Raw genomic sequence first — 55,326 nt, forward strand, 5'->3', positions numbered from 1 at the left:
GCGTTACTCACCCGTGCGCCACTCCCCTTGCGGGGCGTTCGACTTGCATGTGTTAAGCCTGCCGCCAGCGTTCGTTCTGAGCCAGGATCAAACTCTCAAGTTGACTTGAGAAATCCCGCTTACTCTAACTTGGTCCCATCTGAACCGGCCTTGCGGCCGGCGGGCTGATGAGACCCGCATAGCGTTCACCGATTTTCATCGGTGATGCATTGACGCTTGAGCAAGCGAGTGTTGATCCCTGATCCTAAGATCAGTGTGATCGGCACCGCCGCCCACGCATCTCTTCCATCCGATTCACGATGTCCAACAACAAACCAGGTTCCCCTGGCATCCCCGTCATCCACAGGGTCGCTACCCTTTAGAGACAGAAAAGACGCTGCCGTTCCTGTGTCCCGTACGCTACTCTTGGGACACCGCCCGACCGCGTCGTGGGGCGGTTTATATTCAGATCACCCATCCCCGTCAACGGCTTTTTTGAAAATTTTTTGGCGCCCTCCCTAATGGGGATAAGTGCCGATTTATCCACAAGATTTGGTAACTTACTTGCGCCGCCCCATGGTCGCCGCGCAGCAATTCTTCCGTATACCGCCCCCGCCCCGCCCCGCTGCCGGGCCCGCCTTGCCAAACCGCTTCTGCGGCCGCGCTGGAATCGCCCTCGGCCGGCCCGCGGAAATCATCGCGCGGGCCGCACTGGAGGGGCTTTTGCGCCTTGCGCCGGGCCGGGCGGAGGGGAATGCCGGCCGACGCCTTTGCCGCGCCTCGCCCCATACCACGCCGCGGCGGCGGCGAAAGCGTAAAGGTTTTCCGGAAATATCGAGCCGGAACGGCGGCTTACGGGGGCGCGGCGTAAACGAATTTCCACCCCGATGGCGGCGATAATTTCTTGACCCCCGAGTCCCGGCTGGCGATAGTCAGGGCGCTCAGTCGGGGGCACCTTCGGAAAAGCGGGGGATTCGTTTTGATTAAGCGTTGGGATTCCAACCGCTTCGGTCTGGCCAGGGCCGTGCGGACGCAAAAGATTCTACCGGTCGCGGTCGCCGCGGCCGGCCTCATCGCGGGCGGCATGCTGCTGCAGCACCTGCAGACTCAAACCGATACGATGAAGAATGTTCAGCCGGCCGTGGCGGAAGCCTTCCGCGTTGCGCCGACGCTGGAAGCCTTCGTCACCCAGCCGGATCTGTGGTGGCCGCAGGCGCTGGATCCGAGCGATCTGCTGCCGGCGCGCGTGCTGAAGAAAGTGGCGGTCGCGCCGGGCGACACCCTGATGCAGCTGCTGACCGATGCCGGCGCCGATCCCGCCGAAAGCCATGAGGCGATCGTCGCCCTGGCCGACAAGTTCAATCCGCGCAAGCTGAAGGCCGGGCAGGAGATCACGCTCACCTTCGAGCGCAACGACGCCGACAGCTATCGCCTGTTCGAACTCGCGCTCAGCCCCAGCATCGAGCGCGAAGTCAGCGTCGTGCGCGGCGATGGCGGCTTCAAGGCGAACGAGACGATCCGCGAATTCAATGTCGATCATGCCCGCGTGACCGGCGAGATCGAGGACAGCCTCTATAATGCCGGCATCGAAGCGGGCCTGAGCAACAGCCTGCTCGGCGACTTCATCAGGATCTTCTCCTACGACATCGACTTCCAGCGCGAAGTGCGGCCCGGCGATCGCTTCGAGGTCTTCTTCGAACGCTATTACGACGATGCCGGCAAGACGGTGAAGACCGGCCGCATCACCGCCGCGGCGATGACGGTGTCGGGCCGCGAGCTGCGCTATTACTACTACCGCCCGAGCGACAGCGGCGAGGGCGACTATTTCACCCCGGCGGGCCAGAGCGTGCGCAAGGCGCTGCTGCGCACGCCGATCGACGGCGCCAGGCTGACCTCGCGCTTCGGCATGCGCCACCATCCGATCCTCGGCTACAGCCTGATGCACAAGGGCGTCGATTTCGGCGCCGCGGCCGGCACCCCGATCCAGGCCGCCGGCGACGGCACCGTCGATATCGCCGGCTGGGTCCGCGGCTATGGCAACTACGTGCGGCTGAAACACGTCAACGGCTACAGCACCGCCTATGCGCATATGAGCCGCATCGCCGTGCATGCCGGCCAGCATGTGCGCCAGGGCCAGATCGTCGGCTATGTCGGCGCGACCGGCCGCGCGACGGGCCCGCATCTGCATTACGAGGTGATGGTCAACGGCAAGCAGGTCAATCCGAGCGGCGTGCGCTTTCCGTCCGGGCGCAAGCTGGAGGGCAAGGAATTCGCCCGCTTCCGCGCCGAGATCGCCAAGGTCGATGCCGAGATGCGCTCGACGCCGCAACTGGCCTTGCTCAATACCGGCGACTGACCGGCCGCCGGGCCGGCGGGCGACAGGATCAATCGGGACAATATTCGGTTTGCCGCCGCGCGCGGCTTTTAGGAAACTCCGGGGCGGAAAAACCTGCCCCGGAGTTTTTTCATGCTCACGCTCTACGACTATCTCGATTCCGGCAACGGCTATAAATGCCGCCTGCTGCTGGCGCAGCTCGGGATTCCCTACGAGCGCATCGAGCTCGACATCGACAAGGGGGAAACCCGCACGGCCGATTTCCTGGCCAAAAATCCGAATGGCCGCGTGCCGACGCTGCAGCTGGACGACGGCACCTGCCTGGCCGAGTCCAACGCGATTCTCTGCTATCTCGCCGATGGCACGCCCTATTGGCCGGCCGAACGGCTCGTGAGGGCGCAGGCGCTGCAATGGCTGTTCTTCGAGCAATACAGCCACGAGCCCTATGTCGCCACCCCGCGCTACATCCTGCGCCATCTGGGCCGCACGCATCCGCGCATGGCCGAGATGCCGGAGCGGCTCAGGCGCGGCCGCGAGGCTTTGGGCGTGATGGAGGCGCATCTGCGGATGCATGATTTCTTCGTCGGCGGGCGCTATTCGATCGCCGATATCGCGCTCTACGCCTATACGCACCGCGCCGACGAGGCCGATCTCGACCTGGCGCCCTACCCGGCCCTGCGCGCCTGGCTGGCGCGCGTCGCCGCTCAGCCGGGCCATGTGAAAATGCTGCCCGGCGACTGATTCGCCCTATATGCCCTTCCGGAGCCGAACGACAGGAGGGCGGCATGCGCAAACAGACCCACAAGACCACGCGCTCGGGCCATCGCGAACTGCATCCCGAGACGCAGATGATGTCCTACGGCTACGACCCCTTCCTGTCGGAAGGCGCGGTCAAGCCGCCGGTCTTCCTCACCTCCACCTTCGCCTTCCGCTCGGCCGAGGACGGCGCCGCCTTCTTCGACACCCTGGCGGGCCGCAAGCCCCTGCCGCCGGGCGAGCGCGCCGGGCTGATCTACAGCCGCTTCAACCATCCCAACCTCGAGATCGTCGAGGACCGCCTCGCGCTGCTCGAAGGCGCCGAGGCGGCGGCGGTCTTCTCGTCCGGCATGGCGGCGATCGGCGCCGTCTTCCTCGCCCTGCTGCGGCCGGGCGATGCGGTGGTGCATTCCTCGCCGCTCTATGGCGGCACCGAGACCATGCTGCGCAAGATCCTGCCCGAATTCGGCATCCCCTCGGCGGAATTCCACGACGGCCTCGATGCCCGGGCGATCCAGGCGGCGGCGGCGAGGGCCGCCGGCCGGGTCAGGCTGATCTTCATCGAGACGCCGGCCAACCCGACCGACGCGATGGTCGATTTCGCCGCCGTAATGGCCGCCGCCGACGCCATCGAGCAACAAAGCGGCGCGCGGCCGCTGATCGTCTGCGACAACACGCTGCTGGGGCCCATTTTCCAGAAGCCTTTGCGGCACGGCGTCGATCTTACCGTCTATTCGCTGACCAAATATGTCGGCGGCCATAGCGACCTGGTGGCGGGCAGCGTCGCCGGCGCGAGTTCCGTGCTGAGCCGCATCCGCACCATCCGCTCGGCCTTCGGCTCGCAGCTCGATCCGCATTCGAGCTGGATGATCGCCCGCTCGCTGGAAACCCTGGTGCTGCGCATGAGCCGCGCCGCCGAGTCAGGCCGCAAGGTCGCCCGCTGGCTGGCGGAGAATCCGCATGCGCCGGTCATCGTGCATCACCCGGACTTCATCGCCGATGCGCGCTATGCCGAAGTCTACAGGCGCCAATGCACCGGGCCGGGCTCGACCTTCGCCTTCACCCTGAAAGGCGCCGGCCGCGAGCAGGCCTTCAAGCTGATCAACGCGCTGCGCCTGTTCAAGTCGGCGGTCAGCCTCGGCGGCACGGAATCGCTGATCTGCCATCCGGCCTCGACCACGCATTCTTCCGTGGGCAAGGAGGTGCTGGATGCGCTCGGCGTCACCGAAGGCCTGATCCGCGTCTCGATCGGACTGGAGCATCCCGACGACCTGATCGACGACCTCGATGCGGCCTTCCGGGAGGCGCTCGCCGCTTCATAAACGCGCCGGTCTGTTAAATTCGTCACCCTCGGATTTATTCCGAGGATCCATCTGCGCGTTCCGATGCGCAAAGGGTTGAGATTGGATTCTCGGGACAAGCCCGAAGATGACGGCCTGTGCTTACGCGTACGCTGGAAAGACGGGGATGGCCGGGACAAGCCCGGCCATGACACTGTTTGTTTCCACTTACTGCAAAAACCCGCAACGGGGCAGCTTCGCTGCCCCGCTTCCTGTTACTCCGCCGCCATGTCGACTTCGTGGCCCTGGATGATCAGGCCCTTCGGCCCGGCGGAGACGGCGACCGTGCTGCCGTCCTGGATCTCGCCCTCCAGGATCAGGCTGGCGAGCGGGTTCTGCAGCGAGCGCTGGATCACGCGCTTCAGCGGCCTGGCGCCGTAGACCGGATCGAAGCCAGCATCGGCGAGCCAGCGCTTGGCCGCGTCGTCGAGCGCCAGTTCGATCTTGCGGTCGGCCAGCAGCTTGCGCAGCCGGCCGAGCTGGATATCGACGATGCCGGTCATGTTCTCGCGGCTCAGGCGGCGGAACATGATCACTTCGTCGAGGCGGTTCAGGAATTCCGGCCGGAAATTGGCGCGCACGACCTCCATCACCTGATGCCGCGTCGCCTCGTCGATCTCCTCGCCCTTCTGCGCGGCGAGATATTCGCTGCCCAGATTGGAGGTGAGGATGATCACCGTGTTGCGGAAATCCACCGTGCGGCCCTGGCCGTCGGTCAGCCGGCCGTCGTCGAGCACCTGCAGGAGCACGTTGAAGACGTCCGGATGCGCCTTTTCGACCTCGTCGAACAGGATCACCTGATAGGGCCGGCGGCGGACCGCTTCGGTGAGCGCGCCGCCCTCCTCGTAGCCGACATAGCCCGGCGGCGCGCCGATCAGCCGGCTGACGGCATGCTTCTCCATGTATTCCGACATGTCGATGCGCACCATGGCGGCATCGTCGTCGAACAGGAATTCGGCCAGCGCCTTGGTCAGCTCGGTCTTGCCGACGCCGGTGGGGCCGAGGAAGAGGAAGCTGCCGATCGGCCGGTTCGGATCCTGCAGGCCGGCGCGGGCGCGGCGCACCGCGTTGGCGACCGCCACCAGGGCATCGTCCTGGCCGACCACGCGGGTGCGCAGGCGGTCTTCCATCTTCAGCAACTTGTCGCGCTCGCCGGCCAGCATCTTCTCGATGGGGATGCCGGTCCAGCGCGACACCACGCCGGCGATGTCGTTGTCGGTCACCGCTTCGCGCAGCATGCTCGGCTTGGCGCCGTCCTTGCCGCCGCCTTTCTCGGCCTCCTGCAGCTGGCGCTCCAGCTGCGGGATCACGCCATAGGAGAGTTCCGAGGCGCGGTTCCAGTCGGCCTTGCGCTGCGCCTGTTCGAGATCGAGCCGCGCCTGATCGAGCTGCTCCTTCAGCTTCTGCGCATCGCCCAGCTTGGCCTTCTCGGCCTGCCAGGCGGCGGTCAGCGCATGGGCCTGCTCTTCCAGATCGGCCAGCTCCTTCTCCAGCTTGGCGAGCCGGTCCTTGGACGCCTCGTCGGTTTCCTTCTTCAGCGCCTCGCGCTCTATTTTAAGCTGGATGATGCGGCGGTCGAGTTCGTCCACCGCCTCGGGCTTGCTGTCGACCTCCATGCGCAGGCGCGAGGCCGCCTCGTCGACCAGGTCGATCGCCTTGTCGGGCAGGAAGCGGTCGGTGATGTAGCGGTTCGAGAGCGTGGCGGCGGCGACGATGGCGCTGTCGGTGATGCGCACGCCGTGATGCATCTCGTACTTTTCCTTCAGGCCGCGCAGGATGGAGATGGTGTCCTCCACCGTCGGCTCGCCGACGAAGACGGCCTGGAAGCGCCGCGCCAGCGCCGCGTCCTTCTCGATATGCTTGCGGTATTCGTCGAGCGTGGTGGCGCCGACGCAATGCAGCTCGCCGCGCGCCAGCGCCGGCTTGAGCAGGTTCGAGGCGTCCATCGCGCCTTCCGCCTTGCCGGCGCCGACCAGCGTATGCAGCTCGTCGATGAACAAAACGATCTGCCCCTCGGCGGCGGTGATCTCCGCCAGCACGGCCTTCAGGCGCTCCTCGAATTCGCCGCGGTATTTCGCGCCGGCGATCATGGCGCCGAGATCGAGCGCCATCAGGCGCTTGTCCTTGAGGCTTTCCGGCACGTCGCCCTTGGCGATGCGCAGGGCGAGGCCTTCGACGATGGCGGTCTTGCCGACGCCGGGTTCGCCGATCAGCACGGGATTGTTCTTGGTGCGCCGCGACAGCACCTGGATGGTGCGGCGGATTTCCTCGTCGCGGCCGATCACCGGATCGAGCTTGCCGCTTTCGGCCGCTTCGGTCAGATCGCGGGCGTATTTTTTCAGCGCGTCGTAGCCCTGTTCGGCCGAGGCGCTGTCCGCCTTCCTGCCCTTGCGCATGTCCTGGATGGCTTTTTCCAGGTTCTGCGGCGTGACATTGGCGGCCTTGAGCGCATCGGCGGCCGGCGTGCCCGCGCTCAGCGCCAGGGCCTGCAGCAGCCGCTCGGCGGCGACGAAACTGTCGCCGGATTTCTCCCGCAGCTTGTCGGCGGTCTCGAACAGACGCGCCATTTCGGGCGCCAGGTAAAGCTGCCCGGCGCCGGCGCCTTCCACCTTGGGGATCTTGTTCAGCGCCTCTTCGGTCTTCTGCTTGGCGATCTCCGGCTGGCCGCCCGCGGCCTTGATCAGGCCGGCCGCCATGCCTTCGGGATCGTCGATCAGCACCTTCAGCAGATGTTCGGGGGCGAAGCGCTGATGGCCGCGCGCCAGCGCCATGGTCTGCGCCGCCTGCAGAAAGCCGCGGGCGCGTTCGGTGTATTTCTCGAAATCCATCGTTTCGAACTCCTTCTCCGGCAGCCCTGTTCGGCGACCCCCGGCAGGCGGCGGGTCGAATGCGGGCCCCATGGCAAAAATGTGGGAAGCCTGCGTGCTTCTACAAGGGCGGCCCCGGAAAACTCTGGCCAATGGAAAACTCTGGCCGATTCCGGGCCGGGCCGCCCTGCGCCAGATCAAGCCGGGGCAAGCGCCCCCTTCAGCCAGCCGGATTAGTCAGCCAGCCGGATCATCCGTCGGATTATCCGGGCCGGGCAGGTCGATGATGGTGCGGTAGATGCTGGCGCGGCTGGGCGGCGGCTTGCCTTCCTCGAATAAGGGCGGCGTCCAGCCCTGCAAAGCCGCAGCGATGGCTGGCGGCTTGATGCCTTCGGCCAGCATGCGCGCGGCGCCTTTCCAGTCGATCTTGGCGGGTTTCGGGCGCGGCGCGGCCGGAAGGACGGGCCGGGCGGCGGCCTGGGGAGCGACGGACATGGTTCTCATCCTTCTCTGGGCTTGATGGATGAGAACATAATAGGAATATAGGAACAAAAGTTAATATGAGAACATTCAGGGGTTGGGGATGGAGGTGCCCCTGCAATGAAGAGCGGCCGGCGTCAGGCCCGGTGTCTTTGCCCTGCACCGGATCGCCCCCCCTTCAGCGCGCGGCCGGTCAGACCAGAAACCGGCTTTCGATCCGCGCGGCAGCGCCTTCGCCATGCAGGAAGGAGCCGCAACAGCCGGCTGAGCATTCAGCGAAATGCTGGACTTGGCCTCGCCGCTCACTTAAATCGGGCCGATATCCGGCCGGGACTTCAGCATCGCATGACCATCCGTATTCTGCATTTGATCACCGACCTGGAGGTCGGCGGTGCCGAGCGCATGCTGGAAAGGCTGATCCTTGGCATGGATCGCGCGCAATTCGAAAACATCGTCGTCAGCCTGACCGATCAGGGCCCGATCGGCAGACATCTCCTGCAGGCCGGCATTCCGGTCCACGCGCTGCGCATGCGCGGCGTGACGAGCCTGCCGCGGGCGATGCGGGATTTGCACCGGCTGCTGCAAAGAAAACAGCCCGATATCCTGCAGACCTGGCTCTATCATGCCGATCTGGTCGGCACGCTGGTGCAGATTTTTGCCGACACGAAAGCCAGGCTGATCTGGAATCTCCGCTGCTCGGACATGCAGCTTGGCAATTATGCGCTGTCGACGCGGCTGACGCTGATGGCGGTGGCGGCATTGTCGCGGCGACCGGCCGCGATCATCACCAATTCCGAGGCGGGGCGCCGCCACCATGCCGGCCTGGGCTATCGCCCGCCGCGCTGGGAGCTGATCCCGAACGGCTTCGATCTCGATGCCTTCCGTCCGCAACCGCAGGCCGGCGGCGCGTTTCGCGCGGCATTGGGCCTGCCGCCGGAGGCGAAACTGATCGGCATGATCGCGCGTTTCGACCCGGTGAAGGATCACGCCACCTTTCTGGCCATGGCGGAGCGACTGGCGCCGCAGGTGCCCGCGGCGCATTTTCTGCTGATCGGCCGTGGCTGCGATCCCGCGACGCCCCTCTTTGCCGCCGCGGCGCAGCGCCTGGCCGGGCGGCTGCATCTGCTCGGCGAGCGTGGCGACGTGCAGCAGCTTCTGCCGGGCCTCGACCTTTGCGTGCTCAGTTCGGCCAGCGAGGGTTTCCCCAACGTGCTTGGCGAGGCGCTGGCCTGCGGCGTGCCCTGCCTGGCGACCGATGTCGGCGACGCGGCGCTGGTTCTGGGGGATTGCGGCACGATCGTGCCCCCGCGCGATCCGGCCGCCCTGGCGAAGGCGGCGGGCGAAATCCTCGGCTGGAGCGCCGAACATCGCGCGCAAATGCAGCGGCGCGCGCGCCATCGCGCCGAGCGGCATTTCAGCTTGCCGGTCGCGGTCGAGCGCTATGAGATGCTGTATCGCGAGATGAGCTCGGCCGCCCCGGCGGAAAAGGGATAACGGTATATGTGCGGTATTGCCGGCATCCTGACCTGGCGCGACATGCCGGCTGATCTGCTCGGCCGGCGCGTCACCGCGATGACCGATGCCATCGCCTATCGCGGCCCCGATGCCGGCACGCATTGGCTGGATGCCGGCGCCGGCCTGGCCCTGGGCCATCGCCGGCTTGCCATCGTCGACCTGAGCGAGACCGGCGCGCAGCCGATGCACAGCGCCAATGAGCGCTTCGTCATCTGCTACAACGGCGAGATCTACAATGCGCCGCAGATCGCGCGCGAGCTGCCGGGCATCAATTTCCGCGGCCATTCCGATACCGAAGTGCTGCTGGAAGCCTGCGCCGCCTGGGGCGTGGAGCAGGCGGTTGCGCGCTTCATCGGCATGTTCGCCTTCGCGCTGTGGGACCGCCGGGAGCGGGTGCTCTGGCTGGTGCGCGACCGGCTCGGCATCAAGCCGCTCTACTGGACGATCCAGGATACCGAAGCGGGCAAGACGCTGCTTTACGGCTCCGAGCTGAAGGCGCTGATTGCCTATCCCGGCTGGACGCCGCGGCTCGACCGCAATGCCCTGGCGCAATATCTGCGCTTCGGCTATGTGCCGGCGCCGCAATCGATCTACGAAAATGTGCGCAAGCTGTTGCCCGGCCATATCCTGCGCGTCGATGCCAACGGCGATACGGACCTCACCTGCTACTGGGACCTGCGCCGGATCGCCCGCGAGGGCCTGCGCCACCTCGACCGGCGCAGCGCGGCCGAGCAGACCGATCACCTGCATGACCTGATCGCCGACGCGGTCAGGCGCCGCATGGTCGCCGATGTGCCGCTTGGCGCCTTCCTGTCCGGCGGCATCGATTCGTCAACCGTCGTCGCGCTGATGCAGGCGCAATCGCCGCGCCCGGTGCAGACCTTCTCGATCGGCTTCAACGAGGAGGCCTTCAACGAGGCCGAGCATGCCCGCGCCGTCGCCCGGCATCTCGGCACCGACCATACCGAACTGATCGTCGCCTCCGAGCATGCCCGCAGCGTGATCCCGAAACTGCCGGACATGTATGACGAACCCTTCGCCGATTCGTCGCAGATTCCGACGCATCTGGTTTCCGAACTGGCGCGGCAGAAGGTCACCGTCTCGCTGTCGGGCGATGGCGGCGACGAGGTCTTCGCCGGCTATGTGCGCTATCAGGGCATCGACCGGCTATGGCGTGCCGCCGGCTTCCTGCCGCCCGGCCTGCGCGGCGGCCTGGGCGGGGCGCTGACCCTGCTTTCGCCCGATGCGTGGGAGGCGCTGCTCTCGCCTCTGCCGGCGCGCTACAAGCCGCGCTTCGTCGGCGACAAGCTGCACAAGGCCGCCGCGATCATGGCGCAGCCGGATCCCGACGCGATGTATGACCGGCTCACGGCGCTGTGGCCCGAAGCCGCTGCGATGGTGGCTGGCGCCGGACCGCTTCCGGATCATGATCCGACGCTCGCCGCCGACTTGCCCGAAATCGTCGCACGGCTGCGCTATCGCGACATGACGGGCTATCTGCCGGACGACATCCTGGCCAAGGTCGACCGCGCCAGCATGGCCGTCTCGCTGGAAGCGCGCGTGCCGCTGCTCGATCATCGCGTGGTGGAATTCGCCTGGACCTTGCCGCCCGACCGGCTGCTCGGCGACGGCCAGGGCAAGCGCATCCTGCGCAGCGTGCTCTATCGCTACGTGCCGCGCGCGCTGGTCGAACGGCCCAAGACCGGCTTCGGCATCCCGCTCGGCGACTGGCTGCGCGGCCCTTTGCGCGACTGGGCGGAAGCGCTGCTGTCGGAACAGCGCCTGCGCGAGGATGGTCTGATCGATCCCAAACTGGTGCGCCGCCGCTGGCAGGAGCATCTGGGCGGCAGCCGCAACTGGCAATACGCCCTCTGGACCGTGCTGATGTTCCAGGCCTGGCGCCAGCGCTGGCCGGGCAGCGTATCAAGCGTCGATCCGCACTGAGCAAAGCAGGGATTCTCTGCGTCGGAGCAGCCATTTACAGCGGCCTGACGGAGCGGAAACGCATGATTGCGGTTCGTTGACAGCCCTGGTCCCGGGTTATAGTGTGCAGCGCGAAAAGAACCAGGGGAGCCTGCCCTTTCCGGGCCTTGGCCCGGGTTTGTGCAGCCGTTTCGCTAAGCAAATAAGGTTGAATGTCCATGAAGGTTCTGGTCGCGGTCAAGCGCGTGGTGGACTACAACGTCAAGATCCGGGTCAAGCCGGACAAGACGGGCGTCGATCTCGCCAACGTCAAGATGTCGATGAATCCCTTCGACGAAATCGCCGTCGAAGAAGCCGTGCGCCTGAAAGAGGCCGGCACCGCCACGGAAGTCGTCGCCGTCTCGATCGGACCGGCCCAGGCGCAGGAAACCATCCGCACCGCCCTGGCCATGGGCGCCGACCGCGGCATCCTGGTCAAGACCGATGCCGAAGTGCAGCCGCTGGCGGTGGCCAAGCTTCTCGCCAAGGTGGCCGAGGCCGAGCAGCCGCAGCTCATCATCGTCGGCAAGCAGGCGATCGACGATGACAGCAACCAGACCGGGCAGATGCTGGCCGCGCTGCTGAACTGGGCGCAGGGCACCTTCGCCAACAAGGTCGCACTCGCCGACGGCAAGGCCAAGGTGGTGCGCGAGGTCGATGGCGGCCTCGAGACCGTCGAACTGAAGCTGCCCGCCGTGGTGACCACGGACCTGCGCCTCAACGAGCCGCGCTATGCCAGCCTGCCCAACATCATGAAGGCGAAGAAGAAGCCGATCGACGAAAAGACGCCGGAGGATCTCGGCGTCGATATCGCGCCGCGCCTGAAGACGCTCAGCGTCGAGGAGCCGCCGAAACGCTCGGCCGGCATCAAGGTGCCCGATGTGGCCACCCTGGTGCAGAAGCTGAAGACCGAAGCGGGAGTGATCTGACATGAGCGTCCTCGTCATCGCCGAACACGACAACGCCTCGCTCAAGAGCCCGACGCTGAACACGGTCGCCGCCGCCGCGAAGATCGGCGGCGACGTGCATGTGCTGGTCGCCGGCGAGAATTGCACCCCCGCCGCCGAGGCCGCCGCGAAGGTCGCCGGCGTCGCCAAGGTCATCCAGGTGGAAGCCGCGCATTACGCGCATGGCCTGGCCGAAGCCCTGGCGCCGCTCATCGCCAGGCTCGGCAAGGGCTATGCCGCGATCCTGGCGCCGGAGACCACCGCGGGCAAGAACGTGATGCCGCGCGTCGCCGCGCTGCTCGACGTGATGCAGATTTCCGGCATCGTCGAGGTGAAGTCGGCCGATACCTTCGTGCGGCCGATCTACGCCGGCAACGCCATGGCCACCGTGCAGTCGTCCGATCCGATCAAGGTGATCACCGTGCGCGCGACCGGCTTCCAGGCCGCGGCGGCCGAAGGCGGCTCGGCGGCGATCGAAAAGGCCGAGGCCGAGGCCGACCCGGGCCTGTCCACCTTCATCGGCCAGGAGCTGCAGAAGTCCGACCGGCCGGAGCTGACTTCGGCCAAGATCGTGATCTCGGGCGGCCGCGGCATGGGCTCGGGCGAGAATTTCAAGCTGATCGAAGCCGTCGCCGACAAGCTCGGCGCCGCCGTCGGCGCCAGCCGCGCCGCGGTCGATGCCGGCTTCGTGCCGAACGATTACCAGGTCGGCCAGACCGGCAAGATCGTCGCGCCGCAGCTCTACATCGCGGTCGGCATTTCCGGCGCGATCCAGCATCTCGCCGGCATGAAGGATTCGAAGGTGATCGTCGCCATCAACAAGGACGAAGAGGCGCCGATCTTCCAGGTCGCCGATTACGGCCTGGTCGGCGATCTGTTCAAGATCCTGCCGGAACTCGAAGCCGAATTGTCGAAGCAGTGAAGCAGAACCGGAGCCGGGGATCCGTATGATCAAGACGATTGGGGTGATCGGGGCCGGCCAGATGGGCAATGGTATCGCCCATGTCTGTGCGCTGGCGGGCTACGAAGTCCTCTTGCAGGACATCAACGCCGAGCAGCTCGGCAAGGCGATCGAGACGATCACCACGAACCTGCATCGCCAGGTCGCCCGCGGCAAGATCAGCGAGGCCGACAGCGCGGCGGCGCTGGCCCGGATTCGCACCACCACCGACGTGAAGGATTTCGCCCAGACCGACTTCGTGGTCGAGGCGGCGACCGAGAACGAGGGGGTGAAGAAAAAGATCTTCGCCGATCTCTGCCCGGTGCTGAAGCCCGACGCGCTGCTGGCGACCAACACCTCGTCGATCTCGGTCACCCGCCTGGCCTCGGCGACCGACCGGCCGGAAAAGTTCATGGGCATGCATTTCATGAACCCGGTGCCGGTGATGCAGCTGGTCGAGCTGATCCGCGGCATCGCCACCGACGAGGAAACCTTCCGCACGGTGCGCGAGCTGACCATCAAGCTGGGCAAGCAGCCGGCCAATTCGGAGGATTTCCCCGCCTTCATCGTCAACCGCATCCTGCTGCCGATGATCAACGAGGCGATCTACACGCTCTATGAGGGCGTCGGCTCGGTGGAGGCGATCGACACGGCGATGCGGCTCGGCGCCAATCATCCGATGGGCCCGCTGCAGCTTGCCGATTTCATCGGCCTCGATACCTGCCTCTCGATCATGCAGGTGCTCTACGAGGGCCTGGCCGACAGCAAATACCGCCCCTGCCCGCTGCTGGTGAAATACGTCGAGGCCGGCTGGCTGGGGCGCAAGACCAACCGCGGCTTCTACGATTACCGCGGCGAACACCCGACGCCGACGCGCTAGGCGCGGCTTTCTTTTTTCAGTCGCCTGCATCGCTCCTGCGCAGGAGATTCCCCTTGGCGTGAAGCCGGGACGGGAAAATGTGCTGCGCTGCCTCCAGGTGAGGCCCTGCGTCTACATTCTCGCCAGCCAGCGGAACGCCACGCTCTACATTGGCGTGACCAGCGATGCCGTCCAGCGGGTCTGGCAACATCGTTCCGCCTCCAACGAAGGCTTCACGAAACAATACGGCGCTCATCAGCTTGTTTACGTGGGATTCCACGATGCCATGCCGGCGGCGATCCGGCGTGAAAAAGCAGTTCAAGAAATGGCGCAGGGCGTGCAAACTGCGGCTCATCGAGGATGAGCAATCCGTAGTGGCGCGATCTCTACGAAGACTTGCTCCGCTAAACTATTTCCCTGGCCCAGAAACGTCGCTCTTGGATGCCCGCGAAGGCGGGCATGACGATACTCAGGTCGCCCTAGGCCGCTCCCGCGCAGAGGGTTTTCCTTGGCGGGAGCCCAGCGGACAAAGCCTCGGGCGGCGGTCCTGGATGCCCGCCTTCGCGGCATGGCGGGCACGTAACGGCGTCTTCTACTTCGCCGCGGTCTGCGGTTCGTTGATCAGCGCATCGATCAGTTCCAGCGCGGCCGGCGAGGCCCAGTCGGCGCCGCCGAGGAGGCGGCCGACCTCGCGGCCCTGGCGGTCGATCAAAATGGTGGTCGGCAGGCCGACGGCGCCCCAGCTGCGCCCCGATTTCATGCTGGTATCCAGATAGGGCACGATCTTGTCGGCGCCGACTTCGGCGAGGAACTTCTCCACCTTCGCGCGGCCGGAGCGGTCCTGCGCCACGGCGATCACCGCGAAATCCTTGCCGCCGCGCTCGGCCTGCAGCTTGTTGAGGGCCGGCATCTCCTCGCGGCAGGGCACGCACCAGGAGGCCCAGAGATTGAGCGCGATCACCTTGCCGCGGAAGGCCTCCAGCGTCACCGGCCGGTCGTTTTCGTCGCGGAATTCGACATCGGCGACTGGCTTCCGGTCATACGAGAGGGTAAGTTTGCGCATATCGCCGCTGAGCGGAAGCCGGGCCGCGAACGCGCCGCCTTCCGAAAGCGCGAGCACCGTGGCCAAGCCGAAGCAGATCAGCGCGACAACCTTCAGAACCCGTATCATTCCTCTACCTTCCATGTCCGCACGCAAGACATCACATAAGCCGGCCCGCCGGGGCAAACAACCCGCCAAGTCCGCCAACACCATGTGGGGCGGCCGCTTCGCTGCCGGCCCGGCGGCGATCATGACCGAGATCAATGCCTCGATCCGCTTCGACAAGCGCCTGTTCAGGCAGGACATCGCCGGCTCGCTGGCGCATTGCCGCATGCTGGTGCAACAAGGCCTGATTTCCGCCGCCGATGGCAAGGCGATCGCGGGCGGATTGCAGACAATTCTGCGTGAGATCGAGGCCGGCAAGCTGAAGGAAAACCCGGCGCTGGAAGACATCCACATGCATGTCGAGGCGCGGCTGAAGGAGCTGATCGGCGAACCGGCCGGGCGGCTGCATACCGCGCGCTCGCGCAACGACCAGGTGGCGACCGACTTCCGCCTCTGGGTGCGCGACGCCATCGACCGCATCGATGCCGGCCTGAAGGAGCTGCAGGACAAGCTGCTCACCCGCGCCGAGGAATACGCCGCCACCGTGATGCCGGGCTTCACCCATCTGCAGGCGGCCCAGCCGGTCACCTTCGGCCATCACCTCCTGGCCTATGTCGAAATGTTCGGGCGCGACCGCTCGCGCCTGAAGGATTGCCGCGCGCGCATGAACGAAAGCCCGCTCGGCGCCGCGGCTTTGGCCGGCACCTCGCTGCCGATCGACCGCGCGGTCACGGCCAAGGCGCTCGGCTTCGCCGCCCCGATGGCCAATTCGCTCGATGCGGTCTCCGACCGCGACTACGCGCTGGAATTCCTCTCGGCCGCCGCGATCTGCGCCGTGCATCTGTCCCGGCTGGCGGAGGAGATCGTGATCTGGACATCCGCCCAGTTCCGCTTCGTCTCCCTGTCGGATGCCTTCACCACCGGCTCGTCGATCATGCCGCAGAAGCGCAATCCGGATGCCGCCGAACTGGTGCGCGGCAAGGTCGGACGCATCATCGGCGACCTCAACGCGCTTCTGATCACCATGAAGGGCCTGCCGATGACCTACGGCAAGGACATGCAGGAGGACAAGGAGCCGACCTTCGATGCGGTCGACAGCCTCGAACTCTGCATTGCCGCCATGGCCGGCATGATCGCCGATCTGAAGGCCAATGCCGAGCGGATGCACGAGGCCGCCGGCGAAGGCTATACCACGGCGACCGACCTGGCCGACTGGTGCGTGCGCAAGCTGAACATGCCGTTCCGCAACGCCCATCACGTCGCCGGCCGCATCGTGCGGCTGGCCGAGCAGCAGAACAAGCCGCTGGAGGCGCTCAGCCTGGCCGAGATGCGCAGCGTCGAGCCGCGCATATCCAGGGACATCTTCGCCGTGCTGGGCGTCGACAATTCGGTGAAAAGCCGCGTCTCCTACGGCGGCACCGCGCCGGCCAACGTGCGGAAGCAGATCGCCCGCTGGCGCAAGCGGATCGCCAGGGAGGCGAGATGATGCGCAAGACGCGCCACACCGTCATGCCCCGGCAGGCCGAATCCCGGCCCCGGACAGAGAGATTCCGGACGGAGAGGTCCCGGACGGAGAGGCCCCGGCTGTCCGCCGGCGCGGGCATGGCGAAACTCAGCCTGGCCGTGACGTTCATTCTGCTCACGCTCGCCGCCTGCGGCCGCAAGGACTATCCCGCCTATCCGTCCGACGCGATCCCCAATCCGGCCCATGTGCCGTCGCGCTCCGACTCCATACACTACTATTGACATGAGTCTCCGATGACCGGTCTGCCCTGGTTCGCCTATCGCGACGGCGCACTCTGCGCCGAAGCGGTGCCCCTGTCGCGCATTGCCGAAGCGGTCGGCACGCCGGCTTACGTCTACAGCACGGCGGCGCTGACCGACCGCTACGAAAGCCTGGCCAAGGCCTGCGCCGACATGCCGGTGCTGATCGCCTATGCGACGAAGGCGAATGCCAATCTCGCCCTGCTGCGCCACCTCGGCAGCCTGGGCGCCGGCGCCGACGTGGTCTCGGGCGGCGAATTGCAACTGGCGATGAAGGCCGGGATCGCGCCGTCGAAGATCATCTTCGCCGGGGTCGGCAAGACGCGCGAGGAAATGATGCTGGCGCTGAAGGCCGGCAATACCGGGATCGCGCAGTTCAATGTCGAATCCGAGCCCGAGCTGCATCTGCTGTCGGAAGTCGCCAGCAGCCTCGGCGTGCGGGCGCCGGTGGCGCTGCGCATCAATCCCGATGTCGACGCCAAGACGCACAAGAAGATCACCACCGGCAAGGCGGAGAACAAGTTCGGCATTTCCTATCGCCGCGCGCTCGAAGTCTATGCCGAAGCGGCCAGGCTGCCCGGCCTGAAGGTCACCGGCGTGCATGTGCATATCGGCAGCCAGCTGCTCGAGCTTGCGCCCTTCGAGCAGACCTTCCAGCTGATCGCCGAGCTGGTCGGCGAGTTGCGCGCCGCCGGCCACGACATCCGCCGCGTCGATCTCGGCGGCGGCCTCGGCATCCGCTATGACGACGAAACCGCGCCGGATGCCGCCGATTACGCCGCGCTGCTGCGCCGCTATATCGCGCCGCTGAATTGCGAGATCGCGCTGGAGCCGGGGCGCTATCTCGTCGGCAATGCCGGGCTGTTACTGACGCGCGTCAATTTTGTGAAACGCGCGGAAGAGAAAACTTTCCTGATCCTCGATGCCGGCATGAACGACCTGGTCCGGCCGGCGATGTACGAAGCCTTCCATCGCATCCTGCCTGTAAAAGCGCCGAATTCCGACGCAGCGCTGGCGCCGGTCGACATCGTCGGCCCGGTTTGCGAAACCGGCGACACCTTCGCCGAAGCGCGGCCGATGCCGCCGGTGAAACACGGAGAATTTCTCGCCATTCTATCGGCTGGGGCCTATAGTTCTTCCATGGCGTCGATGTACAACGCGCGGCCATTGGCGCCCGAGGTGCTGGTGCGGGGCGCGGAATTTGCCATTGTCCGCCGGCGTCCTAGCATCGAAGACATGACCGCTTTGGAGATGCCGCCGACATGGCGCAGCGAGGCGAAGGGATAAGCGCAACCGAGTCCGCTGTGCCGGCCCTGCTGCCGGCGCTGGAGAGACGCCTGAGCCTTGCCCGCGCCGCCCTGTTCTGGGAGCGCTTCTGGCCCGCGCTGATGCCGGCCGGCATGGTGCTGGCCGGCTTCCTGATTTTCGCCGGCTTCGATATCGGCCGTTTCCTGCCGGTCTGGCTGCATTGGCTGGCGCTCGGCCTGTTTGCCGTCGCCTTCCTGCTGGCGCTGTGGCTGGGGCTGCGCACGCTGCGCTGGCCCGACCGGGCCGCCGCCATGCGCCGGCTGGAACTGGTCAATCTGCTCAGCCACCGTCCGCTGGAGGCCGTCGCCGATCGGCTCGCCGCCGAGCAGCAGGATCCGATCGCCCGCGCGCTCTGGACCCTGCATCGCCGCCGCGCGCTCGAACGGCTGGCGGCGATCCGCGTCGGCATGCCCCAGGCCGGCTGGTGGCGCCGCGACGTCTGGGGCATCCGCGCCGCCCTGGGCCTTCTGCTGGTGGTCGCCTGGGCCAGCCCGGGCGAGGACCGCATCGAGCGGCTGGCCGATACCATAAGCCCCGGCACCGCCCTGCCGCTGGGAATGACGCTGACGATGGATGCCTGGATCACGCCGCCCGCCTATACCGGCCGGGCGCCGATCTTCCTGAGCCGCGACGGCAAGCCGGTGATGCAGGCCTCCTCGCTCGATGTGCCGACCGGCAGCGTGCTGAAGCTGCGGCTGTCGGGACCGGCGAGCGGCTTCAGCCTGCAGCTTGGCGACACGGAGCATGCCTTGAAGCGGATCGACGACCGCAATGCGGAGATCGATCTGACCCTCGACGAGAGCGTGGGCGAAAAGCCGCAGCTGACGCTGATGCGGCGCAGCAAGAGCTTCGCCGAATGGCCGCTGCGCATCCTGCCCGACACGCCGCCGCAGATCGCCTTCGCCGCGACGCCGAAAACCGACCGCCGCGGCAATCTCGAAGTGGAGATGAAGGCCGAGGACGATTACGGCGTGCAGCAGGTGCAGGTCGAGATGAACCGGCAGGACGCCGAGGAGCCGGTAAGCTTCGACTGGCCGGCGCCGCCGGCGGCGGCCGGCGCGATCACCGACAAGCAGAGTTTCGATCTCACCGCGCATCCCTGGGCCGGCCTCGAAGTGCAGATGACGCTGAGCGCCACCGACGCGATCGGCCAGACCGGCCGGAGCGAGGCCGTGACGGTGACCCTGCCGGCGCGCCGTTTCACCAATCCGGCGGCCAAGGCGATCGTCGAACAGCGCCGCGAGCTGGCGCTCAGGCCGAGCCAGTGGCAGCGCGTGAGCCAGGCGCTCAAGGCGCTGACGCTGGCGCCGGAACTCTACCATGAGGATTTCACCGCCCATCTCGGCATCCGCATGGCGGCGGTGCGGCTGGCCCTCGACCGCCGGCCGGATTCGATCGCCTCGGTGCAGCAGCTGCTGTGGGAAACCGCCTTGCGCATCGAAGACGGCAAGCGTTCGCAGGCCGAGAAGAATTTCCAGTCGGCGATGGACCGCCTGCAGGACGCCATCGACCGCAACGCCGACGACGAGGAAATCCAGAAACTGATGAACGATCTGCGTCAGGCGATGAACGATTTGCTCGATCAGAGGATGCGCGAGGCCCTGGAACGCCTGGCGCAGGGCGAGCAGCCGGAAGAGCTCGACGACAACGAACAGGCCCTGAGCAGCGAGGATTTCCAGGACATGATGGACCGCGCCGAGGATATGGCGCGCATGGGCGATCGCGACGCCGCCCGCCAGATGCTGGAAGAGATGCGCCAGATGCTGGATGCGCTCAAGAACGGCAAGCTGGCGCGCATGCCGGAAGGCCGCGGCCGCCAGGGCCAGCGCGGCCAGATGCCGGGCAGCCAGATGATGCAGGAATTCGGCGAGATGATGCGCAAGCAGCAGCAGTTGCTCGATCGCAGCTTCCGCCGCAGCCAGCAATATGGCCGCGGCGGCCAGCAGCCGCGCAGCGAGAACGAGGGCGATGCGCGCGCCCAGGAGGAGTTGCGCCGCCAGCTCGGCGAGATGATGGGCCGCATGGCCGAGAACGGCATGCCGCTGCCCGATCAGCTCGGCCGCGCCGACCGCTCGATGCGCGACGCCCGCGACGCCTTGCGCCAGGGCGATCCGGGCGAGGCGATGCGGGGGCAGAACGATGCGCTCGACCAGATGCGTCAGGGCATGGAGGAACTGCGCCAGGCCCAGCGCGGCAATCCCAACGGCCAGGCGCCGTCGGCCGATGCGCGGCAGAACCGGCGCAATCCCGACCGCGATCCGTTCGGGCGCAATCTCGGCGGCTACGAGGACAATGCGCGCGGCGATGCCGTGCCGGAGATCGGCCCGGTCGAGCGCGCCCGCCGCATCCTGGAAGAACTGCAGCGCCGCGCCGGCCAGCGCGAGCGCAATCCGGACGAACTGGATTACCTGAACCGGCTGCTGCGCCGGTTCTAGCCGCCCGTCGCCCGCTTGAATTTCTTTCGCCGCCGGGCGGAGGATTTTGCTTTGCCGGGACGGCCAAGGCCAATGTTATGGTTCCGCCATGCTTGAATCTCTCGATCATCTGGTGCTGACCGTGCGCGATATCGCGGCATCGGTCGCCTTCTACGAACGCGTGCTGGGCATGCGGGAAATACGCTTCGTCACCGCCGACGGCACCGAGCGGGTGGCGCTTGCCTTCGGGCGGCAGAAGATCAACCTGCACCAGGCCGGCCGGGAGTTCGAGCCCAAGGCGCGGCAGCCGCTGCCGGGCAGCGCCGATCTGTGCTTCCTTACGCGCCAGCCGCTGGAGGCGGTGATCGCGCGGCTGCGCGCCAGCGGAACCGAAATCCTCGAAGGTCCGGTGCGGCGCACCGGCGCCACCGGGCCGATCCTGTCGGTCTATATCCGCGATCCGGACGGCAATCTGCTGGAAATCGCCAACCAGCTTCCGGCCAACGACTGACGCGCGCCGTCAGCTCCGGCAAGGCTTCTAGCGCCGGTCAGCCGACCTGCTGTTGCGCCGCCAGCACCTCGTCGACCGCCGCGCTGAGATCGGTCATGGAAAACGGCTTGGCCAGCACGGCGCGGGCGAGCTGATCGAGGCCGCTGGCGCGGTTGCGCTGCTCGGCATAGCCCGACATCAGCATGACCGGCAGCAGCGGCCAGTCGCGCGCCGCCTTCAGCGCAAGTTCGACGCCGTCCATGTTGGGCATGCTGATATCGGCGAGCAGCAGATCGAAGCTGTCGCGGCCGAGCCTGACCAGCGCTTCGGCGCCGTCGCCGACGGCGACGACCTCATGGCCGCGGGCCTGCAGCACCCGGCGGATGAATTCCCGCATTGGCACATCGTCTTCCGCGACCAGAATCCGCGCCATCACGCCCCTCGCCGATGGCCGCCTGGATTGCCGGCTTTTCTGCCGCGGGCGGCCGATCCTTCTGTCTCAGCTCTGGAACGGCCGTGCAGGCACAACCGTTCCCCGACCCTAGCATCGAAGCGGCAGCGGCGGAATCGCGAAATCGCGCAGGCGGGCGGCCGCCAGGTTCATGGACGGGCCCCCAAACGGACGGGAGCTAGGGGCCGGGCTTGGCGCCGGCGGCGAAGGCGACCTCGAGGTCGGTAACGTCCTCTTTCGGCGCCGGCAGCTTGAAATCGAAGGCCAGCTTGTCCTTGGCGGCGAGCTGCGGCTGATCGAGCGGCACCGTATAGACCGCCAGTTCCTTGCCGTCGGCGCCGCGCATGCTGACGCGGATCGCCGGCAGATGACGCTCCTCCTCGCCGACATTGGCGACCTCGCCGGAGACGGCGATCTTGGTCTGACCGCCATCCAGCACGGTGGAGGATTTCAGGTTGTGCAGCTCCAGCCCGAGCCATTCGGCGGTCTCGACCGGAATGCCGAGCTGTTCGTAGAGCATGGCGATCGGCGGGTAGAAGGCGACGATCTCGGCGCGCTTCTGATAGCCGCCGCCGAGCAGCGCGCCCAGCAGCGCCAGCAGCAGCAGCCAGCCGACCCAGGCCCATGAGCGCTTCTTCTGCGCCCGGCCCGGCGGCCGCTGCACCCCGGCCTGCGCCAGCCTTTCGCGGCGGCGCAGCAGCACCGCATCGGGATCTTCCTCCTCGGCGGTCAGCGGCGGCTCGTCGAGCGGCGGATGCAGCGGCGGCCGGTCCTTGTCCAGCAGCAGGTCGTCATCGTCGTCGTCGAAACCCCGGATATGCGGCGGCCCCATGTCGGGCAGCGGCGGCTCGGGCAGCGAATCGAGCCTCGGCGGCGGTGGCGGCGGCGGCGCGGCCATCGGAGGGGCCATCGGAGGCGCCATGGGAGCATCCGGGCCCGACTCGGGGTCAGGCGAACCGGGGCCGGGCGCGTTGGGCCCGGATCGGCTGGAACGGAACGAGGTCGCTGCCGGCTTGGCCTGTGGAGCGGCTGACGGGGGGGCCGGCGGCTCCCAATCCTCGGGCAGCGGCTCCTGCAACCAGATATGACGGCAGCGCGAGCAGCGGACTTTCCGCTCCGTCGCGCCGAAGACGTCGGTCTCCACAAAAAACCGGGTCGCGCAGTTGGGACAGGTAAGGATCATGCCTGAAGAACTGGCCCTTTTGCGTTTCCGGAGTCTTTCCCTTATAGGACGGACGGGGCCGCCGAAGCAAGGCTGCATGCCTGCAAGGTATTGGCGCGGTTGGCATTGGGAGTGATCGGCGTGGTGCGTTTTCAGAACGTCGGCATGCGGTATGGTCCGGGGCCGGAGGTTTTGCGCGACGTCAGCTTCGAGCTGGCGCCGAACTCCTTCCATTTCCTCGCCGGGCCGAGCGGCGCCGGCAAGACCTCGCTGCTCAAGCTGCTCTACCTGGCGCGCCGGCCGAGCCGCGGCCTGATCACCATGTTCGGCCAGGACGTCTCGACCGCCAGCCGCGCCGCCCTGCCGATGCTGCGCCGGCGCATCGGCGTCGTCTTCCAGGATTTCCGCCTGCTCGACCACCTGACCGCGCTGGACAATGTCGCGCTGCCCCTGCGCATCGCCGGCGCCGACGAAAAGCGCACGCGCGATCATGTCGTCGAGCTGCTGACCTGGGTGGGGCTGGGCGACAAGCTGGACGCCCGGCCGGCGACCCTGTCCGGCGGCGAGAAGCAGCGCGTGGCGATCGCGCGCGCCATCATCGCGCGGCCCAGCCTGCTGCTCGCCGACGAGCCGACCGGCAACGTCGATCCCGAGATGGCGCAGCGGCTGATGTATCTCTTCGTCGAGCTGAACAAGCTCGGTACCGCCGTCGTGCTGGCGACCCACGATACGCATCTGCTGCAGCGCTTCAAATTCCCGGTGATGCGGCTGCGCCAGGGCCGGGTCGCCATCGAGAGGAATGCGGCATGAGCCCCAGGCAGACGAGCGCGGCGCGGAAAAAGCCTTCGCGGCAGGCCTCGGCATTGCAGCTCGATGCCGACCGTTCGGGCCGCTTCCTGCCCTGGGCGCTGGCGGTGATGGTCTTTCTCGCCGCCCTGGCCCTGGCCGGCGCCCTGGCCCTGGACGGCACCATCGAGGGCTGGCGGCGCGGCGTTTCGTCCAAGCTGACGGTGCAGATCGCCGACCGGCCGGGCCAGCCGATGGCGCCGCGCATGGCGAAGGCGCTGCAGGTGCTGCGCGAGATTCCCGGCGTGCAGGCGGCCGAGCCGATGCCGCGCGCGGCGGTCGAAGCCCTGCTCAAGCCCTGGCTCGGCGCCGATGCCCTGCAGGGCGACCTGCCCCTGCCCGGCCTGATCGATGTCACCCTGGCCGAGAATGCGCCGGTTTCGGCGGCGGCCCTGGACGCCAGGCTTCAGGCCGCCGTGCCGGGCGCGCACCTGGACGATCCGAAGCCCTGGCTCGACCGCCTGATCCAGCTCGGCCGCCTGCTGCAGAGCCTGGGCGGCGGCATCGTCGTGCTGGTCGGCCTGGCGGCGGCGGCGATGGTGATCTTCGCCACCCGCGCCGGCCTGGCGGCCCGGCGCGACACGATCGAGCTGCTGCACCTGATCGGCGCCGAGGACGGCTATATCGCCCGCGAATTCCAGCGCCATGTCGCGCGCCAGGCCCTGCGCGGCGGCATCGTCGGCGCCGCCCTGGCGATCCTCACGCTGCTGGCGATCCAGTTGCTGGCCAGCCGCGTCGGCACCGGGCTGCTGCCCGGCCTTGCCCTGGCCTGGTGGCATTGGCTGGCCCTGCTGGTGCTGCCGGCGGCCGCCACGGCGCTTGCCATCGTCACCGCCCGCAGCGCCGTACTGGGCGATCTGCGCGCGATGCTGTAAGGGTGGCGCCATGCTGATCCTGCTCGACCGCGACGGCGTGCTGAACGAGGACCGCGAAGACTATGTCAAGACGCCCGACGAGCTGGTGCTGATTCCCGGCGCGGCAGAGGCGGTCGCGCGCATGAACGCGCTCGGCTGGCCGGTGGCGGTCTGCACCAACCAGGCCTGCATCGGCAAGGGCATCATCGACGAGGCGCGGCTGGCGCTGATCCACCGTCATCTGCGCGAACGCCTGGCGGCGCGCGGCGCGCGGCTCGACGCCATCCTGCACGCGCCCGATCCGCCCTGGGCGGCGAGCGAGCGGCGCAAGCCCGGCCCCGGCATGCTGCGCGAGGCGATGGCGCAATTCCGCATCGGGCCGGAGGAGACCGTCTTCATCGGCGACAACATCACCGACCTGCAGGCCGCCGTCGCCGCCGGCTGCCGCCGCATCCTGGTCCGCACCGGCAAGGGCCGCGAAAGCCAGGCCAGGGGCATTCCGCCGGAGGTGCTGCCGGTCGCGGTGGCCGAAGACCTGAACGACGCGATCGAGCACCTGCTGGCGAGGCAAACCTCGAAGACGCAAGCGAAGGAGCCGTGATGGCGCGCCGCACCCGCACCACCACCCCCCTGACGAAACGCATCAGGCGCTGGCTTGCCGCCGTCCTGGTGCTGGTGCTGCTCTGGCTCGGCGGCGCGCTGGTCTATTTCGAGCAGGTCGAGAGCATTCCCGATCCGGGCGATCAGCGCACCGATGCGATCGTCGTACTGACCGGCGGCGCCGCCCGCCTGCCGACCGCCCTGCGGCTGCTGAACGAGAACAAGGCCGAGCGGCTGTTGATCACCGGCGTCAGCCCGACGGCCAACCGGGCATCGCTGATGCAGGCCGTGCTGCCCAGCATGCCGGATGCGGCGCAGGCTTCGACCAACTGGGAGGGCATCGACCTGCAGCTTCTGTTCGAATGCTGCGTCGATCTCGGCTTCGAAGCCGCCGATACCGCCGGCAACGCCGTCGAAGCCTCGAACTGGGTATCGCAGCATCATTTCCGCTCGATCCGGCTGGTGACGGCGAATTACCACATGCTGCGCAGCCTGGCGGAATTCCACCGCCGCCTGCCCGCCGTGACGATCATCGCCCATCCCGTGCGCTCGGACAGCATGCGGGTGGAGGATTGGTGGCGCCACTCCGCCAACGCCATGTTCCTGCTCGGCGAATACAGCAAATATGTCGCGGCGCTGGCGCGCGCCCGGCTCGACCATCTGATCGCGGTCGCGCTCGGCAACGACGACCAGCCGCCGGTGCGCGAGGAAATGCCGATGCGCGAGGACATACCGGGGCGGAAGGAACTGCAGGGGGCCAGCAAGTGAAGACGGCGGCGATCTGGCTGCGCTCGCTGCTGTTCATGGCGGCCTTTTACGGCTGGAGCACGCTGGTGGCGCTCTACAGCCTGATCCCGCTTGCGCTGAACAAGCCGCAGCAGATCGTCAGCGTGGGGCAATTCTGGTCGCGCAGCATCAACTGGCTGCTTAAAAGCATCGCCGGCATCGATTGCGTCATCGAGGGCCTGGAGCACGTGCCGCCCGGCGCGGCGATGATCGCGGCCAAGCATCAGTCGCTGTGGGATACCGCCATCGTGCTCGGCATCTTCCGCTGGCCGGCGGTGGTGATGAAGCAGGAATTGCTGCGCGTGCCGATCTACGGCTGGCTCTGCCGCGCGCAGGGGATGATCGCGGTCGACCGCGAAGGCGGCGCCAAAGCCCTGAAGACGATGCTGCGCGATGCCCAGACGGCGGCGCGGCACGGCCGCAAGCTGATCATCTTCCCGCAGGGCACCCGCACCCTGCCCGGCCAGAGCCTGCCTTATCAACCCGGCGTCGCGGCGCTGTATCGCGAGCTGAAAATCCCGGTCGTGCCGGCGGCGGTGAATTCCGGCTTCTTCTGGCCCAAGCACGGCCTGAAGCGTCCGCCGGGGCGGATCGTGCTGCGCTTCCTGCCCGCCATCCCGCCGGGCCTGAAGCGCGACGCGTTCATGCAGGAGCTGGAGAGCCGCATCGAGACGGCGCAGGCGCAGCTTGAGGCGGAGACGCGGGCGGCGCTTTAAGCGGCGGTGCTTTAGGCCGCGAGCCGCTCCGGCTTGGCGGCAAGCTGCGCAGCACCCGCTGCCCAGAGATGCTGCGCCGCGTAAGCCCGCCAGGGACGCCAGGCTTCCGCGCGCCTGAGTAGCGCTTCGGCGCTGGGGCGGCGGCCTTCGGCATCTTCCAACGCGCGCAACAGGCCGATATCGGCGGCGGGAAACGCGTCGGGTTCGCGCAGCTGGCGTAAAGCGATGTACTGTGCCGTCCATTCGCCGATACCCCAGATGCCGCGCAGCTTGGCGACGGCCTCGTCCAATTCGCGGCCGGTGCTGAGCAGGTCCGGATCGGTGAGCACCGCAGCGGCCACGGCGGACAACGTCGCCGCGCGACTGCGCGGCATGCCAAGCATAGTGAGGTCTGCACCGGCCATCGCCCGCGGCAACGGAAAGGCATGCGTCAACGGGCCATCCGGCTCGGGCAAGGCCTGGCCATAGCTGGCGACCAGCCGTCCGGCCAGGCGGATCGCCGCGGGCACGGTGATCTGCTGACCCAGCACCGCGCGGATCGCCAGCTCGAAACCGTCCCAAGCGCCGGGCACGCGCAGGCCCGGCCGCGCCTTGATCAGCGGCGCCAGCAACGGATCCTGCGCCAGATGCGCATTGATCGCGGCGAGATCGGCGCCAAGATCGAAGACGCGTCGCAGCCGGGCAATGATCGCCGGCAGGGCCGAAAGCTTGGGGAAGCGGACCGTCGCCTGCAGCGCATTGGCAGAACCCGGATGCATGGAGGCCGGACGGACATGGACGGTGCCGAATTCGCCGTCCAGATGGATGCTGCGCGCGTAGGTCTCGCCGCTGACGGTCTCGATGCCGGGAACGGCGCGGGCGCGCAGGAAATCCAGCATCGCAGGCCAATCATAAGGCGGCTGATAGCGCAGCAGCAGCACGATCTCGCCGCGCGGGCCGGCGGCGGCGATTTCGAGGTTGCGCCTCCTGCGCAATTCGCTGGGCGCGCGCTTGAACATGCGCTGGAAGCATTCGTTGAAGCGGCGGATGCTGCCGAAGCCGGCGGCATAGGCAATCTCGGTCATCGGCAAGGCGGTTTCGGCGATCAATTGCTTGGCAAGGTGAATGCGCCGCGCCTGCGCCACGGCGATCGGCGCAACACCGAGATGCTGCTGGAACAGCCGGCGCAATTGCCGCTCGCCGATACCCAGCCGGTTCGCCAGCGCCTCGACATCCGCCTCATCGAGCGCGCCGAGCTCGATCAGCGCCAATGCGCGAGAGACACTGTTCCAGGTACCACGCCAGGCGCCGAGCTCGGGCGCGGCTTCCGGCCGGCAGCGCAGACAGGGCCGGAAACCCGCTTCCTGCGCCGCCGCTGCGCTCGTGAAGAAAACGACGTTCCTGGCGAGCGGCGTGCGCGCCGGACAGATCGGGCGGCAATAGATGCCGGTCGTCTTCACGGCGATGAAGAAGCGGCCATCGAAGCGGGCGTCGCGGCGGCTGACCGCGCGGTAGCAGGCGGCATGATCAAGATCCATGCCGCGATACTGATCCGGTGCAGACAGCCGGTCTAGCGGTTTTCGGACATCATCATTCCGGATTTGGCCGCAGCGACAGTAACGTCCGAAAACCGCCAGCGGCAGACGGCGCACCGCGGCATGGTGGCCGCATGCAACACTTCACGATGGAACGCCTCGACACTCCGACCGGCCGGATGCTGATCGTCAGCGATAATGCCGGCCGCCTATCCGCCGTGGACTGGGAAGACCACGCTGAACGCATGCGGCGTCTGCTGCGCCGATATCACGGCCTGGATATGGCATCCCTGACCGCAGCAGCGGTTCGATCAGCGGCGGCCAGAGCCCTGCTGCGCTATTTCGCCGGCGACCTTGCCGCCCTTGCCGATCTGGCTTGCGCCGCCGGCGGCACCGAATTCCAGAACCGGGTCTGGTCGGCGCTGCGGCGGATCGCGCCGGGGCGGACGACGCATTACGGCGCGCTGGCCGCAAAGCTGCAGCAGCCGACGGCGGCGCGGGCCGTCGGGCTGGCCAACGGCGCCAATCCCATCGCCATCGTCATCCCGTGCCATCGCGTGATCGGCGCCGACGGGTCGCTGACCGGCTATGGCGGCGGCATCGAACGCAAGCGCTGGCTGCTGGCGCATGAGCAAGCGCATATGGAGGCATGACATGACCAACACCGAACGCGTCATCGCCGCCTGGAAGGCCTTCGCCAGCCGCGATCCGGCGCAGATCGCCGCCTGCTTTGCCGAGGATGCCGAGTGGATCGCGCCAAAGGGCAATGCCACTGCGCTGGCACTCGAACTCACCGATCACATGAAAGGACCGCAGCAAATTGGCCAATTCATCGGCACAGAACTGCGCCGGCTGTTCGGCGAGATCAAAATCGACTTCAAGGGCATCCATGCCGCGGGCGACATTGTCATTGTCGAGGAGCGCATGACCGCCGTGCTGGCCGATGGCCGTCCTTACGAGAACGACTATTGCTTCATCTTCGAATTGCAGGACGGCCTGATCCGGCGGGTGCGGGAATATATGGATACTGCCAAGGGACACCGGATGATCTTCGGCGGTTGAGCCCTAGTTGCCCGGTCATCAGCATCGCGCCGAGGATGGCGGCGCGAAGGCGTTGAAGGCGTTGCTGCGCGCCGCCCATGCTGCCGCTGATCCCGGCGGGCCTGAAGCGCGACGCGTTCATGCTGCAGCTGGAGAGCCGCATTCGAGACGGCGCAAACGCAGCTTGAGGCGGAAACCCGCGCCAAGCTGCGGGCCGGCTGATCAGCGCACCGCCTTGAGCGCCAGCTCGCGCGGCGTATCGACGCCGCGCTGGCGGCCGCGCAGATATTGCGGCGGGACATGGACATCGGCGCCCAGCTCATCCGCTGCGCGCCAGGCCCAGAAAGGATCGTTCAGCAGCGCCCGCGCCATCGCCACCAGATCGGCGCGGCCCTCGCGGACGATTTCTTCGGCCTGCTGCGGCTCGGTGATCAGGCCGACCGCCATCGTCACCATGCCGGTGGCCTGCTTCACCGCCTCGGCGAAATGCACCTGATAGCCGGGGCCGGTGACGATCTTCTGCTGCAGCGAGATGCCGCCGGAGCTGACATCGACGAAATCGCAGCCGCGCTCCTTCAGCGCCGCGGCGAAGATTTTCGCATCCTCGATCTGCAGGCCGGCGCTGCCCATCCAGTCGCTGCCGGTGATGCGGATGCCGAGCGGCTTGTGCTGCGGCCAGGCCGCGCGCACCGCATCGAAAACTTCCAGCGGAAAGCGCATGCGGTTCTCCAGCGAGCCGCCGTAGGAATCGTTGCGCCGGTTGGAGATCGGCGAAAGGAACTGATGCATCAGGTAGCCATGCGCGCCATGCAGTTCGATCACATCGACGCCGGCGCGGTCGGCGCGCTGCGCGGCTTCGGCGAAGTCGCGGACGATGCGGGCGATGCCCTCCTCGTCCAGCGCCGCCGGCGTATGCCAGCCCTCGCCATGCGGCAGGGCGCTCGGCGCCTCGGTCGGCCAGGCGGACGGCCCTTCCAGCGACTTGCCGCCGCGCCAGGGCAGATCGGACGAGGCCTTGCGGCCGGCATGGGCCAGCTGAATGCCGAAGGGCGAGCGGCCGAACGCCTTCAGATCGGCCGCGATGGCGCCCAGGCCGGCCTCGTGCACCGCGTTATAGAGACCGAGGCAGCCCGGCGTGATGCGGCCGCGCGCGCTGACATGGGTCGCCTCGGCGATGATCAGGCCGAGACCGGCGGCGGCATAGCGGCCGAGATGGATGCGGTGCCAGTCGGTCGGCGCGCCGTCGACGGCGCTGTATTGGCACATCGGCGACAGCACGATGCGGTTGGGCAAGGTGACGGAGCGAAGCGTAAGCGGCTCGAACAGGGCTGACATGGTTTTCCGGGAAGCTGCGTGGATGAATGACGAAAGCCAGGGCAATGTTGGGCACCGGCCCCGCAGGGTCAAGCGGCGCCGCGGCCTGTAGAAGCCGGGACCCGCAGAAGATGCGTCAATTCGGGCGCGGCTCGAGCAGCGCCATGGCCGGGCGCAGCAGGCCTTCGAGCAGCGCCCGTTCCGGCCGCACCCTGGCCAGCACGCGCAGGCCCATGAGAATGCCGAGAAGGTGCCGCGCCAGATCGTCGGCCGGCTGGCTATGGGCGATGCTGCCATCGGCCTGGCCGGCGAGGATGCATTGCCGGAAGAAGGTTTCGATCTCGGTCAGCACGCCGGCGACGGCGCGCCGGATTGCGGGATCATGCGGCGCGACTTCGAGCGCCGCGTTGACCAGCATGCAGCCCTTGCGGTCCGGATCGCCCAGCGAGCGGGCGACGATGTCGGCGAAGAAAGCCTCAATCGCCTCGCGCGGCGGCAGCGCGCTGCAGCGCTCGATGCGCGCCGCCACGCTGCCTTCCACGTAGCGGTCGAGCGCTTTTTCATACAGCGCGCGCTTGTCGCCGAAGGCGTTGTAGAGACTGGCGCCGGTTATGCCGGTCCGCGCGATCAAATCGCGCATGGAGGTCGCCTCGAAGCCGCGCGCCCAAAAGCATTTGAGCGCGGCGGACAGCACCTCGGCTTCATCGAATTCCCTGGGCCTTACCATCCGATCATCCGTAAACCGGCAACTTGTCCTTGCCAAGCCTCTTGGAATGTGATTTTTAGAACAAACGTTATAAAACACAGGCCCGGCCTGCCGGCCGCGATCGGCGGGGGCGTTCAAGCCGAGACAGGAGATCCCATGAACGATGCCCGGCAGAGCGCGGCCGTCGCCGCGAAGCAGCCGCCGGCCGCCCGGCATCTGGCCGAACGGCCTGCCGGCTGGCGCGGGATGCTGTCGTCGCGGCTGAGCGGTTTTCTCTGGGCCGCCCTGTCGGTGGCGATCTTTTCCGGCTGGTTCGTGGTGACGCGGTTCAGCGTCACCCGCAGCCTCGGCGTCTGGGACATCACCCTGCTGCGCTTCGGCATCGGCGCGATCGTGCTGGCGCCGACGCTGCTGCGGCGGGATCGCCGCTTGCCGGCCGGCGCCTGGCGCGACGGCCTCATATTCGCGCTGCTCTGGGGCGCGCCCTTCGTGCTTCTGGTGGCGCTCGGATTGCAGCTCACCTCCGCGGCCGAGGCCGCGTCGATCACCCCCTCCGTGATGCCGGTTTTCGCCGGGCTGCTGGGCTGGATCCTGCTGCGCGAGCGGCAGGGCCGGATACGCTGGCTGGGTTATGCCGGCATCCTCGCCGGATTGACCGGCCTGGTGACGGCGAACGGCGCCGCCCATGGCGCGCCGGATCTGCGCGGCGTCGCCGCCCTGATCCTCGCCGGCGCGATGTGGGCCGTCTACACCCTGCTGTTCCGCCGCAGAGGGCTGACGCCGCTCCAGGCGGCGGCGCTGATCTGCATCTGGTCCGCGCTGCTGCTGCTGCCCCTCTACCTGCTGCTGGACCTGAGCCGTTTCGGCAACGCCCCGTTCGGCGAGATCGCCCTGCAGGGCTTCTATCAAGGCGTGCTGATGAGCGGCGTCGCCATCGTCACCTTCAACCGCGCCGTCGCGCTGCTCGGCCCATCGGCCGCCACGGCGATCATCGCGCTGGTTCCGGTCGCCGCCTCCCTGCTCGCCATCTTCGCACTCGGCGAATTCCCCGCCCCGGCCGAAGCGCTGTCCATCGCCGCCATCGTCGCCGGCGTGCTGATGGCGGCGAAGCCGAACCGATAATCCCCCCGGCAAGAAAGGATATCCATGATCCGGTTCTATTTTCATCCGACGCCCAATCCCGCGAAGATCGCGCTGTTCCTCGAGGAGACGGGACTGCCCTACAGACTGGTGCCGGTGGACACCGGCAAGGGCGAGCAGCACATGGCGGCGTTCCGCGCCGTCAATCCGAACGGCAAGGTTCCCGCCATCGTCGATACCGAGGGGCCGGGCGGCAAGCCGGCGCGCGTATTCGATTCCACCGCCATCCTGATCTATCTCGCCGAGAAGACCGGCAAGCTGCTGGGCGCGCCGGCCGAACGGCCCGAACTGCTGTCCTGGCTGATGTTCATCGGCACGGGGCTGGGCCCGTTTTCCGGCCAGGCGGTGCATTTCCAGCATGCCGCGCCCGACGGGCTGGACTATGCCGTCAACCGCTACCGGCGCGAGGCCGAACGGCATTATCAGGTGCTGAACGATCACCTTGCCGGCCGCGACTACATCGTCGGCAACAGCTACACCATCGCCGACATTTCCGCCTGGGGCTGGCTCGACCGCGCGGCGCGCGTGATGAAGGGCGCCGAGGACGCGCTGGCCGCCTATCCCGAGATCATGCGCTGGTTCCGCGCGATCGATGCGCGGCCCGCCGTCGCGCGGGCGCGAGCGGTCGGCAAGGACCACGCCTTCAAGACCGTCATCGACGAAGAGAGCCGGCGCGCCTTGTTCCCTTCGAACTATCCCGCAGCGCTGTGAGGACGACATCATGCAACTGAACGGCAAACGTGTTCTCGTCACCGGCGGCACCAGCGGCATCGGCCTGGCGCTGGCGCACGAACTGATCGGCAAAGGCGCCAGGGTCTTCGTCAGCGGCCGGCGGCAGGCAATGCTGGATGCGGCTCTGCGCGAGCTGAAATCCGCATCCGGCATCGCCGCCGACGTGGCGACGCCGGATGGCCGCGCCCGCATGCTGCAGGGCGCGATGCAGGCGCTCGGCGGCCTCGACATCCTGGTCAACAATGCCGGCGGCGTCCGCGCCGGGCGGCTGGAGAAGACCGCCGAGGCCGAAATCGAGGCGATGATCGCCGTCGATCTGCTCGCGCCGATCCTGCTGACCCGCGCCGCCCTGCCGATGCTGCGTGCCGGCGGCGATGCCGCCGTGGTCAACGTCGCGTCGGGCATCGCGCTGATCGGCGCGCCCTTCTACGCCACCTATACCGCCGCCAAGGCCGGGCTGGCGCGGTTCGGCGAAGCGCTGCGCCGCGAGCTGAAGGGCGAAGGCATCCATGTGCTGACGGCCTATCCCGGCGCCACCGAGACGCCGATGATGGCCTCGAATCGGGCCGGCCCGGATCTGGGCTTTTCGCGCGAGCCGGCCGCCGCCGTCGCCGGCGCGATCGTCGCCGGGATCGAGGCCGATGCCTTCGAGGTGATCCGCGGCGGCGAAACCCGTGCCCGGATGATCGCCTTGAATCGCGACGATCCCGCCGCGGTCGATGCCCGCTTCCTCGGCCTCAAGGCCGCGCTGGAAGAGGCGGTGGAAAACCACTCCGCGCTTTAGGCGCCGTTTTCGGGTGCCGCCGGCGGTGAAGCCCGCCTTCGCCGTCGGCCGCCCGCCCCCTGTGGATAACCCGGTGGGCAACGCCCTGTGGAGCATTTGCGAAGCGGGGATGAATCCAGATCGAGGCGTCTTTACAAGATGTTGTTTTGACTGCGCCTCTGGATCAATCGGTAGAAACAATGAGAGAACATTCCGCTGGACTCACGCCCCCGGCGCGATACAGTTAGCAGGCGGCGTTAGGCCAGGCAGCGATGCCCCGGACGCCGCTTTTCGTCTCTCCGTCTTTCGTCCGCCACCTCTTTACGCCATCAGGATCCGATGTCGCCGATCGCACCGATTTCGCAGCAAATCTGGGACATGAAGTACCGCTTCAAGGGCCCCGACGGCGCGCCGATCGACCGGTCGATCCCGGATACCTGGCGCCGGCTCGCCCGCGCGCTCGCCGCGCCGGAGAAGAACCCGGCCGAATGGGAAGGCAGCTTCTTCGAAGCGCTGGAGGATTTTTGCTTCCTGCCGGCCGGGCGCATCGTCGCCGGCGCCGGCACCAGGCGCAATGTGACACTGTTCAACTGCTTCGTCATGGGCACCATCCCCGACGACATGGGCGGCATTTTCGAGCATCTGCGCGAAGCGGCGCTGACCATGCAGCAGGGCGGCGGCATCGGCTACGATTTCTCGACCCTGCGCCCGCGCGGCGCGCCGGTGAAGGGCGTCGGCGCCGACGCCTCGGGGCCGCTCAGCTTCATGGATGTCTGGGACGCGATGTGCCGCACCATCATGTCGGCCGGCAGCCGGCGCGGCGCCATGATGGCGACCCTGCGCTGCGATCATCCCGATATCGAGGCCTTCATCGAGGCCAAGCGCGAGCCGAACCGCTTACGCATGTTCAATCTCTCGGTGCTGGTCACCGATGCCTTCATGGCCGCCGTGAAGCAGAACCAGGCCTGGGAGCTGAAATTCGGCGGCACGACCTACCGCACCGTGCAGGCGCGCGAGCTGTGGGACAAGATCATGCGCGCGACCTACGCCTATGCCGAGCCGGGCGTGATCTTCATCGACCGCATCAACCAGCGCAACAATCTGCATTACTGCGAGACGATCGCGGCGACGAATCCCTGCGGCGAGCAGCCGCTGCCGCCCTATGGCGCCTGCCTGCTCGGCTCGATCAATCTGGCGCGGCTGGTGGAGAATCCCTTCGAAGCCGGTGCCGCGCTCGATCTCGATGCCCTGGAAAAGCTCGTGCGCACCGCCGTGCGCATGATGGACAACACCATCGACGTTTCGAATTTCCCGCTCGAGGCGCAGCGGCACGAGGCGCAGGCCAAGCGCCGCATCGGGCTTGGCGTCACCGGACTGGGCGATGCGCTGATCATGGTCGGCGCGCGCTATGGCTCGCCGCAATCGATCGCGCTGATCGAGACCTGGATGAAGCGGCTGCAGCGCGCGGCCTATCTTGCCTCGGTCGAGCTGGCCAGGGAGAAAGGCGCCTTCCCGTTATTCGACCGCGAGCGGTATCTCGCCGGCGCGAGCATCCGGGCGCTGGACGCGGATGTGCAGGCGGCGATCGCCGAACATGGCATCCGCAACGCGCTGCTGACCTCGATCGCGCCGACCGGCACGATCTCGCTGTTCGCCGACAATGTCTCCTCGGGCCTGGAGCCGGTCTTCAGCTTCCACTACACCCGCAACGTGCTGATGCCGGACGGCACGCGGCGCACCGAGGAAGTCAGCGACTATGCCTATCGCCTGTTCCGCCAGATGAAAGGCGACAACGCGCCGCTGCCGGAAGCCTTCGTCGATGCGCAGAGCCTGAGCCCCGCCGATCACGTGCGCGTGCAGGCCGCCGTGCAGAAATACATCGACAGCTCGATCTCCAAGACCATCAACGTGCCGGAGGAGATCGACTTCGACAGCTTCAAGGACGTCTACCTGATGGCCTATGAGGGCGGCTGCAAGGGCTGTACGACCTACCGGCCGAACGAGATCACCGGCGCGGTGCTGCAGGTCAAGAAGGACGACAAGAAGGCCCAGGAACAGGCGGCGCAGCCCGAGCTACCGCTTGCCCCCGCCGCCAGGCCGGTGGAGACGATCAGGCCGCGCGATCCCTTTGCCGCCGGCGGCGTCGTCTACATGACCAAGCCGCTCGACCGGCCCGAGGCGCTGCCCGGCCGCACCTACAAGATCATGTGGCCCGAATCCGAGCATGCGATGTACATCACGCTGAACGACATCGTGCAGGACGGCCGCATCCGCCCCTTCGAAGTCTTCATCAATTCGAAGAACACCGAGCATTACGCCTGGACGGTGGCGCTCACCCGCATGATCTCCGCCGTGTTCCGCCGCGGCGGCGATGTCTCCTTCGTGGTGGAAGAGCTCAAGGCCGTGTTCGATCCGCGCGGCGGCCACTGGATGGGCGGCCGCTATGTGCCGTCGCTGCTGGCCGCCATCGGCGAAGTGATCGAGCGCCACCTGATCGAGATCGGTTTCATGCCGGGCCCGCAGGAGCAGCGCGAGGAAAAGGCGATGCTGGCGCTCGCCGCCAATGCCGAAACGCCGAAGCCCGCTTCCGGCCTGCGGCAATGTCCGAAATGCGGCCAGCCGTCGCTGATGAAGCTGGAGGGTTGCGATACCTGTGCCTCCTGCGGCTATAGTAAGTGCGGATAAGGAAGCGCTTGACGTTCGCGTAAAGCGTTTCCGTTAGGGAAACGCCGCACAGAGCATGACTGCCGTTCAGGGACAGACGCCGTCGATCAAGGCCGTGTTGTGGGATTTCGGCGGAGTGATCCTCTCCAGCCCCTTCGATGCCTTCCGCCAGTTCGAAGAACGCCGCGGCCTGCCGCGCGATTTCCTGCGCAAGGTCAACTCCACCAACCCGCATACCAATGCCTGGGCCTGCTTCGAACGCGGCGAGGTCGATGCCGACCGCTTCGGCGAGCTGTTCCTGGCCGAAAGCACGGCCCTGGGCCATGCCGTGCATGGCCGCGAAATCCTGCCGCTGATCTCCGGCGAGGTGCGCCCGCGCATGGTCAAGGCGCTGCGGCAGGTGAAGACGCGCTACAAGATCGCCTGCCTGACCAACAACATGACGCTGGGCCATGGCCCGGCGATGGCGGCAAGCCCAAAGAAGGCCAAGGCGGTGGCCGAGGTCATGCGCCTGTTCGACTGCGTGGTGGAATCGAGCAAGGTCGGCGTGCGCAAGCCGGAGCCGGCCTTCTACGAACGCGCCTGCGCTCTGCTGGAGATCCGCCCGCATGAGGCGGTGTTCCTCGACGATCTCGGCATCAACCTGAAGCCGGCGGCGCAGATGGGCATGAAAACGATCAAGGTGGAAGACCCGGACAAGGCGCTGCGGGACTTAAGTGCAATCATAGGGATGGAGTTCGAGCCATGACGACGGCGCAGGAATTGCTGGCACGCGAGGATTTCGGCACGCTGTCGGAGATGGTGGCGGCCCATGCGGCGGAGCGGCCGCTGCATCCGGCGGTGATCCAGGATGGCGTGACGCTGAGCTATCAGGCATTCGATGCGCACGTCGACCGGGTCGCCGCGGCCCTTAAGCGCGACGGGATGAAGCCGCGCCAGAGCATCGCCATCGTCAGCGCCACCTGCCCCGATTACGTCGTCGTCTATGCCGGGGCGCTGCGGGCCGGACTGGCCGTCGCGCCGCTGCCGCCCTCGGCCACGCCCGAACAGATCGCCGGCATGGCGAAGGATTCCGATGCGCTGCATCTCTTCCTCGACGGCGCCAACGAGGCGGCCCTGGCCGGCGTCGCGGCGGAACTGCCGCAAAGGCGCATCCGCCTCGATACGGACGCCTTCGAGCGCTGGCTGGCGCCGGAGGGCAGCAAGCCGCAGCCGGTGGCCATCACGCCGGACATGCCGTTCAACATCATCTATTCCTCCGGCACGACCGGCATTCCCAAGGGGATCGTGCAGCCCTGCGGCATGCGCTGGCTGCATATGCAGCGGGCGGTCGCCTATGGCTACGATACCAAGGCCGTCACGCTGCTCTCGACGCCGCTCTATTCCAACACGACGCTGGTCAGCCTGTTTCCCACCCTGGCCGGCGGCGGCACCGTGCTGCTGATGGCCAAGTTCGACGTGGTGAAATATCTCGAACTGGCCGAAAAATACCGCGTCACCCATACCATGCTGGTGCCGGTGCAGTATCAGCGCATCATGGCGCATCCCGATTTCGACAAATACGACCTGTCGGCTTACCGCGCCAAATTCTGCACCAGCGCGCCGTTCAACGCCGCGCTCAAGGCCGACATCCTCAAGCGCTGGCCCGGCAAGCTGCTGGAATTCTACGGCATGACCGAAGGCGGCGGCACCTGCATCCTGATCGCCGACGAACATCCGGACAAGCTGCACACCGTCGGCCGGCCGGCGCCCGGCCACGATATCCGCCTGATCGACGAGCAGGGCAACGAATTGCCGCCCGGCGAGGTCGGCGAGATCGTCGGCCATTCCGGCGCCATCATGACGCATTACCACAAGCAGCCGGGCAAGACGGCGGAAGCGGAATGGTTCGACAAGACCGGCAAGCGCTTCATCCGCACCGGCGACATGGGCCGCTTCGATGCGGACGGCTTCCTGCAATTGATGGACCGCCGCAAGGACATGATCATCTCCGGCGGCTTCAACATCTATCCGAGCGATCTGGAGGCGGTGCTGCGCGAGCATCCCGCCGTCTTCGACGTGGCGGTCGTCGGCGTCGCTTCCGAGCAATGGGGCGAGACGCCGGTCGCCTTCGTCGTGCGCAAAGAGAATGCCGCGACAACAGCGCCCGAACTGCTGGCCTGGGCGAATGGCAAGCTGGGCAAGATGCAGCGCCTGTCGGCCATCGAGTTCCGCGACGTGCTGCCGCGCTCGGCCATCGGCAAGGTGCTCAAGCGCGAATTGCGCGATGCCTATGCCGCCACTGCGGCGAAACAGTCGGCGTAGCGATACGCCATGGCGGGGCAAACCCGCCATGGCATATGAGAGATGCCGCCCTCGCGGCGGAAGCGAGAGTCGCCTTTCAGATTCCCGGGCAGCGGCGTTTCACCTGCTGGAGCAGGTGATGCAGCGGCGTATCGGCGATGCCGAGCTCGTCGAGATGCGCAACGGTATTGGCGAGATAGACCGCATTCGGCCCGCGCTGGCCGCGGCAATTGGCGATCACCTCGACGACCTGATCCTCGCTCAGATGCCCGGCATATTGCTTATGCTGCGGATCGGCGACGAAGGCCATTACCTTGACCGGCCGGCCGTCGATGCGCGCCGTATGGAAGCCCGGCTTGTAGACGCCGGTGACCATCTCGCGGCGATAGAGGTAGTCGATCACGGCCTCCTCGTCGCGCTTGCGCACCCGGAAGGCGCGGCCCTTGCACGAGCCGCCCGGCATCAGTCCCAGCACCAGACCGGGCTTTTCCGGCGTGCCGCGATAGCGGTGCGACCAGACGCAAAAGCCGCGATGATGCCCCCAGAGCCTGGCGACCTTGACCTCGAGATAGGGAAAGCCGGGATCCCACATCAGCGAGCCATAGCCGAAGACCCAGAGCGGCTCGCCCTTCGCGGGCCGGATCTTCGGAAACGGCGGCGGCGCCTCGCCCGGCAGCGGCTCCTCGTGGTCGAAGGGAATCCGCGGCCCCATCTCAGCGCTTCGCCAGGTTCAGATTGACCAGGGCGACGCCGGCCATGGTCGCCGCCATGCCGAGCAGCGCCAGCAGGTTGAGCGCCTCACCGAACAGGAAGAAGGCGACCAGCGCCGTACAGGGCGGCACCAGGAAGAACAGGCTGGAGACCTTGGCGGCGGCGCCGCGGCGGATCAGCACGAAAAGCAGCGAGATGGCGCCGAGCGAAAGCACGATGCAAAGCCAGCCCAACGCGAAGACGAACTCGCCCGACCAGACGATCCGCCGCGCCTCGAACAGCAGCGCGAAGGGCGCCAGGAAAACGGCGCTGGCGGCGAACTGGATCGCCGTGCCGCTGCGCAGGTCGATCGCGGGACAGAATTTCTTCTGATAGAGCGTGCCCAGCGTAATTCCGATCAGCGCGATCACCGAGAGCGCATAGCCCCAGGGCGTGCCAACGCCGCTGCCCAGCTTGGTCCAGACCACCAGCACGACGCCGACGAGGCCGAGAACCAGCCCGAGCCATTGCCGCGCAGTGACGCGCTCGCCCAGCAGCGGGCCGGCGCCGGCCGCGACCAGCAGCGGCTGGATGCCGACGATCAGCGCCGAGACGCCGGCCGGCACGCCGTGGAAGATCGAGGCGAAGACGCCGCCCAGATAAACCGCCTGCAACAGCAGCCCGGCCAGCGCTATATGCCCGGCCTCGGCCAGGCTGCGCGGCCAGGGGGCGCGGCTCAGCGCGGCGAAGGCGGCGAGCAATATGGTGACCACGGCAAAACGCAGCACCAGGAAGGTCATCGGCTCGGCATAGGGCAGGCCGAGCTTGGCGCCGATGAAGCCGGTCGACCAGAGCAGCACGAACAGGCCGGGCATGGCGGCCAGGAAAACATCCTGGCCGCGGGGGCCGGCGGCGGCTTTGGCGGGGGCGTACACGGGCGAGGCTGGGCGCTTTCTGATCTGCTGCGCTGATAATTGTCGCGCCTGGCCGCAAAGGGCAAGGGCCCGATGCCTGGCCGCCTGACATTCGTATGCCGGCATTCGTATGCCGGCATCCGCATCTCTGGTGACGCCGCGCCCGGCCTGCTATACCGGCCCCATGCGGTATCGCTTCCTGATCCTCGCCGGCCTCATCTGCGGCGGCCTGCTGGGCTATTACATGCTGTGGTCGCATCTGTCGGATCAGATCGCGGCCCAGGCGCAGGCCTGGATGGAAAGCCAGCGCAAGCTGGGCCGCGAGGTCTCCTATGGTGCCATGCGGCAATGGGGCTTTCCCTACCGCCTGTCGTTGACCTTCGAGAATGTCCGCTGGCGCGATCCGAACAGCGCCGCCGCCTGGGACATCCAGGCCGACGACATCACCGCCCATCTGCAGCTATGGAATCCGGACCACGTCATCTTCGTGCTGACCGGGCGGCAGCAGATCGGCTGGAAGGATGGCGCGGCGCAATTGCATGTTGCCCTGACGGCGGAGAATTTCCGCGCCAGCGCCGTCTTCGATGCCGCCGGCAAATGGCAGCGGCTCGCCGCCGATCTGCATCAGGCCAGGCTCGAAGACGCAGGGCAGGCCTTGTCGGCGGCGCGGCTGAACCTGCATGCGCGCCGCGCCGAGACCGTCCCGCCGAGCAGCGATCTTGCCATTCAGGCCGAAGGGCTGATCCTGCCGCCGCAGGCCAGCCTTCCGGATGGCGGACCACTCGGCCGCGAGATCGCCCGCCTCGACCTGATCGGTACCCTGCGCGGCACCGTCTTCGGCAAGACGCCGCAGGAGAGGCTGGCCAACTGGCGCGATGGCGGCGGCGTGATCGATTTCGAAACCATCGGCCTGCAATGGGGCGCGCTGAAGCTGAAGGGCAACGGCACGCTGACGCTGGACAAGCTGTTCAGGCCGCTCGGCGCGATGTCGAGCCAGGTCTATGGCGCCGATGCCGGCATCGACGCCCTGGCCGCCGCCGGCCGCATGAAAGCCGACGAGGCCGCCGCGGCCAAGGCGGTGCTGATGGCGATCGCCAAGCGCGACGAGACGGGCGAACGCTATCTGCAGGTGCCGCTGACGGCGCAGGACGGCCGGCTGTTCCTCGGCCCCGTCGCCCTGTTCGGCCTGCCGCCGATCTGGCCGGCGCAGTAGAAGGCGCTCTTCTCCCCGCCTGCTGCTCTGCGGCGGCGCCCTAGCCTTCGCTCTTGCCGGCGGCCGGGCTGCGGCCGAAATCGGGCGCCGCGGTTTCCTGGCCGGCATCGATGATGGCGCGGCGGATGGCGCGGGTGCGGGTGAACAGGTTGAACAGCGTATCGCCCTCGCCCCAGCGGATCGCGCGCTGCAGGGCGATCAGATCCTCGGTGAAGCGGCCCAGCATCTCCAGCACCGCCTCCTTGTTGTTGAGGAAGACGTCGCGCCACATGGTCGGATCGGAGGCGGCGATGCGGGTGAAGTCGCGGAAGCCGCCGGCGGAATATTTGATCACCTCGCCCTCGGTGACCGTCTCCAGATCGTCCGCCGTGCCGACGATGTTGTAGGCGATCAGATGCGGCACATGGCTGGTGATCGCCAGCACCAGATCGTGATGGCGCGGCTCCATCACCTCGACCTTGCTGCCGCAGGCGGCCCAGAAGGCCTTGACGGCCTCGACGGCCCTGGCATCGGCGCCGGGCGGCGGCGTGAGGATGCACCAGCGATTCTCGAACAGGCTGGCGAAACCCGCCTTGGGGCCGGAATGCTCGGTGCCGGCGACCGGATGGCCCGGCACCAGATGCACGCCGGCCGGCAGATGCGGCGCGATATCGCGGATCACCGCCTGCTTGCACGAGCCGACATCGGAGACGATGGCGCCCGGCTTCAGCGCCGGCGCGACATGCGCCGCCACGGCGGCATTGGCGCCGAGCGGCACGCAGAACATGATCAGATCGGCGTCGCGCGCCGCTTCCGCGGCATCGGCATGCACTTCGTCGCCGAGTTGCAGCCTGGCCGCGTCCTGGCGATGCTGCTCGGACGCATCCGCGATCGCGATCTGCCGCACCAGGCCGCGCTCGCGCGCCGCCCGCGCCACCGACGAGCCGATCAGGCCGATGCCGATGATGGCGAGGCGATCGAAAAGCGGCTGCCTGCTCACCGGCGTTGCGCCTGCTTCGCCATGAACGCGCCGAGGGCGGCGATCACGAGATCGTTTTCTTCCGCGGTGCCGATGGTCAGGCGCAAGGCCTCGGCCAGGCCATAGGCGCCCATGGCGCGCAGGATCAACCCCTGGCTGCGCAGGAACTCGTCCGCCGCCTTCGACTGCGCGGCGCCGCCGGGGAAACGGATCAGCAGGAAATTGCCGACGCTGGGCAGCACGTCGAGACCGAGCTTGCCGAGCGCCGCCGTCACCCGCGGCAGTTCGGCATCGTTATGGCTGCGCGCCTTGTCGAGCCAGGCGACATCCTCCAGCGCGGCGACGCCGGCGGCCTGGGCGGCGGCATTCACGTTGAAGGGTCCGCGCACGCGGTTCAGCACGTCGACGACGCCGGCCGGCGCATAGGTCCAGCCGAGCCGCAGGGCCGCCAGGCCGTAGATTTTCGAAAAGGTGCGCGTCATCACGGTGTCGTCGCGCTCGGCCACCAGTTCGGCGCCGTTCGAATAATCGTTGCGGCTGACATATTCGGCATAGGCCGCATCGATCACCAGCAGAACCCCGGCCGGCAGGCCATTGCGCAGGCGGCGCAGCTCGGCGGCCGAGATATAGCTGCCGGTCGGATTGTTCGGATTGGCCAGGAAGACGATCCTGGTCCGCGGCGTGACCGCCTTGAGCAGCGCATCGACATCGGCGGTGTAGTTCGCCTCCGGCGCCGCCACCGGGGTGGCGCCGCGCGCCATAGCGGCGATGGCATACATCAGGAAGCCGTGGCGCGAATACAGAACCTCGTCGCCCGGCCCGCAATAAGCGGCGCAGATCAGCGAGATCATCTCGTCCGAACCGTTCGAGCAGACGATATTCTCGGCCGGCAGGCCATGATGCCGGGCCACGGCATTGCGCAGGGCATCGGCGGCGCCGTCGGGATAACGATGCAGTTCGCCGGCCATCTTCTGATAGGCGGCGATCGCCTTCGGGCTGGGCCCGAGCGGCGTTTCGTTGGACGACAGCTTATGCACCTTGGTCACGCCCGGCACGCTGCCCTCGCCGCCCTTGTAGGGGGCGATTCCGAGAATTCCAGGTTGCGGCTTCGGCGCAGTCACGGCTGACATCCTTCTTCGACGGTTACGGATAACGACACTATAACCTCAGCGACCGGCACCGGGTAGGCGCCGATCACCACGGCATCGGCGATCAGGCCCGGCTCGGCGGCGATCAATGCCGCCAGCCGCGCATCGCCCTCGGCCATGAAACCGGGGATTTCGACCAGCATGCGGCTGCCGCCATCGCCGGCGCCGTGCTGCTGCGCCAGCACGCGGCCATCCAGGCCGGCCTGCGCCAGCAACGTGGAGAGGCGCGCCATGCTGGGCGCCTCTTCGTTGGCGACGACGACGACCAAGGTGCAATCCTCGCCCGATTCCTCCGGCGGCGTGCGGGCAATCACGAAAGCGCCCAACTCGGCGAGGCGACCGCGCGGGTTGGGCACGAAGGGAAGCTTGGCAATGACACGGGGGGTATCGTTGGCGCGGCCGGCCAGCATGGGCCACCACGATTCCCGCTCGCCCTCTTCCGGCGGCGCCATCACGCCCAGCGTCATCGGATGCGCCGAGATCGCCCGCATCACGGCGGTCGCCGTGTTGCAGAGCTGCATCGGCGTGGTCGAGCCGTAGAAGTCGCGCGCCAGATCCCAGCGGGCGGCCGACTTGTTCGGCGCATGCACGGCGACCTTGAGCGGCGCCTGCAGGTCGTAAAGCGCCGAGATCATCTCGCGCCAGATGCGCACCAGGGCGGCCGGCGGCAGGCCCTGGCGATGGCGCTCCATCAGCCGGCGCAGAATCTGCGCTTCGCGGCCCGGCCGCAAAAAAGCGCCATTATCGAGGCTGCCCTGGCTCTGCTTGGTGGCAGCGACGCGGCGCACCGCCTCGGCGCGGCGGCGCAAAAGGTCCTGGATCTGGTCGTCCAGCACGTCGATTTCGCGCCGAAGATCGGCCAGGCTCGGTATATGTTCGCTCATTTCTTGACGGGGCTGTAACAGGGGAAAAAGCCGCATAGTCTTAGGGCTTTCGCCCCCCGATTGCAAAGCCTGTATGGCAAAGAAAACATTGACAGTACGGGCGGGGGTTCGTAAGCACAGGGACCCTACCGGAACGGGTTTCCGGTCGCATTTTCCGCCCCTGAGACAACCGCAGACTTAGAGCTGCCTTTTCGACCTTTTGGACCATGACCGCGGCACCTTCCCGCCTGCATCATCTCGACCCTGTCGGGCCCGGCCACCGGGTGGCCCTGGGCGAGACTTTGCCGCTGAAGCTCGATTGCGGGTTGGATCTCGGCCCCTTCCAGATCGCCTATTGCACCTATGGGCAGCTCAACGAGGACAAGTCGAACGCGATCCTGATCTGCCATGCGCTGACCGGCGATCAGCACGCCGCCAACGTGCATCCGATCACCGGCAAGCCGGGCTGGTGGGTCAGCATGGTCGGTCCCGGCAAGGTGGTCGATACGGATCGCTATTTCGTGATCTGCGCCAATGTGCTGGGCGGCTGCATGGGCTCGTCCGGCCCGGCGGAGATCGACCCCGGTACCGGCAAGCCCTATGGCCTGAGCTTTCCCGTCATCACCATCCGCGACATGGTCAATGCCCAGGCGATGCTGCTGGACCATCTCGGCATCCATCAGCTGTTCTGCGTCATCGGCGGCTCGATGGGCGGCATGCAGGTGCTGCAATGGGCGGCCAGCTACCCCGACCGCGTCTTCTCGGCGATCCCGATCGCCTGCGCCGCCAAGCATTCGGCGCAGAACATCGCCTTCCATGAGGTCGGCCGTCAGGCGATCTATGCCGATCCGCAATGGCACAAGGGCGATTATTTCGAGCATGGCACGATCCCGCGCGCCGGCCTGGCTGTGGCGCGCATGGCGGCGCATATCACCTATCTGTCGGAAGCGGCCCTGCATCGCAAATTCGGCCGCAACCTGCAGAACCGCGAGCGTATCACCTACGGATTCGAGACCGAGTTCCAGGTCGAAAGCTACCTGCTGCATCAAGGCTCGACCTTCGTCGACCGCTTCGATGCCAACTCCTATCTCTACATCACCCGGGCGATGGATTATTTCGACCTGGCCGCGCAGGCCGGCGGCAATCTCGCCGGCGTCTTCCAGGGCAGCAGGACGCGTTTCTGCCTGGTGTCGTTCACCTCGGACTGGCTGTTCCCGACCTCGGAAAGCAAGGAGATCGTGCGCGCGCTGAATGCGGCGGCGGCCAATGTCAGTTTCGTCGAGATCGAGACCGACAAGGGCCATGACGCCTTCCTGCTCGACGAGCCGGAGATGTTCCGCACCCTGAAAGGCTTTCTCGACGGCTGCGCGGAAGTGCGCGGCCTGAACGGACATCAGACATGAACGACCGCGCTTTGACCCCGCCCCCGCAGAAGGGCGGCGGCCACAAGGATATCCGCCGCGATCTTCTGCTGATCGCCGAGATGGTGGCGCCGCAAAGCCGTCTGCTCGACGTCGGCTGCGGCGACGGCGCGCTGCTGGAATATCTCGCCCGCGAAAAGCAGGTCGATGGGCGCGGCATCGAAATCCGCCAGAGCGGCGTCAATGCCTGCGTGGCGCGCGGCCTGAGCGTGATCCAGGGCGACGCCGACGCCGACCTGCCGGATTATCCCGATGCCGCTTTCGATTACGTCGTGCTCAGCCTGACGCTGCAGGCGACGCGCAACCCGCGCAAGGTATTGCACGAGATGCTGCGCATCGGCCGGCGCGCCATCGTCTCCTTCCCCAATTTCGCCTACTGGCGGGTACGGCTGCAGCTTGCGCTCAGCGGCCGCATGCCCATGACGGCGGCGCTCGACGATCCGTGGTACGAGACGCAGAACATCCACCTCTGCACGATCCTGGATTTCGACGAGCTTTGCGCGAAGGACGGCATCGTGGTCGAGCAGCGCATCGCCGTCGACGGCCACGGCAACCGGGAAGGCTGGAAGCTGCAGGGCGCGATGGCGAATATCTTCGGCGCCCAGGCGGTCTATCTGTTACGCCGGCGCGGGGCCTGAACCGCCCCAGACGGGACGCGGCGGCTTCAGCACGAAGGCCTTCCGCTTCGCCTTGACCGGCTTCAGCGGCGCGGCGGCATAGACCTGCTTCTCGGCCTCCAGCAGCAGCACGCCGGAGAACCGGTTCCACAGAATCTCGCCTGCCTTCTCCCAGGCGCTGGCGGCGCCGACCACGAAGGCGCGGTTGGTCGGCGGCAGCCACAAAGCCGATTGCGTCTGCAGCGGCGAGAACAGCGCATCGCGCATCAGCCGCGTAAGCTGCGGCGGCGTGTAGGGACGGCCCTGGCCGAAGGGCGTCGCCTCGATATGCGCCCACAGCCCGCGCCGGTTCGGCACCACGGCGAGCAGCCGGCCCTGCGGGGTGAGCACGCGCCAGACCTCGCGCAGCAGCGCCCGCACGTTTTCCGAATTCTCCAGCGCATGCACCAGCAGAAGCCGGTCGACCGAGGCATCCGGCAGCGGCAATCCGTCCTCGTCCACCAGCATGACCCGGCCCGGCAGGCCGCGCGGCCAGCGGATCACGCCCTGCGGGCCGGGCATCGCCGCCAGCACGCGCTCGGCCTCCGCCTCGAAGATGCGCAGATAGGGCGTGGCATAGCCGAGCCCCAGCACGCGCAGCCCGGCGACATTCGGCCAGACCTGGCGCAGCCGCAGGCGCAGCAGGCGCCGCACGGCGCGGCCGATATGGCTGCCGTAGAATTCGCGCAGATCGATGATGTCTGGACGCAGCATCGCGCTATGTTAGCATCTGTTCGACTGAAACTCTGCCGTCAGAATTGCGCCATGCCCCTTGAAATCGTCCAGATTCCCGTCCTCAACGACAATTACGTCTATCTCGCCCGCGAGCCTTCGGCAAACGCCGTCGCCGTGGTCGATCCGGCCGTGCACGAGCCGGTGCTGGCCGAATTGAAGAAGCGCAACTGGACGCTGACGCATATCCTGAACACGCATCATCATCCCGATCATGTCGGCGGCAATATGGCGCTGAAGCAGGCGACCGGCTGCCGCATCGTCGGCCCCAAGGCCGATGCCGAGCGCATTCCCGGCATCGATGTCGCGCTGGCCGACGGCGAGCAGTGGACGCTGGGCGACGAAGCGGCCGTCGTCTTCGACGTGCCCGGCCATACGCGCGGCCATATCGCCTACTGGTTCCAGCGCAGCGCGGCGCTGTTCTGCGGCGATACGCTGTTCGCGCTCGGCTGCGGGCGGCTGTTCGAGGGCACGCCGGCGCAGATGTGGCACAGCCTTGGCAAGCTGCTCGCCCTGCCCGACGACACCAGAATCTACTGCGCCCACGAATATACCGAATCGAACGCCCGCTTCGCCGTCACGGTCGAGCCGGGCAACGAGACGCTGCATCTGCGCTATCAGAGGATCAGGGAATTGCGCAGCAAGGGCCTGCCGACCGTGCCCTCCACCCTCGGCGAGGAGCGCGCCACCAATCCCTTCCTGCGGCCGATGAGCGAGAACCTGCGCATGACGCTCGGCCTGCTGAATGCCGACGACGTTTCCGTCTTCGCCGAGACGCGCCGGCGCAAGGACACTTTCAGGGGCTGAACGGCCTCTGGCCGGGAACAAACCCGGCGGTGACGGACTTGCAGACTCCGTCATGTCCGAAGCGGTCACCCAGAGGCTGTTCCATCTGCAGGACTGGCGCCAGGCCGGTCCGGGCGGCTTCCGCGCGCTCGGCAACGGCGTGGTCGAAAGCTTCGGCGGCAGCGGCATCTACTGGTATGCCGCCGAGACCTATGCCGACTTCAAGCTGCTGATCGAATGGCGGGTGCAGCAGCCGACCGACAATTCTGGCGTCTTCCTGCGCATTCCGCCGCTCGAGCGCGATCCGCGCCCCGCCATCGAACAGGGCTATGAAATCCAGATCGACGAGCGCGGCATCGATCCGGCAGAGCGCCGCGCGGATGATCCGCTGCACCTGACCGGCGCCGTCTACAACCTGGCGCCGGCGATTGCCCGCGCCTCGCGCCCGGTCGGCGAATGGAACGACTTCACCATCACCGCCCTGGGCCAGCGCCTCGTCGTGCTGCAGAACAATATCGAGGTCTGCCGGCTCGACCATGGCGGGCGGCGCGAGCAGGGCCATATCGGGCTGCAGAACCATCACGACGGCTCTGCCGTGCAGTTCCGCAACCTGGAGATCACGCCGCTTTAACGGCCCGGAAGTTCGCCACCGGAAGCTCGCTATCGGAGGCTCGCCTACCAGGGGCTCGCTAGAGCGGCCGCCGCGCCTTCAGCGCCGCGCCGAGCGTGCCGTCGTCGAGATAATCGAGTTCGCCGCCGACCGGCACGCCATGCGCCAGCCGGGTGATCTGCACGCCGGACGGCGCCAGGCGGTCGGTGATGTAATGCGCCGTGGTCTGGCCTTCGACCGTGGCATTGGTGGCGATGATCACCTCGCGCAGGCCGCCCGCCTGCGCCCGGCTGATCAGGCTGTCGACATTGAGATCCGCCGGCCCGACGCCGTCCAGGGCCGACAGCGTGCCGCCCAGCACATGATAGCGGCCGCGGAAGACGCCGGCGCGTTCCAGCGCCCAGAGATCGGCGACGCTTTCGACCACGCAGAGCAGCCCCGCATCGCGGCGCGGATCGCTGCAGATCGCGCAGGGATCATGCGTGTCGAGATTGCCGCAGACCGAGCAGGCATGCACGCTCTCGCCCACATCGCGCAAGGTGGCGGCCAGTGGATTGAGCAGCGCATCCTTCTTCTTCAGAAGATGCAAGGCGGCGCGGCGCGCCGAGCGCGGGCCCAGGCCGGGCAGCCGCGCCAGCAGCTGGATCAGCCGCTCGATCTCCGGACCAGCCATGACGGCAGACTCAGAAGGGCAGCTTCATGCCCGGCGGGATCGGCAGGCCGGCGGTGAGCTGCTGCATCTTCTCGGCGGTCTCGCGCTCGACGCGGCCCTTGGCATCGGCATGCGCCGCCTTGATCAGATCCTCGACCACCTCGGCCTCTTCCGGCTTGAGCAGCGTGGGATCGATCTTCACGCCCCTGAGTTCGCTCTTGCCGTTGAGCGTGACGATGACCATGCCGCCGCCGGCCGAGCCCTGCACCTCATGGGCTTCCAGTTCGGCCTGCATTTCCTGCATGCGCTGCTGCATGGCCTGGGCCTGCTTGAGCATCTGGCCAAGATTCTTCATCGCAAACTCCTCGAACCTAGTCCCGCTCGTCCAGCGGGTCGATATCGTCGGTCATATAGACCGGGCCCTCGGCCTCGTCATCGGCCGGCCCGAGATCGCTTGCCGGCGGCACAACCTCGCGCACCTCGTCCAGAACGGCGCCGGGGAAGGCCGTCAACGCCGCCTGCACCAGCGGATGCGCCTGGGCATGCGCGCGCCGGCGCGATTCTTCCGCCTGCTCCTGCTCGGCCAGGGTCGGCTCGCCCGGCAGCTTGCTCAGCGACACCATCCAGCGTTCGCCGGTCCAGGTCCTGAGCCGGTCGATCAGGCGGCTGGGCAGATCGTGGCGCGCCTGCGGGCCGAGCCGCAGCTCGATCCGGCCGCGCTCGAAGCTGACCAGATGCACGTCGTTGTAGAGTTCGGCGAACAGGCCGACATCGCGCATGTCCTTGACCAGCTGCACCAGCGCCGGAAAGGTCATCGGCGCCGGCATCAGCGCGACGGTTTCGCCCGGCTGCGCCAGGACCTGCGCCTGAACCTGCGCCTGAACCTGGGCCTGCGCCTGCGGAACCGCCGCCATCTGCGGTTGCGCGGCCATGGCGGCCGACGCGCCGGACGACATACCGGCCCCGTTGCCGCCGCCAGGGGCGGCGCGCGGCGCCGGCGTCAGCGCCGGACCGCCGCTGGCGCCGCCGCCCTTCTCGCGCCATTCCTTCACCAGGTCGGCGGGACTGGGCAGATCGGCCGCATAGGCCAGCCGCACCAGCACCATCTCGGCCGCCGCCAGCGGCACCGGGGCGGCGCGCACCTCCTGCAGGCCCTTGAGCAGCATCTGCCAGCTGCGCGCCAGCACCGGCATGCCGAGCTTGGCGGCGAGGTCCTTGCCGCGCAGGCGCTGGCTTTCCGGCAGGGTCACGTCGTCGGCGGTGGCGCCGATCACCTTGACGCGCGTCAGCCAATGGGTGAGTTCGAGCAGGTCCTGCAGCACCACGGCCGGATCGGCGCCGAGATTGTACTGCGCCTGCAGATTCTCCAGCGCCTCGGCGATCCTGCCGTGCAGCAGCAGGTCGAGCAGCGCGAAGACCTGGCCGCGGTCGGCCAGGCCCAGCATGTCGCGCACCAGTTCGGCATTCACCTGCCCGGCGCCGTGGGCGATCGCCTGATCGAGCAGCGACAGGCCGTCGCGCACCGAGCCCTCGGCGGCGCGCGCCACCAGCGTCAGCGCGTCCTCGTCGATCTCTGCCTGCTCGGCCGCGGCGATGCGCTTGAAATGCTGCACCAGCACGCCGATCTCGACGCGCTTGAGATCGAAGCGCTGGCAGCGCGACAACACGGTGACCGGCACCTTGCGGATTTCGGTGGTGGCGAAGATGAACTTCACATGCGGCGGCGGCTCTTCCAGCGTCTTGAGCAGGCCGTTGAAGGCCGCCGTCGAGAGCATGTGCACTTCGTCGATGATGTAGACCTTGTAGCGCGCCATCGAGGGCGCGTAGCGCACGGCTTCGATGATCTCGCGGATGTCGTTGATGCCGGTGCGCGAGGCGGCGTCCATCTCGAAGACATCGGGATGGCGGTCCTCGGCGATCGCCTTGCAGTTGTCGCAGACCCCGCAGGGGGTGACCGTCGGCCCGCCCTGCCCGTCCGGCCCGGTGCAGTTGAGCGCGCGGGCGATGATGCGGGCGGTGGTGGTCTTGCCGACGCCGCGCACGCCGGTGAGGATGAAGGCCTGGGCGATGCGGCCGGTGGCGATCGCATTGGTCAGCGTGCGCACCAGCGCATCCTGGCCGATCATCTCGGCGAAGTTGGCCGGGCGGTATTTGCGGGCCAGGACGCGATAGGGCGCGGAGGCGGAGGCCGCAGGATTGGAAGCGGGGGAACTCGAAACCGGGCTGTTCATCCTGGAAAGACTAAGCGCCCCCGGAGAAAAGATCGACCGGCAAATGGCCGGCCGCTGGCGCCCAGCGAAGCCGGGCCATCGCGAAATTCCAAGGTGGGAGGCTGGACAACGACCCGGGCGGAAACTCGTTACGGCTGCTTCCTTCCGGACCTGACCGGGTTGGCGAGGCGCCCGTCCGCCGCCAACCTCCCGCGCCTTATATCAGCCATTAGGCCCGGCAATTCAATGGGTAGGAATCCCCATAATTTGACGGCGAAAAAAGCCGCGGCGATGGACGCCGCGCCGACGATATGCCAGCTTTCGCCTATGCTTAACCCAGATCCCGCCCGCCAGCAGCGTTCGTCCCGGCAACGGCCGTCCAGACCGATCGGCTTTGCCGGCTCCAATCTCGACCGCGCCGGCAATCCGCGCCGCAATCCGGCCTGGCTCAGCGAGCAGCGACGTTCGGCGCAGGCGCGCTTTCTGCCGATGCGCGAGCTGAAGGCGCTGATCGCGCTCGACGGCAGGCCCGGCAACGACGCGCCGGCCCGCATCGCCTGGCAGGATGCCGCCTGGGATCGCGCCCATGCCGCGCTGCCCTGCATCTTCCTCGGCCTGGACGAGGCCGGCATCCCCCATTTCGCCACCGATTGCGACGGCGACGACAGCACCGCGGCCCTGCATGGCGACAGCGTCAAGTTCATCGATGTGCGCTCGATCGCGCCGCAGCTGGCGCCCGAGGAGGCGGCGATCCTGGCCCAGGCGCGCAGCCTGATCGACTGGCATCAGCGGCATCGTTTCTGCGCCCAATGCGGCAGCCCGACGCGGGCGGCGGAGGGCGGCTACAGCCGGCATTGCACCAGCGACGCCTGCAAGGCGCAGCATTTCCCGCGCACCGATCCGGTGGTGATCATGCTGGCCGTGCGCCGCGACGAGGCGAGCGGCCAGGACATGGTGCTGCTGGGCCGGCAGGCGCGTTTTCTGCCCGGCATGTATTCGGCCCTGGCCGGCTTCATGGAGCCGGGCGAGACCATCGAGGAGGCGGTGCGCCGCGAAATCTTCGAGGAAGCCGGCATCACGACCGGCGCGGTGCGCTATGTCGCCTCGCAGCCCTGGCCGTTCCCCTCCTCGCTGATGATCGGCTGCATCGCCGAAGCCGAGAGCGCCGAGATCACCGTAGACAAGGACGAACTCGAAGAGGCGCGCTGGTTCAGCCGCGACGAGGTGGAAATCATGCGGCAGAAATCCACCGACATGGAGGCCGCGCCGCGCCTGTCGCCGCCGCTGGCGCTGGCGCATCAGCTCGCGCGGCTCTGGCTCGCCGGCGCCTAGAGGCGCCGATGGGCGGTCTGGCTGGCGCCTGAAGCCTTTCAAGACAAGCGCTTAACTGACCGGGACAGGCCGAAAGACAAGCCCAAAATCAGCTTGTTGCGAGCCAATTGCAGCCCATTCGATGCCAATTGGATGCCAGTTGGCTGCCAATTGACGGCCCATGCAACGCCGGTTCAGGCCGATTCCATACCGATCCGAAGCCGTTTGGCGCCCGCTGAATCCCGCGATTTTGGCAGATTGCCGGGACATCGCTTCTCCAGGGCCGTCTGCGCGGCAGCCCCCGCAGCGCACGGAGACATCCGATCCGATTCGCGATGGGCAACAGCGGAAAATCACCGGCTCAAGGCCGTTTTTGCAGAATACAATCTTACTCACCCCTGCGCGCCATATGTCCGCGCAGCCATGCCGCCAGATCACCCTCGCCGATCTCGCCGGCGGCGAGGCGGAGCATGACGGGCAGTGCTTCGGCAGGACCACGCCGACCGAATTGCCGATCTGGGTGAGTTTGAGCTGGATCATGGGGGCCTTCGTATTTACACGTGTAATAACATCATCGCCGGGCTGGGCAAGCCGGCAAATGCGTGACCATCATCGCTGCGCCGGCCGCCGCGATTTGCCAATATCCGGCCATGATCCCGCCCCGCCCGATCGCCGCCATCGCCTCCTATCACGCGCATGTCTATTTCGACGGGCCGGGGCAGCGCGAGCGCGCCGCGCAAATCCGCGAGCAGGTCGCCGAACGCTTCCCGGTGCAGCTCGGCCGCTGGCACGAGCGGCCGGTCGGGCCGCATACGCAGCCGATGTATCAGATCGCCTTCGGCGCCGAGACCTTCGCCGTGCTGGTGCCCTGGCTGATGCTGAACCGGCAGAGCCTGTCGGTCCTGGTGCATCCCAATACCGGCAACCAGCATGACGATCATCTGGTGCATGCCTTGTGGCTGGGCGGCACGCTGGCCCTGAAAGGCGAGGTTCTGCCGCGCGGCGCCGGCGAGGGTGCAAGCGCGATCGACCCCGTGGTGCCGAATACAAAGCCGAACCAGCCGGCGTAAAGCGGCTTGCATCTGCGGCCGGCCATGTCTCCGGCCGGCTATGTCTCCAGCCAGCGCCGCACCTGCGCCTTGAGGAAGGCGGCATCTTCCGGATTCTGCGCCGGGTTGCCGGCGCGATGGCCCCAGATGCTGGGGATCGGCACCAGTGCGGCATTGCGCAGACAGGGCAGTTCGGCCTCGTTGTCGGCGACGCGGAAATAAAGGTCCGTCGCGCCCGGCATCAGCAGCACCTTCGCCGCGATCGCCCGCAAGGCCCTGGCCAGATCGCCGCCATAGAGCGGATTGGCGCTGATATCGCCCGCCTCCCAGCAGCGCAGCTGCGCATGATGGTCGGCGGCCGGGCGGCGCGCGAAACGCTCCTCCCAGTCGGTGCGCAGGAAGGTTTCCAGATCGGGCGCCTTGAGCGCGCTCAGATGCAGTCCGGCGCGGTAGAAATCCTGGCTCAGCGCCCAGCCGGCATAGATGCGCCCGAAGGCGCGCATCGCCGCCTCGGGCTGGCGGGAAAAGCGGCCGTTGCCGAGATGCTCGGGCGCGGCTTCCAGGGTGGCGATCAGGCTTTTGAGGAACACCTTGTTATGCACGGCGCTGCGCGCCGAGCCGCAATTGATCACCACGCGGGCGACGCTGTCGGGGAACAGCGCCGCCCAGTGATAGGCCTGCTGCGCGCCCATCGACCAGCCATAGACGCAGGCCAGGCGCTCGATGCCGAATTGCGCGCGCAGCAGGCGCCGCTGCGCCTGCACGTTGTCATAGGCCGTCACCAGCGAGGGATAGCCTTCGGTATTGGACGGGCTGGACGACAGGCCGTTGGCGAACATGTCGGTCTGCACGATGAACCAGCGCGTCGGATCGAGCACGCCGTCCGGGCCGATCAGCCATTCGAGATCGGGATGCTGCGCGCCGTAGCTGGTCGGATAGAGAATGACGTTGTCGCGCGCGGCATTCAGCCGGCCATGCGCCTTCCAGCTCAATGTCGCATCGGGCAGAACCTCGCCCGACAGCGTCTCGATATCGCCGAGGCGGAATCGCCCGGTCCGGGTTTCCCAGGCCATGCGCGCCTATGCCCTGTCGGCCGACATGATCTGCCGGAAATAGCCCCGATGCCAGCGCGTATAGCCGGGCTGTACGACCGCGAGCCGCTCGCGCAGCAGCCGATGCGCGGCAGGCAGGCGATGGAACGGGATCGAGGGATACAGATGATGCTCGGCGTGGAAGCTCATATTCCACATCAAGAGCCGCAGCAGCGGATTGGTCAGCGTGGTGCGCGTATTGGTGAGCCCGTTGGCGTCATGCGTGCAGCCGGTATGCTCGGTCAGCAGATAGAGCCGCAGGAATGGCTGGCCCAACAGCTGCGGCCCGATCCAGAAAATCAGCGGCGCCCGCCAGCCGGCCAGCAGGGCCGAACCCAGCGCCGCGGCGGCGGCGAAGACGCACATCCAGCGCACGCTTGTGACGATGCGAAGGCGCGCCGGCGCGG

53 protein-coding genes, 1 rRNA gene, 1 other RNA gene and 1 pseudogene (1 of these 56 only partly in view) are annotated in these 55,326 nt (G+C 67.4%); 34 read left to right on the forward strand and 22 right to left on the reverse strand.

What is annotated here, in order from left to right; translation table 11 throughout:
• Positions 1-103: ribosomal RNA gene (locus VF194_RS10425) — 16S ribosomal RNA — on the reverse strand; the annotation flags it as partial.
• Positions 104-958: 855 nt separating this feature from the next.
• Between VF194_RS10425 and VF194_RS10430 the strand changes: the two genes are divergently transcribed.
• The 3 genes from VF194_RS10430 to VF194_RS10440 all read left to right on the forward strand — a co-directional run bounded on the left by VF194_RS10430 (position 959) and on the right by VF194_RS10440 (position 4,392).
• Entirely contained in the window at positions 959-2,335 is a 1,377-nt protein-coding gene (locus tag VF194_RS10430) for a M23 family metallopeptidase (RefSeq protein WP_330890705.1), read from the forward strand.
• A 111-nt stretch (positions 2,336-2,446) separates the two neighbouring features.
• Entirely contained in the window at positions 2,447-3,055 is a 609-nt protein-coding gene (locus VF194_RS10435; RefSeq protein WP_330890706.1) for a glutathione S-transferase family protein, read from the forward strand.
• A gap of 44 nt (positions 3,056-3,099) precedes the next feature.
• Positions 3,100-4,392, forward strand: a complete 1,293-nt coding sequence (locus tag VF194_RS10440) for a cystathionine gamma-synthase family protein (protein ID WP_330890707.1) — start codon at positions 3,100-3,102, stop codon at positions 4,390-4,392.
• A 233-nt stretch (positions 4,393-4,625) separates the two neighbouring features.
• On the opposite strand, the gene clpB is transcribed toward VF194_RS10440, so the two are convergent.
• Together clpB and VF194_RS10450 are read right to left on the reverse strand one after the other, a co-directional pair.
• A complete protein-coding gene (clpB, locus tag VF194_RS10445) occupies positions 4,626-7,238 on the reverse strand; it encodes an ATP-dependent chaperone ClpB (RefSeq protein ID WP_330890709.1) in 2,613 nt (870 codons plus the stop codon).
• Positions 7,239-7,454: 216 nt separating this feature from the next.
• Positions 7,455-7,712, reverse strand: coding sequence for a hypothetical protein (locus VF194_RS10450; protein ID WP_330890711.1), 258 nt, complete (start codon positions 7,710-7,712; stop codon positions 7,455-7,457).
• Between the two features lie 330 nt (positions 7,713-8,042).
• Here VF194_RS10450 and VF194_RS10455 point away from each other — a divergent pair, with 330 nt between their 5' ends.
• The 6 genes from VF194_RS10455 (at position 8,043) to VF194_RS10480 (ending at position 14,284) form a co-directional block, all read left to right on the forward strand.
• Positions 8,043-9,191 carry a glycosyltransferase gene (locus VF194_RS10455; RefSeq protein WP_330890713.1) on the forward strand — a complete coding sequence of 383 codons (1,149 nt, stop codon included), beginning with the start codon at positions 8,043-8,045 and terminating at the stop codon, positions 9,189-9,191.
• A 6-nt stretch (positions 9,192-9,197) separates the two neighbouring features.
• Positions 9,198-11,156 (forward strand): asparagine synthase (glutamine-hydrolyzing), encoded by a 1,959-nt coding sequence (asnB, locus tag VF194_RS10460; protein WP_330890715.1) that lies wholly within the window; start codon positions 9,198-9,200, stop codon positions 11,154-11,156.
• 197 nt (positions 11,157-11,353) lie between these two features.
• On the forward strand, positions 11,354-12,103 hold the full coding sequence (locus tag VF194_RS10465; RefSeq protein WP_330890915.1) for an electron transfer flavoprotein subunit beta/FixA family protein: 750 nt from the start codon (positions 11,354-11,356) through the stop codon (positions 12,101-12,103).
• A gap of 1 nt (position 12,104) precedes the next feature.
• Entirely contained in the window at positions 12,105-13,043 is a 939-nt protein-coding gene (locus VF194_RS10470; protein WP_330890716.1) for an electron transfer flavoprotein subunit alpha/FixB family protein, read from the forward strand.
• A 25-nt stretch (positions 13,044-13,068) separates the two neighbouring features.
• Positions 13,069-13,941, forward strand: a complete 873-nt coding sequence (locus VF194_RS10475; protein ID WP_330890719.1) for a 3-hydroxybutyryl-CoA dehydrogenase — start codon at positions 13,069-13,071, stop codon at positions 13,939-13,941.
• Between the two features lie 58 nt (positions 13,942-13,999).
• Complete coding sequence (locus tag VF194_RS10480) at positions 14,000-14,284, forward strand: GIY-YIG nuclease family protein (RefSeq protein ID WP_330890721.1); 285 nt, start codon at positions 14,000-14,002, stop codon at positions 14,282-14,284.
• 228 nt (positions 14,285-14,512) lie between these two features.
• Here the strand turns inward: VF194_RS10480 and VF194_RS10485 are convergent, their stop codons facing one another.
• On the reverse strand, positions 14,513-15,091 hold the full coding sequence (locus VF194_RS10485) for a TlpA disulfide reductase family protein (protein WP_330890723.1): 579 nt from the start codon (positions 15,089-15,091) through the stop codon (positions 14,513-14,515).
• 13 nt (positions 15,092-15,104) lie between these two features.
• Here VF194_RS10485 and argH point away from each other — a divergent pair, with 13 nt between their 5' ends.
• The 5 genes from argH (at position 15,105) to VF194_RS10510 (ending at position 21,064) form a co-directional block, all read left to right on the forward strand.
• Positions 15,105-16,553, forward strand: a complete 1,449-nt coding sequence (gene argH, locus VF194_RS10490) for an argininosuccinate lyase (RefSeq protein WP_330890725.1) — start codon at positions 15,105-15,107, stop codon at positions 16,551-16,553.
• On the forward strand, positions 16,550-16,813 hold the full coding sequence (locus VF194_RS10495) for a hypothetical protein (protein ID WP_330890726.1): 264 nt from the start codon (positions 16,550-16,552) through the stop codon (positions 16,811-16,813). Before argH ends, VF194_RS10495 begins: the two co-directional genes overlap by 4 nt.
• A 12-nt stretch (positions 16,814-16,825) precedes the next feature.
• Complete coding sequence (gene lysA / locus VF194_RS10500) at positions 16,826-18,118, forward strand: diaminopimelate decarboxylase (RefSeq protein WP_330890728.1); 1,293 nt, start codon at positions 16,826-16,828, stop codon at positions 18,116-18,118.
• On the forward strand, positions 18,094-20,574 hold the full coding sequence (locus VF194_RS10505) for a TIGR02302 family protein (protein ID WP_330890730.1): 2,481 nt from the start codon (positions 18,094-18,096) through the stop codon (positions 20,572-20,574). The genes lysA and VF194_RS10505 overlap by 25 nt, the downstream gene beginning before the upstream one ends.
• Positions 20,575-20,662: 88 nt before the next feature.
• On the forward strand, positions 20,663-21,064 hold the full coding sequence (locus tag VF194_RS10510; protein ID WP_330890732.1) for a VOC family protein: 402 nt from the start codon (positions 20,663-20,665) through the stop codon (positions 21,062-21,064).
• Between the two features lie 37 nt (positions 21,065-21,101).
• On the opposite strand, the gene VF194_RS10515 is transcribed toward VF194_RS10510, so the two are convergent.
• From VF194_RS10515 to VF194_RS19810, 3 genes and pseudogenes are all read right to left on the reverse strand, one after another.
• Positions 21,102-21,476 carry a response regulator gene (locus tag VF194_RS10515; protein ID WP_330890734.1) on the reverse strand — a complete coding sequence of 125 codons (375 nt, stop codon included), beginning with the start codon at positions 21,474-21,476 and terminating at the stop codon, positions 21,102-21,104.
• 196 nt (positions 21,477-21,672) lie between these two features.
• Positions 21,673-22,416, reverse strand: a complete 744-nt coding sequence (locus VF194_RS10520; RefSeq protein ID WP_330890736.1) for a DUF3426 domain-containing protein — start codon at positions 22,414-22,416, stop codon at positions 21,673-21,675.
• Between the two features lie 168 nt (positions 22,417-22,584).
• Positions 22,585-22,890, reverse strand: a pseudogene (locus VF194_RS19810) (MJ0042-type zinc finger domain-containing protein); the annotation flags it as partial.
• Between VF194_RS19810 and ftsE the strand changes: the two are divergent.
• From ftsE to VF194_RS10545, 5 genes are read left to right on the forward strand one after another with little or no spacing between them, the layout of a single operon-like run.
• Positions 22,798-23,466: a cell division ATP-binding protein FtsE gene (gene ftsE / locus VF194_RS10525; RefSeq protein WP_330890738.1), complete on the forward strand. Its 669-nt coding sequence runs from the start codon at positions 22,798-22,800 to the stop codon at positions 23,464-23,466. The pseudogene VF194_RS19810 and the gene ftsE overlap by 93 nt on opposite strands.
• Positions 23,463-24,377: a cell division protein FtsX gene (locus tag VF194_RS10530; RefSeq protein WP_330890740.1), complete on the forward strand. Its 915-nt coding sequence runs from the start codon at positions 23,463-23,465 to the stop codon at positions 24,375-24,377. The genes ftsE and VF194_RS10530 overlap by 4 nt, the downstream gene beginning before the upstream one ends.
• Positions 24,378-24,387: 10 nt before the next feature.
• Positions 24,388-24,957 (forward strand): HAD-IIIA family hydrolase, encoded by a 570-nt coding sequence (locus VF194_RS10535; RefSeq protein WP_330890742.1) that lies wholly within the window; start codon positions 24,388-24,390, stop codon positions 24,955-24,957.
• The gene (locus tag VF194_RS10540) at positions 24,957-25,724 is read left to right on the forward strand and encodes a YdcF family protein (RefSeq protein ID WP_330890743.1); all 768 of its coding nucleotides are present in this window, start codon (positions 24,957-24,959) and stop codon (positions 25,722-25,724) included. The genes VF194_RS10535 and VF194_RS10540 overlap by 1 nt, the downstream gene beginning before the upstream one ends.
• Positions 25,721-26,458 (forward strand): lysophospholipid acyltransferase family protein, encoded by a 738-nt coding sequence (locus VF194_RS10545; RefSeq protein ID WP_330890745.1) that lies wholly within the window; start codon positions 25,721-25,723, stop codon positions 26,456-26,458. The genes VF194_RS10540 and VF194_RS10545 overlap by 4 nt, the downstream gene beginning before the upstream one ends.
• Positions 26,459-26,469: 11 nt before the next feature.
• Here VF194_RS10545 and VF194_RS10550 read toward each other — a convergent pair whose 3' ends face one another.
• Positions 26,470-27,975, reverse strand: a complete 1,506-nt coding sequence (locus VF194_RS10550) for an AlkA N-terminal domain-containing protein (protein WP_330890747.1) — start codon at positions 27,973-27,975, stop codon at positions 26,470-26,472.
• 131 nt (positions 27,976-28,106) lie between these two features.
• On the opposite strand from VF194_RS10550, the gene VF194_RS10555 reads away from it, so the two are divergent.
• Complete coding sequence (locus tag VF194_RS10555; protein ID WP_330890749.1) at positions 28,107-28,625, forward strand: methylated-DNA--[protein]-cysteine S-methyltransferase; 519 nt, start codon at positions 28,107-28,109, stop codon at positions 28,623-28,625.
• Between the two features lies 1 nt (position 28,626).
• Positions 28,627-29,034: a nuclear transport factor 2 family protein gene (locus tag VF194_RS10560; protein WP_330890751.1), complete on the forward strand. Its 408-nt coding sequence runs from the start codon at positions 28,627-28,629 to the stop codon at positions 29,032-29,034.
• Positions 29,035-29,235: 201 nt separating this feature from the next.
• Here VF194_RS10560 and VF194_RS10565 read toward each other — a convergent pair whose 3' ends face one another.
• Positions 29,236-30,348: an NADH:flavin oxidoreductase/NADH oxidase gene (locus VF194_RS10565; protein ID WP_330890753.1), complete on the reverse strand. Its 1,113-nt coding sequence runs from the start codon at positions 30,346-30,348 to the stop codon at positions 29,236-29,238.
• A gap of 115 nt (positions 30,349-30,463) precedes the next feature.
• On the reverse strand, positions 30,464-31,054 hold the full coding sequence (locus tag VF194_RS10570) for a TetR/AcrR family transcriptional regulator (RefSeq protein ID WP_330890754.1): 591 nt from the start codon (positions 31,052-31,054) through the stop codon (positions 30,464-30,466).
• A 135-nt stretch (positions 31,055-31,189) separates the two neighbouring features.
• Here VF194_RS10570 and VF194_RS10575 point away from each other — a divergent pair, with 135 nt between their 5' ends.
• From VF194_RS10575 to VF194_RS10600, 6 genes are all read left to right on the forward strand, one after another.
• The gene (locus VF194_RS10575) at positions 31,190-32,155 is read left to right on the forward strand and encodes a DMT family transporter (RefSeq protein WP_330890756.1); all 966 of its coding nucleotides are present in this window, start codon (positions 31,190-31,192) and stop codon (positions 32,153-32,155) included.
• Positions 32,156-32,179: 24 nt separating this feature from the next.
• Positions 32,180-32,884 carry a glutathione S-transferase family protein gene (locus VF194_RS10580; protein WP_330890758.1) on the forward strand — a complete coding sequence of 235 codons (705 nt, stop codon included), beginning with the start codon at positions 32,180-32,182 and terminating at the stop codon, positions 32,882-32,884.
• 10 nt (positions 32,885-32,894) lie between these two features.
• On the forward strand, positions 32,895-33,689 hold the full coding sequence (locus VF194_RS10585) for an SDR family NAD(P)-dependent oxidoreductase (RefSeq protein WP_330890760.1): 795 nt from the start codon (positions 32,895-32,897) through the stop codon (positions 33,687-33,689).
• A 318-nt stretch (positions 33,690-34,007) separates the two neighbouring features.
• Positions 34,008-36,353: an adenosylcobalamin-dependent ribonucleoside-diphosphate reductase gene (locus VF194_RS10590; RefSeq protein ID WP_330890761.1), complete on the forward strand. Its 2,346-nt coding sequence runs from the start codon at positions 34,008-34,010 to the stop codon at positions 36,351-36,353.
• 55 nt (positions 36,354-36,408) lie between these two features.
• Positions 36,409-37,080, forward strand: a complete 672-nt coding sequence (locus tag VF194_RS10595) for an HAD-IA family hydrolase (RefSeq protein WP_330890763.1) — start codon at positions 36,409-36,411, stop codon at positions 37,078-37,080.
• Positions 37,077-38,636 (forward strand): class I adenylate-forming enzyme family protein, encoded by a 1,560-nt coding sequence (locus tag VF194_RS10600; RefSeq protein WP_330890766.1) that lies wholly within the window; start codon positions 37,077-37,079, stop codon positions 38,634-38,636. The genes VF194_RS10595 and VF194_RS10600 overlap by 4 nt, the downstream gene beginning before the upstream one ends.
• 76 nt (positions 38,637-38,712) lie before the next feature.
• Here VF194_RS10600 and VF194_RS10605 read toward each other — a convergent pair whose 3' ends face one another.
• Positions 38,713-39,327, reverse strand: coding sequence for a gamma-glutamylcyclotransferase (locus VF194_RS10605; RefSeq protein ID WP_330890768.1), 615 nt, complete (start codon positions 39,325-39,327; stop codon positions 38,713-38,715).
• A 1-nt stretch (position 39,328) separates the two neighbouring features.
• Positions 39,329-40,180: a DMT family transporter gene (locus tag VF194_RS10610; RefSeq protein ID WP_330890770.1), complete on the reverse strand. Its 852-nt coding sequence runs from the start codon at positions 40,178-40,180 to the stop codon at positions 39,329-39,331.
• Between the two features lie 169 nt (positions 40,181-40,349).
• Here VF194_RS10610 and VF194_RS10615 point away from each other — a divergent pair, with 169 nt between their 5' ends.
• Positions 40,350-41,432, forward strand: coding sequence for a DUF2125 domain-containing protein (locus VF194_RS10615; RefSeq protein ID WP_330890772.1), 1,083 nt, complete (start codon positions 40,350-40,352; stop codon positions 41,430-41,432).
• A gap of 40 nt (positions 41,433-41,472) precedes the next feature.
• Here VF194_RS10615 and VF194_RS10620 read toward each other — a convergent pair whose 3' ends face one another.
• From VF194_RS10620 to VF194_RS10630, 3 genes are read right to left on the reverse strand one after another with little or no spacing between them, the layout of a single operon-like run.
• Positions 41,473-42,411: a prephenate/arogenate dehydrogenase family protein gene (locus VF194_RS10620; protein WP_330890774.1), complete on the reverse strand. Its 939-nt coding sequence runs from the start codon at positions 42,409-42,411 to the stop codon at positions 41,473-41,475.
• Positions 42,408-43,511: a histidinol-phosphate transaminase gene (hisC, locus tag VF194_RS10625; RefSeq protein ID WP_330890776.1), complete on the reverse strand. Its 1,104-nt coding sequence runs from the start codon at positions 43,509-43,511 to the stop codon at positions 42,408-42,410. The genes VF194_RS10620 and hisC overlap by 4 nt, the downstream gene beginning before the upstream one ends.
• A complete protein-coding gene (locus tag VF194_RS10630) occupies positions 43,508-44,422 on the reverse strand; it encodes a chorismate mutase (protein WP_330890779.1) in 915 nt (304 codons plus the stop codon). Before VF194_RS10630 ends, hisC begins: the two co-directional genes overlap by 4 nt.
• 206 nt (positions 44,423-44,628) lie before the next feature.
• Here VF194_RS10630 and metX point away from each other — a divergent pair, with 206 nt between their 5' ends.
• Both metX and metW read left to right on the forward strand, forming a co-directional pair.
• Positions 44,629-45,804, forward strand: coding sequence for a homoserine O-acetyltransferase MetX (gene metX / locus VF194_RS10635; protein ID WP_330890781.1), 1,176 nt, complete (start codon positions 44,629-44,631; stop codon positions 45,802-45,804).
• Positions 45,801-46,460, forward strand: a complete 660-nt coding sequence (gene metW, locus VF194_RS10640) for a methionine biosynthesis protein MetW (protein WP_330890783.1) — start codon at positions 45,801-45,803, stop codon at positions 46,458-46,460. Before metX ends, metW begins: the two co-directional genes overlap by 4 nt.
• Here metW and VF194_RS10645 read toward each other — a convergent pair.
• Positions 46,440-47,192 carry a methyltransferase domain-containing protein gene (locus VF194_RS10645; RefSeq protein WP_330890785.1) on the reverse strand — a complete coding sequence of 251 codons (753 nt, stop codon included), beginning with the start codon at positions 47,190-47,192 and terminating at the stop codon, positions 46,440-46,442. The genes metW and VF194_RS10645 overlap by 21 nt on opposite strands.
• 51 nt (positions 47,193-47,243) lie before the next feature.
• On the opposite strand from VF194_RS10645, the gene gloB reads away from it, so the two are divergent.
• Both gloB and VF194_RS10655 read left to right on the forward strand, forming a co-directional pair.
• Positions 47,244-48,017 carry a hydroxyacylglutathione hydrolase gene (gloB, locus tag VF194_RS10650; protein WP_330890787.1) on the forward strand — a complete coding sequence of 258 codons (774 nt, stop codon included), beginning with the start codon at positions 47,244-47,246 and terminating at the stop codon, positions 48,015-48,017.
• Between the two features lie 52 nt (positions 48,018-48,069).
• Positions 48,070-48,627, forward strand: a complete 558-nt coding sequence (locus VF194_RS10655; RefSeq protein ID WP_330890789.1) for a DUF1080 domain-containing protein — start codon at positions 48,070-48,072, stop codon at positions 48,625-48,627.
• Between the two features lie 58 nt (positions 48,628-48,685).
• Here VF194_RS10655 and recR read toward each other — a convergent pair whose 3' ends face one another.
• The 4 genes from recR to ffs form a co-directional block, all read right to left on the reverse strand.
• Positions 48,686-49,279 carry a recombination mediator RecR gene (recR, locus tag VF194_RS10660; RefSeq protein ID WP_330890791.1) on the reverse strand — a complete coding sequence of 198 codons (594 nt, stop codon included), beginning with the start codon at positions 49,277-49,279 and terminating at the stop codon, positions 48,686-48,688.
• A gap of 10 nt (positions 49,280-49,289) precedes the next feature.
• The gene (locus VF194_RS10665) at positions 49,290-49,613 is read right to left on the reverse strand and encodes a YbaB/EbfC family nucleoid-associated protein (protein WP_330890793.1); all 324 of its coding nucleotides are present in this window, start codon (positions 49,611-49,613) and stop codon (positions 49,290-49,292) included.
• A 16-nt stretch (positions 49,614-49,629) separates the two neighbouring features.
• The gene (locus tag VF194_RS10670) at positions 49,630-51,489 is read right to left on the reverse strand and encodes a DNA polymerase III subunit gamma/tau (protein ID WP_330890795.1); all 1,860 of its coding nucleotides are present in this window, start codon (positions 51,487-51,489) and stop codon (positions 49,630-49,632) included.
• A 92-nt stretch (positions 51,490-51,581) separates the two neighbouring features.
• An RNA gene (ffs, locus tag VF194_RS10675) (signal recognition particle sRNA small type) lies at positions 51,582-51,680 on the reverse strand.
• A gap of 115 nt (positions 51,681-51,795) precedes the next feature.
• On the opposite strand from ffs, the gene nudC reads away from it, so the two are divergent.
• Together nudC and VF194_RS10685 are read left to right on the forward strand one after the other, a co-directional pair.
• Positions 51,796-52,800: an NAD(+) diphosphatase gene (gene nudC / locus VF194_RS10680; RefSeq protein WP_330890797.1), complete on the forward strand. Its 1,005-nt coding sequence runs from the start codon at positions 51,796-51,798 to the stop codon at positions 52,798-52,800.
• 581 nt (positions 52,801-53,381) lie between these two features.
• Positions 53,382-53,849, forward strand: coding sequence for a DOPA 4,5-dioxygenase family protein (locus VF194_RS10685; protein ID WP_330890799.1), 468 nt, complete (start codon positions 53,382-53,384; stop codon positions 53,847-53,849).
• Between the two features lie 38 nt (positions 53,850-53,887).
• Here the strand turns inward: VF194_RS10685 and VF194_RS10690 are convergent, their stop codons facing one another.
• Both VF194_RS10690 and VF194_RS10695 read right to left on the reverse strand, forming a co-directional pair.
• Positions 53,888-54,901 (reverse strand): alpha/beta fold hydrolase, encoded by a 1,014-nt coding sequence (locus tag VF194_RS10690; protein WP_330890802.1) that lies wholly within the window; start codon positions 54,899-54,901, stop codon positions 53,888-53,890.
• Between the two features lie 6 nt (positions 54,902-54,907).
• Positions 54,908-55,326, reverse strand: partial view of a fatty acid desaturase gene (locus tag VF194_RS10695; RefSeq protein WP_330890804.1) — the 3' end only. The gene runs 496 nt beyond the window's last position; 419 of the gene's 915 nt are visible here — the last part of the coding sequence; the start codon falls outside the window, past its right edge; the stop codon is at positions 54,908-54,910.

This window comes from Ferrovibrio sp. (assembly GCF_036381655.1).
Classification (GTDB): domain Bacteria; phylum Pseudomonadota; class Alphaproteobacteria; order Ferrovibrionales; family Ferrovibrionaceae; genus Ferrovibrio.

What these genes read in the sequence shown, in the direction of transcription:
- VF194_RS10435 (WP_330890706.1), top strand. Translation starts at nt 2,447, where the DNA reads ATGCTCACGCTCTACGACTATCTCGATTCCGGCAACGGCTATAAATGC.
- VF194_RS10440 (WP_330890707.1), top strand. Translation starts at nt 3,100, where the DNA reads ATGCGCAAACAGACCCACAAGACCACGCGCTCGGGCCATCGCGAACTG.
- clpB (WP_330890709.1), bottom strand. Translation starts at nt 7,238, where the DNA reads ATGGATTTCGAGAAATACACCGAACGCGCCCGCGGCTTTCTGCAGGCG.
- VF194_RS10450 (WP_330890711.1), bottom strand. Translation starts at nt 7,712, where the DNA reads ATGTCCGTCGCTCCCCAGGCCGCCGCCCGGCCCGTCCTTCCGGCCGCG.
- VF194_RS10455 (WP_330890713.1), top strand. Translation starts at nt 8,043, where the DNA reads ATGACCATCCGTATTCTGCATTTGATCACCGACCTGGAGGTCGGCGGT.
- asnB (WP_330890715.1), top strand. Translation starts at nt 9,198, where the DNA reads ATGTGCGGTATTGCCGGCATCCTGACCTGGCGCGACATGCCGGCTGAT.
- VF194_RS10465 (WP_330890915.1), top strand. Translation starts at nt 11,354, where the DNA reads ATGAAGGTTCTGGTCGCGGTCAAGCGCGTGGTGGACTACAACGTCAAG.
- VF194_RS10470 (WP_330890716.1), top strand. Translation starts at nt 12,105, where the DNA reads ATGAGCGTCCTCGTCATCGCCGAACACGACAACGCCTCGCTCAAGAGC.
- VF194_RS10475 (WP_330890719.1), top strand. Translation starts at nt 13,069, where the DNA reads ATGATCAAGACGATTGGGGTGATCGGGGCCGGCCAGATGGGCAATGGT.
- VF194_RS10485 (WP_330890723.1), bottom strand. Translation starts at nt 15,091, where the DNA reads ATGATACGGGTTCTGAAGGTTGTCGCGCTGATCTGCTTCGGCTTGGCC.
- argH (WP_330890725.1), top strand. Translation starts at nt 15,105, where the DNA reads ATGTCCGCACGCAAGACATCACATAAGCCGGCCCGCCGGGGCAAACAA.
- VF194_RS10495 (WP_330890726.1), top strand. Translation starts at nt 16,550, where the DNA reads ATGATGCGCAAGACGCGCCACACCGTCATGCCCCGGCAGGCCGAATCC.
- lysA (WP_330890728.1), top strand. Translation starts at nt 16,826, where the DNA reads ATGACCGGTCTGCCCTGGTTCGCCTATCGCGACGGCGCACTCTGCGCC.
- VF194_RS10505 (WP_330890730.1), top strand. Translation starts at nt 18,094, where the DNA reads ATGGCGCAGCGAGGCGAAGGGATAAGCGCAACCGAGTCCGCTGTGCCG.
- VF194_RS10510 (WP_330890732.1), top strand. Translation starts at nt 20,663, where the DNA reads ATGCTTGAATCTCTCGATCATCTGGTGCTGACCGTGCGCGATATCGCG.
- VF194_RS10515 (WP_330890734.1), bottom strand. Translation starts at nt 21,476, where the DNA reads ATGGCGCGGATTCTGGTCGCGGAAGACGATGTGCCAATGCGGGAATTC.
- VF194_RS10520 (WP_330890736.1), bottom strand. Translation starts at nt 22,416, where the DNA reads ATGGCGCCTCCGATGGCCCCTCCGATGGCCGCGCCGCCGCCGCCACCG.
- VF194_RS10530 (WP_330890740.1), top strand. Translation starts at nt 23,463, where the DNA reads ATGAGCCCCAGGCAGACGAGCGCGGCGCGGAAAAAGCCTTCGCGGCAG.
- VF194_RS10535 (WP_330890742.1), top strand. Translation starts at nt 24,388, where the DNA reads ATGCTGATCCTGCTCGACCGCGACGGCGTGCTGAACGAGGACCGCGAA.
- VF194_RS10540 (WP_330890743.1), top strand. Translation starts at nt 24,957, where the DNA reads ATGGCGCGCCGCACCCGCACCACCACCCCCCTGACGAAACGCATCAGG.
- VF194_RS10550 (WP_330890747.1), bottom strand. Translation starts at nt 27,975, where the DNA reads ATGGATCTTGATCATGCCGCCTGCTACCGCGCGGTCAGCCGCCGCGAC.
- VF194_RS10555 (WP_330890749.1), top strand. Translation starts at nt 28,107, where the DNA reads ATGCAACACTTCACGATGGAACGCCTCGACACTCCGACCGGCCGGATG.
- VF194_RS10560 (WP_330890751.1), top strand. Translation starts at nt 28,627, where the DNA reads ATGACCAACACCGAACGCGTCATCGCCGCCTGGAAGGCCTTCGCCAGC.
- VF194_RS10565 (WP_330890753.1), bottom strand. Translation starts at nt 30,348, where the DNA reads ATGTCAGCCCTGTTCGAGCCGCTTACGCTTCGCTCCGTCACCTTGCCC.
- VF194_RS10570 (WP_330890754.1), bottom strand. Translation starts at nt 31,054, where the DNA reads ATGGTAAGGCCCAGGGAATTCGATGAAGCCGAGGTGCTGTCCGCCGCG.
- VF194_RS10575 (WP_330890756.1), top strand. Translation starts at nt 31,190, where the DNA reads ATGAACGATGCCCGGCAGAGCGCGGCCGTCGCCGCGAAGCAGCCGCCG.
- VF194_RS10580 (WP_330890758.1), top strand. Translation starts at nt 32,180, where the DNA reads ATGATCCGGTTCTATTTTCATCCGACGCCCAATCCCGCGAAGATCGCG.
- VF194_RS10585 (WP_330890760.1), top strand. Translation starts at nt 32,895, where the DNA reads ATGCAACTGAACGGCAAACGTGTTCTCGTCACCGGCGGCACCAGCGGC.
- VF194_RS10590 (WP_330890761.1), top strand. Translation starts at nt 34,008, where the DNA reads ATGTCGCCGATCGCACCGATTTCGCAGCAAATCTGGGACATGAAGTAC.
- VF194_RS10595 (WP_330890763.1), top strand. Translation starts at nt 36,409, where the DNA reads ATGACTGCCGTTCAGGGACAGACGCCGTCGATCAAGGCCGTGTTGTGG.
- VF194_RS10600 (WP_330890766.1), top strand. Translation starts at nt 37,077, where the DNA reads ATGACGACGGCGCAGGAATTGCTGGCACGCGAGGATTTCGGCACGCTG.
- VF194_RS10605 (WP_330890768.1), bottom strand. Translation starts at nt 39,327, where the DNA reads ATGGGGCCGCGGATTCCCTTCGACCACGAGGAGCCGCTGCCGGGCGAG.
- VF194_RS10610 (WP_330890770.1), bottom strand. Translation starts at nt 40,180, where the DNA reads ATGCCCGGCCTGTTCGTGCTGCTCTGGTCGACCGGCTTCATCGGCGCC.
- VF194_RS10615 (WP_330890772.1), top strand. Translation starts at nt 40,350, where the DNA reads ATGCCGGCATCCGCATCTCTGGTGACGCCGCGCCCGGCCTGCTATACC.
- VF194_RS10630 (WP_330890779.1), bottom strand. Translation starts at nt 44,422, where the DNA reads ATGAGCGAACATATACCGAGCCTGGCCGATCTTCGGCGCGAAATCGAC.
- metX (WP_330890781.1), top strand. Translation starts at nt 44,629, where the DNA reads ATGACCGCGGCACCTTCCCGCCTGCATCATCTCGACCCTGTCGGGCCC.
- metW (WP_330890783.1), top strand. Translation starts at nt 45,801, where the DNA reads ATGAACGACCGCGCTTTGACCCCGCCCCCGCAGAAGGGCGGCGGCCAC.
- VF194_RS10645 (WP_330890785.1), bottom strand. Translation starts at nt 47,192, where the DNA reads ATGCTGCGTCCAGACATCATCGATCTGCGCGAATTCTACGGCAGCCAT.
- gloB (WP_330890787.1), top strand. Translation starts at nt 47,244, where the DNA reads ATGCCCCTTGAAATCGTCCAGATTCCCGTCCTCAACGACAATTACGTC.
- VF194_RS10655 (WP_330890789.1), top strand. Translation starts at nt 48,070, where the DNA reads ATGTCCGAAGCGGTCACCCAGAGGCTGTTCCATCTGCAGGACTGGCGC.
- recR (WP_330890791.1), bottom strand. Translation starts at nt 49,279, where the DNA reads ATGGCTGGTCCGGAGATCGAGCGGCTGATCCAGCTGCTGGCGCGGCTG.
- VF194_RS10665 (WP_330890793.1), bottom strand. Translation starts at nt 49,613, where the DNA reads ATGAAGAATCTTGGCCAGATGCTCAAGCAGGCCCAGGCCATGCAGCAG.
- VF194_RS10670 (WP_330890795.1), bottom strand. Translation starts at nt 51,489, where the DNA reads ATGAACAGCCCGGTTTCGAGTTCCCCCGCTTCCAATCCTGCGGCCTCC.
- nudC (WP_330890797.1), top strand. Translation starts at nt 51,796, where the DNA reads ATGCTTAACCCAGATCCCGCCCGCCAGCAGCGTTCGTCCCGGCAACGG.
- VF194_RS10690 (WP_330890802.1), bottom strand. Translation starts at nt 54,901, where the DNA reads ATGGCCTGGGAAACCCGGACCGGGCGATTCCGCCTCGGCGATATCGAG.